A 56,240-nucleotide genomic window follows, 5' to 3' on the forward strand; every position below is an offset into this window, starting at 1 on the left:
GTCACCACATTTCTGCAGAACCGCCTCAGTAGCGAAGCCCTCGACTATAGCACTAATTTTGAGAGACTAGAAAGAAATGGGGACGAAAATTCAGCAGACTACGGGACAGAGGCCGTCATTGCAGCCTCCAAGGCATCGATGAACAGGGCAGCGACATCGCACCCCGTCTGGTCAAAGATCTCCTGGAAGCAGGTGGGGCTCGTGACATTGATCTCGGTAACGCAATCGCCGATCACATCCACTCCAGCCAGCAGCAGGCCCCGCGCCTGAAGCACAGGCCCCAAGGCGTTACCGATTTCCCAGTCCCGAGTCGACAACGGCTTAGCCACCCCCTTGCCTCCGGCAGCCAGGTTGCCCCGGACTTCGCTGCCCTGCGGGATGCGCGCCAGGCAAAAAGGCACTGGTGCCCCCCCGATGATGAGGACACGTTTGTCGCCTTCGACGATCTCCGGCAAGAACTTCTGAACCATGACACTTTGCGCGCCGTGGCGGTTCAGGGTTTCGGTAATGCTTCCCAGGTTGAGCCCATCCGGGCCCACGCGGAAGATTCCCATGCCGCCCATGCCGTCGAGCGGCTTGAGAATGATGTCCCCGTGCTCTGCATGAAAACGCTGAATGTCTGCGGCATCCCGCGTCACCAGAGTGGGCCCGATGAATTCCGGAAACTCCATGATCGCCAGCTTCTCCGGGTGGTCGCGCAGCGCACGGGGCTTGTTGAACACACGGGCGCCGTCACGCTCAGCCTGCTCCAGCAGGTGTGTCGCATAGAAATACTCGCTGTCGAAAGGCGGGTCCTTGCGCATCAGCACAGCGTCGAAGCTGGCCAAGGGTGCACTGCGCCCGGGCTGTGCGGCGTACCACTGCACCGGGTCTGCTGTCAGTTGGATGTCGCACACACGGGCCGTCACCTTGCTGCCACGCTGCCAGGTAATGTGCTGCGGCTCGCACACCGCCAAGGTGTGCCCGCGCCGCTGAGCCTCGCGCATCATGGCGAATGTCGTGTCCTTGTAGATCTTGAAGCTTTGCAGGGGATCGGCAATGAAGAGCAGTTTCATGGTGTCAGGTCAGAAAGGTGTGCAGGTGCTGCCAATGGCAGATCACTTGCAGACAGACAAGAAGAACAGGGAGCGACGCATGCAATGCGCCGTGTACCTCACGCTGGTGAACGCCTGTACTGTTGCACAAATAGCGCAAACCTGCCCGCGAACACCACGCAGCTGAGCGTCACCAGAAACGTAGAAGGTGTCGCACTTTAGATTTGAGGCCGCCAAGCGCCAGGGCCTGAAAACACCTTAGAACCTGTTCAAATCTCGATCTTGGACCCGAGTTCGACCACTGCGTTGTTCGGCAGGTGCAGGAAGTCTGCCGCGCCGCTGGCGTTGTGGTGCATCTGGGCAAACAGCTTTTCGCGCCAGGGGGCCATGCCGCCGCCCATGGTGGGGATGACCGTATCGCGCGAGAGGAAGTAGCTGGTCGTCATGGCCTCCAGCTCGCAGCCCCGGCCGCGCAGCAGCTCCAGCGCGCGGGGCACATCGGGGTCGTTCTTGAAGCCGTAGTGGATCACCACCTGCCAGCAGTCGTGGCCCAGCGGTTCGACCTGCAGGCGCTTGTCCAAGCCGATCCAGGGGGTTTCGTGGTTGTGCACCGTGACGAACAGGTTCTGCTGGTGCAGCACCTTGTTGTGCTTGAGATTGTGCAAAAGCGCATTGGGCACCGCGCCGGTTTCGGCAGTGAGGAACACTGCGGTGCCATCCACGCGCGTGGGCGGACTGACAAACACCGACTCTAGGAAGTCCTTGAGGTCGATTGCGTCGGCACGCAACTTGTCATTCAGCAGGCGGCGCCCTTCTTTCCACGTCATCATCAACGAGAACACGATGCCCCCAATCAGCAGCGGGAACCAGCCGCCCTGGAACAGCTTGAGCAGGTTGGACGCAAAAAACGCCAGGTCCACCACAAAGAAACAGCCGGTGGCCGCAATACACAGCGCCAGCGGGTAGCCCCAGCCATAGCGGATCACGAAGAAGGTCAGCGTGGTGGTGATCAGCATGTCCAGCGTCACGGCGATCCCATAGGCTGCGGCCAGGTTGCTGGACGAGCGGAACATCACCACCGCAAGAACGATGGCGGCGAACAGCCCCCAGTTGACCAGCGGCATGTAAATCTGCCCCGTGTCGCGCACGCTGGTGTGCTGGATATTCAGTCGGGGCAGGTAGCCCAACTGAATCACCTGCTTGGTCACGCTGAAGGCGCCAGTGATAAGGGCTTGCGACGCGATCACCGTGGCCATGGTGGCCAGCACCACCAGCGGGATCAGCGCCCAGTCGGGTGCCATCATGTAGAAGGGGTTCTTCACGGCTTCGGGCTCGGCCAGCAGCAGTGCGCCCTGGCCAAAGTAATTGAGCGTGAGCGCCGGCATGGCCACGCCAAACCAAGCCAGGCGAATGGGCCGCTTGCCAAAGTGGCCCAGATCGGCATACAGGGCCTCGGCGCCGGTCACGCACAACACCACCGCACCCAGGATGATGAAGCTGGTGCCCGGGTTGGCCCACATGAACCCGACCGCATGGTGCGGGCTCAACGCCCAGAGGATTTCGGGGTGGCCCACGATGTGGGAGACCCCCAGGAGGGCAATGCTGAAAAACCACACCAGCGTGATGGGCCCGAAGAACTTGCCGATCCCGCTGGTCCCGCGCTTTTGTACGGCAAACAGGCAAAACAGCACGACCAGTGTGATGGGAATCACGTACTGCTTGAAGTGGGGCGAGACCACCTCAAGCCCTTCCACCGCCGACAACACCGAAATGGCGGGGGTGATGACGCCGTCACCATAAAACAGCGAGGTGCCGAAGATGCCCACTGCCAGCAGCACGCCACGCAGCCGGGGTTTGTCCTTCACGGCCTGCGAAGCCAGGGCCAACATCGCGATCAGCCCGCCTTCGCCATGGTTGTCGGCGCGCAGCACCAGCACCACGTATTTCAGCGAAACAATGACGGTCAGCGTCCAGAAGAAGATCGAAAGAATGCCGTAGATGTTGTCTTGCGTGAACGGCACATGGCCGGACCCGAACACTTCTTTGACGGCATACAGCACACTGGTGCCGATATCGCCATACACAACACCGATGGCGCCCAGCGTGAGCGCTGCGAGCGATGACTTGGAGCTTTGCACTGACCGCACCCGGCACACAAGGGTCGCCGGGTTCCGTTACTTTTGGGAACGCTATTGTGCGCTTGCGCCCGATCAAGCGCCTGGAGGCCACACCCTATGTTGCAACGCAGCAACTCACCCTTGGCAGTCGTGGGCCGACGTGGCAGGCAGCGTCCCCTGGCTGGCAGGAACGCGCCGTGGGCAATTCAGGGAAGAGGCTAGTCGTACACCTCGGCGTCGGGGTTGGTGGCCTCCAGCTCATAGCTGGCTGCCAGCATCGCCAGGCGGCCCACCACGCCATACATATAGAAGCGGTTGGGCGCACTCACCCCCGGGCGCACGCCAGGCTGGGGCATGTGGGTGCTGTGCTCAAAGGCCAGCGGCACGAAGCTGGCGCCCGGTGCATTGAGGTTTTCGTCCACGCCGCGCTCGGCATGCATGCGGTAGAAGCCGCCCACCACGTAGCGGTCCATCATGTAGACCACAGGCTCGGCCACGGCCTCGTGCACACGCTCCTGCGTCAACACGCCTTCCTGGATGATGAGGTCGTTGACCGGCTGGCCGTCCTTGATGATGGCCATCTTGTTCTTGGTCTTGCGGTTGACCGCATCGAGCTCCTTGGCATCGCGCACGGTCATGATGCCCATGCCGTAGGTGCCGTTGTTGGCCTTGACGATCACGAACGGCTTTTCGTTGATGCCGTATTCCTTGTACTTGCGACGCACCTTGGTCAAAAGCGCATCCACCGTGGTCTGCAGCTTGTCCATGCCTTTGTCTTCGGCAAAGTCCACCTCGTCGCACTGGCTGTACATGGGGTTGATGAGCCAGGGGTCGATGCCCAGCATCTTGCCAAAACGCTTGGCCACCTCTTCGTAGTTCTTGAAGTGGGTACTCTTGCGGCGCACGCTCCAGCCCGCGTGCAGCGGCGGCAGCAGGTACTGCTCGTGGATGTCTTCCAGGATGCCGGGGGCGCCGGCCGAGAGATCGTTGTTGAGCAGGATGGTGCAGGGGTCAAAGTCCTTGAGGCCCAGGCGGCGCTTGGTGCGCACCACGGGTTCCAGCGTCACCGTGTCTCCGTTGGGCAGCTCGATCAGCGTGGGCTTCTTGATTTCGGGGCTGATGGAGCCCACGCGCACGTTGAGCCCGGCCATGTTGAAGATGCGCTGCAGCTGCACCACGTTGGCCAGGTAGAAGGTGTTGCGTGTGTGGTTCTCCGGAATGATCAAGAGGTTGCGCGCCTCGGGGCAGATCTTCTCGATGGCAGCCATGGCGGCCTGCACGGCCAGGGGCAGCATCTCCTTGGTCAGGTTGTTCCAGCCGCCGGGGAACAGGTTGGTGTCCACGGGCGCGAGCTTGAAGCCGGCATTGCGGATGTCCACCGAGGTATAGAACGGCGGCGTGTGCTCCATCCACTCCAGCCGGAACCAGCGTTCGATGGCGGGCATCGAGTCGAGAACGCGCTGTTCGAGTTCGTTGATCGGCCCTGTCAGGGCCGTGATGAGATGCGGAACCATGGGAAGCCCTCAGAGGAGACGGGAACGATTGCAATCCATTGTAGGGTTGGGGCGTGACCGGCCTTCGCAAGCCCGCCGGGCGGATTTTTCGGGCTGCCCCGCTCAGCGCCGCCAAAACGCCGGGGTGAGCAAGGCCATGAAGCTCAGAATCTCCAGCCGCCCCAGCAGCATGGCCAGCGTGCACACCCACACCTGAAAGTCCGTCAATACGGCGTAGTTGGACGCTGGCCCCACGCTGCCCAGCCCCGGCCCCATGCAATTGACGCTGGCGATCACGGCGGAGAACGCGGTCACCGGGTCCAGGTCGGTGAGCAGCAGCACCATGCTCAGGCCAATGATGGTGGCGCCATACACCAGCATGAAGGCGAGCACCGAGAAGATCACCCGGTTGTCCACCACCGCATCGCCCAGGCGCACCGGCTGCACGGCGCGGGGGTGCACCAGGCGGTTCATCTCGCGCCGCGCTTGCTTGAGCAGGATGAGCATGCGGACCATCTTGATGCCGCACCCGGTGGAGCCCGCGCTGGTCGCCACGCCCGACAGCAGCAGCATGAACACGGGCGCAAACACCGGCCAGCTCAGGTAGTCCACCGTGGCGTAGCCGGTGGTGGTGGCAATCGACACCAGGTTGAACATGCCGTAGCGCAGCGCATCGAGCGGCGCATACACGCCTTTCACCCACAGCAGCACCGACACCAGCAGCCCCCCGCCCACCAGCGTGAACAAGGTGGCGCGCAGTTCGGGGTCGCGCCAGAACCCCTGCCAGTGGCCTTTGCGAATAGCCACAAAATACAGCGCAAAGTTGCAACTGGCCACCAGCATGAAGCCCACGGCAATGGCTTCCAGCAAGGGCGACTGATAAAAACCGAAGCTGGTGTCGTGGGGCGACAGCCCCCCCAGGCTCACCGTGGAAAACATGTACATCAGCGCGTTCACCGGGTCCATGCCCCCCGCCCAGTACGCCAGCGCACACGCCGTGGAAAACAGCGCGTACACCCCCCACAGCCCTTTTGCGGTTTCGGTCATGCGCGGGGTGAGCTTGGCATCCTTCACCGGGCCCGCCGCCTCGGCCTTGAACAGCTGACTGCCGCCCACGCCCAGCAAGGGCAACACCGCCACGGCCAGGATCAGGATGCCCATGCCCCCCACCCACTGCAAAAAGGTGCGCCACACGTTCATGGACACGGGCAATGCGTCGAGCCCGGTGAGCACCGTGGACCCGGTAGTGGTCAGGCCCGACACCGCCTCGAAGTACGCATGGGTGAACGACATGGGCCGGCCGATTTCATGGGTGACCAGCATCAGCGGCAGCGCCGCAAACAGCGGCAGCAGCACCCAGACCAGCGTGACCAGCATCACGCCATGGCGCGGCTGCAGCTCGCGCCGAAACAGGCGCAGCTTCCACCACAGGCCGCAGCCTACGGCCAGGGTCGCAGCCATGGCCACTGGGTAGATGTGCCACACCCCATCGCGCAGGAACCACGACACCGACAACGGCAGCCCCATGGTCAGCGCAAAGATCATGATCAGGATGCCCAGCACCCGCAGCACGGGAAACATGTCCACCATGGCGTCGTTCTCGCAGGCCCTGCGTCAGAAGAAAGTGGCGCTCACGCGGAAGAGCTTTTCCACGTCACGCACCAGCCGCTTGTGCGGCAGGAAGAACACCACGTGGTCGTTGCTCTCGATGACGGTGGAGCTGCGCGGGATGATCACTTGGGGTTCGCGCAAATCATCAGGCGGCACGTCCGGCGAATCCGGCAGGCCGCGCACGATCAGGCCCATGTGCACCTCGTGCGGCAACTGCAGGTCGCTGACCTTGCGGCCGACCACGCGCGAGCTTTTGCGGTCGCCGCGCGCCACGATCTCCAGCGCTTCGGCCACGCCACGGCGCAGACTGTGCACGGCCTGCACATCGCCCTGGCGCACATAGGCCAGGAGCTCGCCCAGCATGGCCTGCGCAGGCGACAGCGCAATGTCGATCTGCGTGCCGTGCATCAGGTCGGCGTAGCTGCGCCGATTGATAAGGGCCAGCACCCGCTTGGCGCCCATGCGCTTGGCCAACAGGGACGACATGATGTTGTCCTCGTCGTCATCGGTCAGCGCCAGGAAGAGGTCGATCTCTTCCACGCTCTCGCCGCCCAGCAGGTCTTCGTCCGTCGTATCGCCCTGCAGCACCAGCACATCGGACGGCAGACTGGACGCCAGCTCGATACAGCGATCAGGGTCGGACTCAATCATCTTGATGTGAAACCGCCCCGGCTCCTTGCTGAGCTGGCGCGCCAGCCGCAGCCCCACGCGGCCACCCCCGGCAATCATGATGCGCCGGACAGGCTGCCCCGGGCGGTCCCCGCGCCGGTGCAAGGCCGTGAGCACGTTGGCAATGTGGCCGCTGGCCGCCAGCACAAACACCTCATCGCCCGGCTCGATGCGCGTGTTGCCATCGCAGGCCACAAAGCGGTCCGGCTCGTCCTGAAACCGCCGGTAGATCGCCACCAAGCGCATGGCCACGTCGGGCAAGCTCTCGCGCAGCTCGCAGATGGTGCGGCTCACCATGGGCGCCCCGGCGCGCGCGCGCACCGACACCAGGCAGGCGCGGCCGCCCGCAAACTCGCGCACCTGCATGGCCTCGGGGTATTCGATCAGCTTGCCGATGTAGCGGGTCAGGGACTCTTCGGGGCAGATGATGCGGTCCACGCCAAAGCCCTCGGGGCCGGTCAGCCGCTCATCCAGCGTGAATCCGTTGGAACGCACCCGCGCGATGCGCTTGGGGATGTTGAACACCAGTTGCGCCACCTTGCAACACACCAGGTTGGTCTCGTCCTGTGCAGCGCAGGCGATCAGCAGATCGGTGTCCTCGGCGCCCGCCTCGGCCAACACGGCCGGTTCGATGCCATTGCCCACCACACCGCGCAGGTCAAAGCGCGACTCCAGGTCGCGCAGGCGGGCGGCATCGGTGTCGATGACGGTGATGTCATTGCGCTCCGACACCAGGCTGTCTGCCACGCTCTGGCCCACACGGCCTGCGCCGAGGATGATGATTTTCATAAGAAATTGGGCCCTAGCGCTTTACAGGCAAGCGCTAACAGCTATGAAATAAGGAGCAAATCAACCCCGCACCTCACCCTCGCCCAGCACCACGTACTTGAGTGAGGTCAGCCCTTCGATGCCCACCGGCCCGCGTGCGTGGAACTTGTCGGTGCTGATGCCGATTTCGGCGCCCAGGCCGTATTCGAAGCCGTCGGCAAACCGCGTGCTGGCGTTCACCATCACGCTGGCCGAATCCACCTCGCGCAGGAACTGCTGGGCGTGCATGTGGTCACGCGTCAGGATGGCATCGGTGTGGTGGCTCGAATAGTGGTTGATGTGGGCAATGGCCTCGTCCACACCGGCCACCACCTTCACGCTGATGATCGGGGCCAGGTATTCCTCACTCCAGTCCTGCTCGGTGGCGGGCACCAGCTGGGCACCAGGCACCGAGGCCAGGATGGCCAGCGACTCAGGGCAGCCGCGCATCTCCACGCCCTTGGCCGCATAGACAGCGCCAATCTTCGGCAAAAACTCTGCCGCCACGCCGCGCGCCACCAGCAGGCCTTCGCTCGCGTTGCAGGGGCTGTATTTGTTGGTCTTGGCGTTGTCGGCCACCTTCACCGCCATGGCGATGTCGCAGGGGTCGTCCACATAGGTGTGGCAGTTGCCGTCCAGGTGCTTGATCACGGGCACCTTGGCATCGCGGCTGATGCGCTCGATCAGCCCCTTGCCGCCGCGCGGGATGATCACGTCCACAAACTGCGGCATGGCAATCAGCTGGCCCACGGCCTCGCGGTCCGTGGTCTGCACCAGCTGCACACCGTGCTCCGGCAGGCCCGCCTCCGCCAGTGCCTGCTGCACCAGCTTGGCCAGCGCCTTGTTCGAATCAATCGCCTCGGAGCCACCACGCAGGATGCAGGCATTGCCGCTCTTGATCGACAGCGACGCGGCCTCGATGGTCACATTGGGGCGGCTCTCGTAGATCATGCCGAACACGCCAATCGGCACGCGCATCTGGCCCACGCGGATGCCGCTGGGCTGCTGCTTCATGCCCAGGATCTCGCCAATGATGTCGGGCATGGCGGCGAGCTGCTCGCAGCCTTCGGCGCAGGTCTCCAGCACCTTGGGGCTGAGCTTGAGGCGGTCCACCATGGGCTCGGCCAGGCCGTTGGCCACAGCGCGCTCCAGGTCTTTGGCGTTGTCGATCTGCAGCGAAGCCACGTTCTCACGCAGCAAGCGGGCCAGCGCCTTGAGCGCTTTGTTTTTGATAGCTGCTGGCGCTTTGGCCATCAGCGCAGAGGCCGTTTTGGCCTGGAGACCGAGAGAATGCGTGTATTCGGCGACGTTGAGAGCGTTCATCCAGCGATTTTGCCGCACTTGGCTTTACCCTTGCGGCCTTGCCCTACTCGCACATCCTTGGCCATGACCACCACCGCCCCCGCCCAGCTCGTCGCCCTGACCGAAGCCTTGCAGGCCTTTGAACGCGGCGACCACACCGCCGCCACCCTGAGCACCCTGGCCCGCCAGCAAACCACCCTGCTGGCCGCCCTGCCCCCACGCTACGGCGAGGTGCTGCTGAACCTGCTGGACCGGCTGGAGTCGAGCGCGCTGTTTTCGGAGGAAAGCTGCTCATTCAGCCAAAAGGATCTGGTGGCCAACCTGCGGATGTGGGCAGACAAAGCGCGCGGGGTGCTGGAGCAGCCCTGAAGCCCACGGGCACACAAAGCCGCCACTACATATTTGATAGCTACTTGCGCTTACTGGATAAGCGCCAGAGGCCAAAAACACTCAAATTTATCGGCCAACCTTACCGCGCGGCCTGGGTCAGCCTGCACACCTGCAACGCAAGCCTCTGCAGCGCCTGCCACCCGTCCGTGGGCCAATCGGGCTGCTTGAGCCCCTTGACGATGCCGTCCACGATATGCGCCGACTGCAGCAGGCGCGCCAGCGCCGCGTCGCTGGCCCTGGGCAGGATGCGTTCATACAGCTTTTCCTTGGCGCCCCACACCCGGTTTTCGCGCAGGGCCATGGGTAGAGGGCGGCCGGCGTTCATGGCGTCTTTCACGCGCTTCAAGGCACGGATGTCTTCGGCCAGCGCCCAGTGCACCAGCACTTCGGCCTCACCCTCGGCCTGCAGGCCGTCGAGCATGCGCTGCACGCGGGCGGTATGGCCTGAGAGCACGGATTCAGAGAGCTTGAACACGTCGTAGCGCGCCACGTTGAGCACAGCGGCTTCGACCTGGGCCTGTGTCAGCTCGCCGGGGGGGTGGAGCAATGCGAGCTTTTGGATCTCCTGGTGGGCGGCGAGCAGATTGCCCTCCACCCGGTCGGCAAAAAACTGCAGCGTGCGCTGGCCCTCCTCGCCCGCCACCACGCGCTGGCCCTGGGCGGCCAGACGCTGGGCGATCCACTGCGGCAGCATGCCGCGCTCGATGGGGTCGATCTGGATCGAGGTGCCGCTGGATTCCAGCGCCGCAAACCATGCGCCCGTGCGTGTGGCCTTGTCCAGGCGCGGCAGCATCACCAGCGTGAGCGTGCTGTCGTTGCCCTTGGCGGATTCAGCAATCTGCTGCAGCGCCACGCCGCCATCCTTGCCGGGCTTGCCCGAGGGGATGCGGATCTCGACGATCTGCTTGTCGGCAAACAGGCTCAAGCTGCCGCCAGCTGCCAGCACAGCGCTCCAGTCAAAGTGAGCGCCTGCTACCGTGTACGAGGTGCGTTCGGTATAGCCCTGAGCACGGGCCGTGGCGCGGATGGCGTCTGCCGCCTCCTGCTGCAGCAGGGGCTCGTCGCCATGCAACACGTAAAGCGGCGACAGGCCCCGTTGAAGATGCGGTGAGAGTTGGGCCAGGGCGACTTGCATGCGGCAAAGTTTATCGCCTGGGCAGGCCCGGCACTGTGCACATTGCCAGCAAATGCCCTCACAGTGCACAAGAGAGACCGCGAACTAGTCAGCTGCAGTGCTATTCACTGGCGCCCAAAGCCCCGAGAATTCCCCCGGGGCGCGTACACGCGCCCGTACCGACATCGACTGCCTTCCCAGAAAGCCCCCGCACCATGCCACCCAACGCCCTGCGCAGCGCCCAGCCCACCAGCCTGATCGGCGCCCCCACCGACATCGGCGCCGGGGCGCGCGGCGCCTCCATGGGGCCCGAGGCCCTGCGCGTGGCGGGCCTGCAGGCAGCGCTGGAGTCGCACGGACTGCAGGTGTTTGACCGGGGCAACTTGAGTGGCCCCGCCAACCCCTGGCAGCCGCCCGTGGACGGTTATCGACACCTGCCCGAGGTGGTGGAGTGGAACCAGCGGGTGTTTGACGCCGTGTATGCCGAACTGCAATTGGGCCACCTGCCCATCCTGCTGGGTGGCGACCACTGCCTGGGCTTGGGCAGCATCAGCGCCGTGGCCCGCCATTGCGCAGAAATGGGTAAGAAGCTGCGGGTGCTGTGGCTGGATGCCCATGCCGACTTCAACACCAGTGCACTCACGCCCAGCGGCAATGTGCATGGCATGCCCGTGGCCTGCCTGTGCGGGTTCGGCCCCGAGGCGCTGACCGGGCTGGCCCGCATGCCGGGCGGTGGCGCGGCGCTCCGCCCGTCGCAGATCCGACAAATCGGCATCCGCAGCGTGGACGCAGGCGAAAAGCGCTTTGTGCATGAGCAGGGCCTGGAGGTGTTCGACATGCGCTACATCGACGAGGTGGGCATGCGCCAGACCATGCAGCAGGCGCTGGCCGGACTGGATGCACACACCCACCTGCATGTGAGCTTTGATGTGGACTTTCTGGACCCCGACATCGCGCCCGGCGTTGGCACCACGGTGCCGGGAGGCCCCACCTACCGCGAGGCGCAGTTGTGCATGGAGATGATTGCCGACAGCGGGCGCCTGGCCTCGCTGGACATTGTGGAACTCAACCCCGCGCTCGATGTGCGCAACCGCACGGCGGTGCTGGCGGTGGACTTGGTGGAGTCGCTGTTTGGCAAAAGTACGCTCATGCGGACATCCCCCTGAGCACCTGCGCCTCGCCCATCACGAACGCCCGGCACGGCGCTGTCGCTGCCTGCTGCTCTGCGCTACCGCCAAGAGGCCACAGCCGCACGCCTGGGCTCAGCGCTTGGCCGCTGCCAGGCGGCGCATAAGCTGCTGCACCAGGTCGGTCCGCATGTTGCGGTAGAGCAGTGCTTCCTCAGCCTCCTTGGCCAGGGCGATGGTTTCGTTGTAGCTGATGTCGCGCTGCTGCAGCAGCTCGGTCTCGGGAATCAGTTCGGCACCTGCCGGGGTACGCAGCCGGAACCTGATGCGCAGGCGCAGCTGCAGTTCGCGCACCTGGCCGGAAGCATTGAGCCCCACCACCGCGCGCTCCTGCTGCTCCTGCAGCACATCCAGAATGGCATCGGCCGTGGGCATGGCCGCCGGGTCGCGCAGCAGCTGCAGCTTGCCGCCCGAACCCTCCAGCGTGCGCTGCAACTCCCGCGCGAGGGGCGAGCCTGCAGGTGCTGCGATGTAGAGCGAGTCAAACCCGAACTCGGGCACGCCCCGCAGCCGAAATCCGCAAGCGGACAGCAGGGCCACGGGCGCGAGGGAGAGCAGTGTGCGCTTGTTCATGGGGGCTATACCACCACGTTCACGAGGCGGCCAGGCACCACAATGACGCGCTTGGGCGCAGCGCCTGCAGCCTGGGCCACAAACGCCTCGCTGGCCAGGGCAATGCGTTCGATCTCGGCCTTGTCGGCCTGTGCGGGCACATGGATGGAGCCGCGCAGCTTGCCGTTGACCTGCAGCATGAGCTCGATCTCGTCCTGCACCAGCGCGTTCGCATCGACCTGGGGCCAGGGTGCATCCAGCAGGTCGCCCAGTTCGGCCGCGTAACCCAGGCCGCTCCAGAGGCTGTGCGCAATGTGGGGGGTGGCCGGGTACAGGCAGCGCAGCAGGATGCCAAAGCCTTCGATCAGCGCCACCTGAGCACCAGCCGAGTCGGTGGCCTTGAAGTCTTCGAGCGCGTTGATCATCTTCATCGCGCCGGAGACTACGGTGTTGTACTGCATGCGCTGGTAGTCGTAGTCCACCTGCTTGAGCACGGTGTGGATCTCCAGGCGCAGGGCCTTGGCTTCTTTGCCGAATTCCACATCTTTCAGGCTGCTGGCGCTTGCTACGCTTGCGCTTGCAGCTCCCATATCCATAGCAGACAGCTTGAGGCCGAAGTTCCACACCCGGCGCAGGAAGCGGTAGCTGCCTTCCACCGCCGCGTCGTTCCACTCCAGCGTGGCTTCGGGCGGGGCGGTGAACATGGTGTACAGGCGGGCGGTGTCGGCGCCGTACTTCTCGATCAGGTCCTGCGGGTCCACGCCGTTGTTCTTGGACTTGGACATGGTGCCCACGCCCTCGTAGTCGATGGGCGTGCCCACGGGCAACAGGCCGTCGCCGCTGGTGGCTTCGTTCTTCAGCTTGGCGCCGATGATCTTGCCGCCTTCGTCCAGCACGTGCTCCACGTCGTGCGGCCAGAAGTAGTCCTTGCCGCCCTTGGCGGTGCGGCGGCTGTAGATGTGGTTGAGCACCATGCCTTGCGTGAGCAGCTTGGTGAAGGGCTCGTCCACTTTCACCAGGCCCAGGTCGCGCATGACCTTGGTCCAGAAGCGGGCGTACAGCAGGTGCAGGATGGCGTGCTCGATGCCGCCGATGTACTGGTCCATCGGCATCCAGTAATCCGCGCCACCAGCCACCATCGCATCGGTGTTCTTCGGGTCGCAGTACCGCATGAAGTACCACGAGCTATCCACGAACGTGTCCATGGTGTCCGTCTCGCGGCGGGCAGGCTTGCCGCACACGGGGCAGGTCACGCCCGCGTGGAAGCCTTCGTGCTTGTGCAGCGGGTTGCCCGAGCCGTCGGGGATGCAGTCTTGCGGCAGCACCACGGGCAGGTCTTTTTCCGGCACGGGTACAGCGCCGTGCTCGTCGCAGTGAATGATGGGGATCGGCGTGCCCCAGTAGCGCTGGCGGCTCACGCCCCAGTCGCGCAGGCGCCAGGTGGTCTTCTTCTCGCCCAGGCCCTTCTGCTCCAGCGCATGGGCCACGGCGTTTACGGCTTCCTTGTACGACAGGCCGCTGAAGCTGTCGGAGTTGATGGTCACGCCACGTTGCTTGTCGCCGTACCAGTCATTCCACTGGTGGTAGTCAAAGTGCTCGCCATCGACCAGCACGACCTGCTTGATCTCGATGCCGTACTTGAGGGCAAACGCAAAGTCGCGCTCGTCGTGCGCGGGCACGCCCATCACGGCCCCGTCGCCGTAGCCCATGAGCACATAGTTACCGACCCAGACCTCGACCTTCTCTTCAGTCAGCGGGTGGGTGACGTACAGGCCCGTGGGCACGCCCTTCTTCTCTTGCGTGGCCAGTTCGGCCTCGGTCGTGCCGCCGCTCTTGCACTCTTCGATGAAGGCTTTCAGTGCAGGGTTGGTTTTGGCGGCATGGGTGGCCAGCGGGTGCTCGGGCGCCACGGCGCAGAAGGTCACGCCCATGATGGTGTCGGCGCGCGTGGTGAACACGTACATCTTGCCGTCGCCGATCAGTGCACCGTCGTCGCCCGCGATGTCGTGCGGGAAGGCGAAGCGCACGCCCTCTGACTTGCCGATCCAGTTTTCCTGCATCAGCTTCACGCGCTCGGGCCAGCCGGGCAGCTTGTCGCCGGTGACGAAGTCCAGCAGCTCTTCGGCGTATTCGGTGATCTTGAGGTAGTAGCCGGGGATCTCGCGCTTTTCGACCACCGCACCCGTGCGCCAGCCCTTGCCGTCAATCACCTGCTCGTTGGCCAGCACGGTCTGGTCCACCGGGTCCCAGTTCACGACCTGGGTCTTGCGGTAAGCGATGCCCTTTTCCAGCATCTTCAAAAACAGCCACTGGTTCCACTTGTAATAAGTGGGGTCGCAGGTGGCCACTTCGCGGCTCCAGTCGATGGCCAGGCCCATGGCCTGCATCTGCTTTTTCATGTACGCGATGTTTTCGTACGTCCACTTGGCAGGGGGCACACCATTCTTCAGCGCCGCGTTCTCGGCGGGCAGGCCGAACGCGTCCCAGCCCATGGGCATCAGCACGTTGTGGCCGTTCATGCGCAGGTAGCGCGTGAGCATGTCGTTGATGGTGTAGTTGCGCACGTGGCCCATGTGCAGCTTGCCGCTGGGGTACGGCAGCATCGAGCAGGCGTAGAACTTCTTCTTGTTGGCGTCTTCCGTCACGCGGTAGGCATCGGTGGCGGTCCAGTGGCCGTGGGCGGCGCGCTCGACGTCTTGGGGAGAGTATTTGTCTTGCATGGGGGCTCGGGGGTGAGAGGGAGGTGCAGCCGCAGGGCCGCGCTGCGCAGATTTTAGGCTGTCAGGCCCCACCTTCCGCGCCTGGCGCCGCCAGCGGCCTGCGCAGAACGGCTGGCACGGCAGCGCACGGCGGTTTCAGGGGGCCTTGGCAGGGGCAGACGGAGCGCCTGCGGCCGGTGGCTCGGCCACAAAGCCGATGCGCTGCAGCCCGGCCAGATGCGCTGCGCCCATGACCTCGACCACGCGCCCGTAGGGCACTGCGGCGTCAGCGCGCAGCTGGATTTCGGTGTCGGGCCGTTCGGCGCCGATGCGGCGCAGGCGCTCAGCCAACGCGCTCTGCGACAGCGGCTGGTCGTCCAGAAAGGCTTGGCCCGACGCATCGACCACAAGGGTAACGAACTGCGGCGCACTACCGGGCGTGGCGCCCTCGGAGCGTGGCAGGTCGAGCCGGATGGAACTGGCCAGCAGCGGTGCCGTGAGGATGAAGATGACCACCAGCACCAGCATCACATCGACCAGCGGCGTCATGTTGATGTCGCTCATGGGCTGTGGCCCGGTGGTGCGTTCGAGTCTGCCGAAACTCATGCCCCCACGCTCCCCGCTGCGCGTGGTTCGCTGCCCCCCATGGGGGCGGACCCGCCTTGGGGCGGCCCGGCGGCGGGTCGGCTCGCATTGCTCAGACCTTCTGTGGTGCCTGCCAAACTCTGGAGTGCCGCCGTGTCAATGACCAGTTCGCGCAGGTCGCGCGCAAACCCTTCCAGGTCCGCCTCGATGCGACCGATCAGCCGCCCAAACACGTTGTAGGCCAGCACGGCGGGGATGGCCACGGCCAGCCCGGCCGCCGTCATGACCAGGGCCTCGCCCACGGGGCCGGAGACGCGGTCGATGGTGATCTGGCCCGCGCCCGCCATGGCCGTCAGCGCATGGTAGATGCCCCACACGGTGCCCAGCAGCCCCACGAACGGCGCGGTGGAGCCCACCGTGGCCAGCAGCACCTGGCCAAACTGCAGGCGCCCCAGCACGCCATGCAGGGCATCGCGCAGCACCCGGGTCAACCGCTGAGACAGGCTGCCCGCGCTGGCCAGCGAGGCCGGGGCATCGGGCAGAGAATGATTTGCTATTGAATTTGCAGCAACCACCAGAGGCAAGACCAGCGCAGCGCGGTCAAAAGACTGCAAACGTTGTGCTGCAACCTCCATGGATGGCGCCTGCCAGAACGCCGCAGTGCAGCGGGCCACATCGGCACTGGCCTGGCGCATGAGCCGCAGCTTCCAGACGATGACCACCCAGCTTGCCACCGACATGGCCAGGAGCACCAGTGCGGCACCCTGCGTGACGGCGTCGCCCTGGCGCCACCAGTGAAGCGCGTCCATCAATACCTCGTTATTTGGCGCATCGCCCGCAACTGGCGCGCCCGAGGCCAGTGCCACCGTGGAACTGGCTTCGCCAGGCCACGGGTGGCGTTCCACTGCAGGGGGAAGATGCGAAGCATCTCAGGGGGTTTCTCATTGCAGACCGAGCACGTCGAACATGTCGAACATGCCCGTCTTGTGCCCAGCGAGGAACCGCACCGCCCGCAGGCTGCCCTGTGCGTAGGTGGAGCGGCTGGAAGACTTGTGCGTGATCTCGATGCGCTCGCCGATGCCCGCGAACAGCACGGTGTGATCGCCCACGATGTCACCACCCCGGATGGTGGCGAAACCGATGCTCGACGGGTCGCGCTCGCCGGTCACACCTTCGCGGGCGTACACGCCACATTCCTTGAGGTCGCGCCCCATGGCGTCGGCAATCACCTCGCCCATCTTGAGCGCGGTGCCCGAGGGCGCGTCCACCTTGTGGCGATGGTGGGCTTCGATGATCTCGATATCGTAGCCCGTGGCCATGGCCTTGGCCGCCATCTGCAGCAGCTTGAGGGTGACGTTCACGCCCACGCTCATGTTGGGCGCCATGACGATGGCGGTACGCTGGGCAAAGACGGCAATCTCGGCCTTCTGCGCATCGGTGAAGCCCGTGGTACCCACCACGGCTTTTACCCCGAGTTCGCAGCACACGGCCAGGTGGGCCAGGGTGCCCTCAGGGCGTGTGAAATCAATCAGAACGTCGGCGTTTTTCAGGCCCGCAGCAATGTCGGCCGTGATGGCAACACCGCTGGCATGGCCCAGAAACGCGGTGGCATCCGAACCGATGCCGGGGCTGGACGGCACGTCCAGCGCGCCTGCCAGCACACAGTCGTCACTGGCGCGAAGGGCCTCGATCAGCATGCGGCCCATGCGACCGGATGCACCGGCAACGGCAACACGGAGGGGGCGCGAGGGCGTGGATGCGGGGGCAGGCGAAGGGGTCCCTGTCATGAGTGTCCTGTACGTTGTCGTTGGCTTTGAAGTGAGGCGGGCATCGACCTACCCGTTGCCCCACCGGCCAGATCGCGAAAATCAGCGTGCTGGGGCTTCCAGCGGCGGGTAGCTGACAGAAGCAGGCTCCAGCGGGGGCGCTGTCGGGGAGGCAGATGGCCGTTGCGACGCAGGGTAGCGGGCCAGTTGCTCCGGTGTGGCCTCCAGCACGGGCACCTTGCTTTTGGAGCCACGCGAGCCCAGTGTGGCCACGAACTCGGTCTCTGTGGGCATGGGGTCGCCTTCGGAGCGGTCCAGCCCATCGCCCTTGAAATACACGGTCAGCTTGCGGGTCTGGGCTTCTTCACCGGGGCGCTTGAGCGTGAACACGTATTCCCAGCGGTCTGCATGGAACAGGCTGGTGACCAGCGGCGTACCGAGGATTTCACGCACCTGCTGGCGGCTCATGCCGGGCTGGAGCGCCTCGACCTGCTCGCGCGACACAAAATTGCCCTGCACCACATCGATTTTGTAGGGAGTGACAATGCTGGCAATGCGGGTACTGGCACCATCCAGGCTACTGCAACCGGCCAGGGCGGCCACGCTGGCACCGACCAAAAGGACCAGGCCCAGACGGGCGCTGCAACGGGCTTTGACGGGCATGGGTAAAAGGGCTGAGGATATGATCGCCCCATTGTAGCGGCAGGCCTTCTGACCTTGAGGCCGAGGCCCGCATCCCGAAAGACCATGCCATGACCAACATCGACGAACTCAAAAGCACGGGACTCAAGGCCACGCTGCCCCGCCTGAAGATTCTGGAGATCTTCCAGAAAGGCGAGCAACGCCACATGACGGCCGAAGATGTGTTCCGCGTGCTCCTGGAAGAGCGTTCGGACATTGGCTTGGCCACGGTCTACCGCGTGCTCACGCAGTTCGAGCAGGCCAGCATCCTGATCCGCAGCAATTTCGAGAGCGGCAAGGCGGTGTACGAACTCAACGAAGGGCAGCACCACGACCACTTCATCTGCACGTCGTGCGGCAAGGTGGAGGAGTTCTACGACCCCGAGATTGAAAAACGCCAGCAGGCCGTGGCCAAGGCCAAGGGCTGGCTGGTGCAGGACCACACCATGGCCCTGTATGGCCAGTGCGCTGCCTGCGCTAGCAAGTAAGCCCCCCTGAGTCGCCTTCGGCGCCTTCCCCCGAGGGGGACGCACCCAGTGGCCCGGCGAAGCCGGTTCCACGGGTGCACTGGTATTGGCGCGCGCCAGTTTCGCAGCATCTGAACCTAAATTGGCTGTAGCGCCTGCCTGCCAAGCGCCGGCAGCTATCAAATACGCAGCATACTAGCCGCCTGTATCGCGCTCCATGGCGCGGCGATGGCGCTCCACAAATTCCTGGTACGTATCAATGCCGCGCAGTTGCAGGATGGTGTTGCGCACGGCGGCTTCGACCAGCACGGCGATGTTGCGGCCAGCCACCACCTGGATCACCACCTTGAGCACTGGCACGCCCAGCACGTCTTGCGTGAGTGGCTCGTAGGGCAGGCGCTCGTAGTCGCGCTCCAGGGTCTCCTTGCGCACAAGGTGCACGATGAGTTTGAGACGCATCTTGCGGCGCACCGCCGTCTCGCCAAAGATGGCACGGATATCGAGCAGACCGATGCCGCGCACTTCCAGCAGGTTCTGCAGCAGATCGGGGCACTTGCCCTCGATGGTGGTCTGGTTGATGCGGTACAGGTCCACCGCGTCGTCGGCCACCAGGCCGTTGCCGCGCGAAATCAGCTCCAGGCCCAGCTCGCTTTTCCCCAGGCCAGATTCGCCGGTGATCAGCACCCCCAGGCCAAGAATGTCCATGAACACGCCGTGCATGGTGGTGCGGTCGGCAAAGTGCTTGGACAGGTAGGCACGCAGCACGTCGATCACAAACGCCGAGGACTCGTGCGTGGAGAACATCGGGATCTGCGCGCGTTCGCACATCGACACCAGCGCATCGGGGGCGGTCTGGTCGTCGGCCAGCACCAGCACGGGCGGCTCCAGCGTCACGATGCGGGCAATGCGACGCTTGCAATCGTCGGGAGACGCGCTGCTCAGATAGGCAATCTCGCGCTCGCCCAGGATCTGGACGCGGTAGGGATGGATGTAATTGAGGTAGCCGACCAGATCGGCCCCGGAGCGCGCGGACCGCACGGCCACTTCGTCAAAGCGCCGCTCGGAAGCGCCCAGCCCGGCCACCCACTCCCACTTCAGGGGGCCGCGAAATTCCTCAAACAGAACATCGGCGCTGACAACATTGGGCTTCACGGCGAATCAGCGAAAGTGCGCAGCGCCAGACAGGCTCAAGCCGTTTGCGTGGACTGCCAGCCAGCAATCATGCCGTGCAGTTCGGCAGCATCGGTGCAGGCCTTGAGCCGTTCACGCAGGGCCGAATCGCTGAGCAGTTCGGCAATCTCGGAGAGGATTTCGAGGTGCTTCTGTGTGGCGGCTTCAGGCACCAGCAGAAAAATCAGCAGGCCCACAGGCAATTCGTCTGGCGCATCGAACCCGATGGGGTTCAGCAGCTGGAACACGGCAGCCATCGGTGCCTTGAGGCCCTTGATGCGCCCGTGGGGAATGGCCACGCCATGGCCCAGACCGGTGGAGCCCAGGCGTTCACGCGCAAAGAGGCTGTCGGTGATCAACGCGCGCGAGAGACCGTGCTGGCTCTCGAACAGCAGACCCGCTTCTTCAAAAGCACGCTTCTTGCTGGTGGCGTCAACGCTCACAAGCACTTGAGCGGAGGGCAGGATGGAGGCGAGTCGGTTCATGGTCAAGGGTAACAATTATGCACATATTGGCGAAAACCCTGAGCGCGGCGCTGTGGGCAACAAAAAAACCGCCCGAAAGGGGCGGCTGCTGTGCCAGGCTCAGGGCTGGCGCATCAAGCGTGCAGTTCGCGCTTGGCGGCTTCGTGGTGGTGGTCCTGCAGGCGATCCTTGTGGCGCACCACCTGACGGTCCATCTTGTCGACCAGTTCATCCACGGCAGCATACAGGTCGGCGTGGGAGCTTTCGGCAAACAGGTCGTTGCCCTTCACATGGATATTGCATTCCGCTCGCTGCCGCTTTTCCTTCTCCTTTTGCTTCTCTACCGTCAGCAGTACCTTGACGTCGACAACTTGGTCAAAATGGCGGGTGATCCGGTCCAGCTTGGTGGTGACGTAGTTGCGCAAGGCTGGGGTAACTTCGAGGTGGTGACCGCTGATCGTCAGGTTCATAAATAAGTCTCCTGTAACACTCTCTGTGGAAGAAGCGCCGCCCTGGATCAGAGGAGCGGCCCGGCGAACTTGGATGCATCCCGTTGACGTGAAGTCACTATGCCCCCGCCCTTCCTGAAAAGCAATCCCATTCCGCCCCGACCCGCTGGGTTATGCCCGCCAAGGTGCCAAGCCCCCCAAAAAGCGCGCACAATGGCTGAGTTGCCGGGGAGCACACGCCCCGCCAGTCGGCAGTTGCTCAGCGTGCCGAAGGCGCTGCACCATGCAGCGTCAACCGCCCTGCCACCACCATCGACAGCAGGCTCGCGGCAATACCCACCAGCGCCGCCATCCAGTAGTTCTGCACCAGTCCTTGCGCGTCGCGGCTGATCAGCATCCCGCCCACCAAAGACGCCGCCCCCATGGCCGCAGACTGCACCGATGCGTTCAAGGTCATGAAGGTACCGCGCAGCGGTGCCTGCGCCGCAGAGGCCACGATGGCCATGCCGGGAATCATCCGGCCGCTCACAAAGGCAAACATCAGGGTGGACACCGCCAGAACGCCCCACAGCGGCAGCCCCTGCACCAGCGTGATGCCCAACAGGCAGGGCGCCGCAGCCAGGGCCAGCCAGCGAAAGGTTCGCACCTTGCCGCGCAGGTCCGTCAACCGGCCAAACAGGCGCGCGGTGAACAGGGTCGCGACACCTCCACACAGGTAGGCCACCGGAATCTGGTCGGCCCGCACACCAGCATTGGTCTGCATGTAGATGGTGATGTAGGGAATCACCGTAAAACCTGTAAACATGAGCAACGCGGAGAACAGGAACGCCCAGCGATGGTTCGGGTCGACAAGCACTTGTCCGATGCCGCCCAGCGCCGTTCGTCCGCTGGCCGCCTGCACATGGGCCGTCATCGCCGGCATGGTGCGCGCCGCCAGCACGGCCAGCAGCCCCACCATCGCGGCAATCGCAATGAACGGCATGTTCCAGCCGCCCACCTCGGCAAGGATCAGCCCCAGCGGAACACCGGCCACGGTCGATACCGAGAACGAGGTCATCACGATGCCCATCGCACGGCCGCGCCGCTCGAACGGGATCACGTCAGCCACGATGGTTTGCGACAGGGCCGACAAGACACCCCCGAATGCCCCCGCCAAAACGCGCGCCACCATGAGCGTGCCGTAGGTGGGCGCCACGCCACAGGCCAGTGTGGCCAGCCCAAACAGGACGTAGAGGACCAGCAGCAGCCGCTTGCGCCCGAACCGGTCGATGTAGGTGGAGGCCAGCAACCCCGATACCCCGGCCGAGAGCGTGTAGGCCGATACCAGCAGCCCGAACTGCGCGTCGCTGATGGAAAACAGCTGCGTGAACCGAGGCCCCAGCGGCATCATGATCATGAAGTCAAGGATGTGGGTGAACTGAATGCCCGCCAGGGTGAGCAGCAGCCAAAGTTCGCGGCGGGGAGTGAGCGCAGAGGTGGAGGGCACAGGGGGCGCGGCCAAAGGTGGCGCTGTCAGATTCAGGGCCACACAGTGTGCCGCAAGCTCACCGAGCGCGCAGGTCCGCACTAGCGCCCTCATGCACGCCGGTACATGCCCCTGCCAAGCCCCCACCGAGCCCTTGCCGCAGACACGCGTCAGACCCGCGCGTAAAATCCAAAGGTTGCGCGCACGCACTTGAAGACTTCACCAGCTCCCGCGCTTCACTCCCCGTTTTGCGGCCTGCCTGCAGCGCACATCGATCGCCCACACCGACACCATGACCCAGCCCAGCTCCAACGCCCTGCACACCTCCGCCCTGACATCGCTGCCCCTGCTGGCACGCGGCAAGGTGCGCGACAACTACGCCGTGGGCGACGACCGCATCCTGATGGTGGCCAGCGACCGCCTGTCGGCCTTTGACGTGATCATGGGCGAGCCCATCCCGGGCAAGGGCGAGTTGCTCACGCAGATGGCGCTGTTCTGGTTCGACAAGCTCGGGGATATCTGCCCCAACCACCTGACGGGCGACGCGCCGGAAAGTGTGGTGTCTCCGGAAGAAGCCCCGCAGATCCGTGGCCGGTCCATGCTGGTGCAGCGGCTGCAGCCCATTCCAGTCGAAGCCGTGGTGCGCGGCTACCTGGCCGGCAGCGGCTGGAAGGAATACCAGGAATCACGCGCGGTGTGCGGGGTGCCCCTGCCGGAAGGGCTGACCAACGCCGCCAAGCTGCCCGAGCCCATCTACACCCCGGCCGCCAAGGCCGCTGCGGGCGAGCACGATGAAAACATCACGTTCGAGCGCACGGTGGAGATGATTGGCCTTCAGCTCGCCACCCGCATCCGCGACCTGAGCATTGCGATCTACAAGGCTGCTGCCGACATCGCGCTCGCCAAAGGCATGATCATTGCCGACACGAAATTCGAGTTTGGCCTGGCGCCCGATGGCACGCTGGTGCTGATGGACGAAGTGCTCACGCCCGACAGCTCGCGCTACTGGCCCGTGGAAGGCTACGAGGCCGCCCTGGCCGCTGGCCAGAACCCACCGAGCTACGACAAACAATTTGTGCGCGACTGGCTGGAGCAAGCCCAGGTGAACGGCAAGCCCTGGGACAAGACCGCGCCCGCCCCCCGCCTGCCGCGCGAAGTGATCGAAAAGACCGCCGCCAAGTACCGTGAAGCGCTGGAGCGGCTGACGGCCTGACGCCTCCGTCTGTTCTGTACAAAAGCAAAGGCCCTTCCCGGGCCTTTTCTTTTTGGTGGGGTGAACCCCGCTCAGCTCAACTGAGCACCACGCTCGACAAACGGCGGCGGTAAGTCGCCACCACCGGGTCGTCGGGCGGGATCTGGCCGTCGGCCACCTTCACCTTGGGCGGCTCGATGATTTCAAGGATGGCCACATAGGTCTTGCGGGCGGCCTCTTCGCCCCAGGCCTTGTCGCGCATGAGGATTTCGAGCAGTTCGTCCATGGCGTCCGTCCAGCGCTGGTCGGCCATGAGCCAGCGGGCGCGGGCGTAGCGGGTGTCAAAGTCGCGCTTGTTGGCGGCGATTTTTGCATCAAAATCGGCACCAGCGCTTTCCCCATAAGCGTTAGAAGCTACGAAATCAATAGCATCCATCCAGGCTTTCAATGCACCCAGCTTGCGCGAGGCTGCGGCCTTGGCGATGACGGGGGCAAAGGCGACCTTGGCGTCGTCCTCGCGACGCAACTGCAGCAGCAGCTTGACGTAGTCGAAGCGCGCGTCGTCATTGGAAGGATCGGTCACCACGGCGTGCTGCAGCTTCTCCAGCGCGGTACTGGTGTCGCCTTCGGCCAGGGCGTCCTGGGCTTCCTCTTCCTCGATTTCCGCCACCAGTTCTTCGGCGGTGGGGATGTGCTTGTCCAGGAAGGCGCGCACCTGGCCTTCGGGCAGGGCGCCCATGAAGCCATCCACGGGCTGCCCATTCATGAGCAGCACGCAGGTGGGAATGCTGCGGATGCCGAACATGCCCGCCAGCTGCTGCTCCTGGTCCGAATCGATCTTGACCAGCTTGAAGCGGCCCGCGTAGTCGGTCTCCAGCTTTTCCAGCACCGGCCCCAGCGACTTGCAGGGGCCACACCAGGGCGCCCAGAAGTCCACCAGCACGGGCACGTTCATCGAGGCAGCAACCACCTCGGCTTCAAAATTTTCTACGGTGACGTCAATCATGGCGGTGTGGAGGCCAGGGGCCTGTGGAGCGGTTTGCGCGCTATTTTGGCCCATCGAAACAGCCCCATGCCGGGAAGGGAGGCGCAAAAAGTAAAATCGCGGGTTCCACCTACAGCGGCAGAGCAGGCGCAACCTGCCCGCCAGCGCCCTCCACACCATGAAACCCATCCAGATCGGCGTGGTCATGGGTTCCAGCAGCGACTGGGACACCATGCAGCATGCAGTGCAGATTCTTGAACAGTTCGGCATCGCGCACGAGGTCCGCGTGGTCTCGGCCCACCGCATGCCCGACGACATGTTTGCCTACGCCGAGGCCGCCGCGGGCCGGGGCCTCAAAGCCATCATCGCGGGCGCCGGTGGCGCCGCCCATCTCCCCGGCATGATTGCCGCCAAGACCACCGTGCCCGTGCTGGGCGTGCCCGTGGCCAGCCGCCACCTGCAGGGTGTGGATTCGCTGCACAGCATCGTGCAGATGCCCAAGGGCATCCCCGTGGCCACGTTCGCGATCGGCACGGCGGGCGCTGCCAATGCGGCCCTGTTCGCCGTGGCCCTGCTGGCCAACGAAAGCCCCGAACTGCGCCAGCGCCTGGAAGCATTCCGTGCCGAGCAGACGGAAGTGGCCCGCAACATGACCTTGCCGCCCGCATGAACACGACCCCCACGCTCCACCGCTGCGCGGGTCGCTGCCCCCCGAGGGGGCCGCTTTTTCATCTTGGGGCGGCCCGGCGATGAAAAAATCCACCCATCAACCCCTTCTGCCCGGTAGCACACTGGGCGTGCTGGGCGGCGGCCAGCTGGGCCGCATGTTTGTGCACCAGGCGCAGGCCATGGGCTACTTCACGGCCGTGCTCGACGCCGACCCCACCAGCCCGGCCGGGCTGGTGAGCCACCACCACATCCAGACCGGCTATGAAGATCCGCAAGGCCTGGCCGAGCTGGCCCGCCTGTCGGATGCTGTGACCACCGAGTTCGAAAACGTGCCCGCTACCGCGCTGGCTGCACTGGCTGCGCAACGCCCCGTGTCGCCTGCCGCCAGCGCGGTGTCGGTGGCGCAAGACCGTGCGCGGGAAAAGGCCCACTTTGTGGCCTGCGGCGTGCCCTGTGCGCCGTATGCGGTGATCGAAACGGCGGAGCAACTGGCTGCAGTTTCTTCTGATCTGTTACCAGGCATCCTGAAGACGGCCCGCATGGGCTACGACGGCAAGGGCCAGGTGCGCGTGAAGACGCCCGCCGAGCTGGCCGCTGCATGGGACTCTGTCGGCAAGGTGCCCTGCGTGCTGGAGAAGATGCTGCCGCTGGCGCTGGAATGCTCGGTGATCGTGGCGCGCGGCGCCGACGGTGGCACCGTGCACCTGCCCGTGCAGCGCAACCTGCACCGCGACGGGATTCTGGCGGTGACGGAGGTTTTTGAACAAAATCTGCCTCCAGCGCTTGCCCAGCAAGCGGTAGCAGCTGCAGTTTCGATAGCGAATGGTTTGCAATACGTCGGCGTGCTCTGCGTGGAGTTCTTTGTGCTGCAGGACGGCAGCCTGGTGGTGAACGAGATCGCCCCGCGCCCACACAACAGCGGCCACTACAGCCAGAACGCCTGCGATGTGTCGCAGTTCGAGCTGCAGGTACGCACCATGGCCCGCCTGCCGCTCACGCAGCCGCGCCAGCACAGCCCCGCCGTGATGCTCAACCTGCTGGGCGACCTGTGGTTTGCGCACGGCGACGCCGCGCAGACGCCCCCCTGGGCCGAGGTGCTGGCCCTGCCCGGCACGCACTTGCACCTGTATGGCAAGCGCGACGCCAAGCGTGGTCGCAAGATGGGGCATCTCAACATCACCGCAGCCACCCCCGAAGCAGCACGTGCCACTGCCCTGCAGGCGGCGGCCCTGCTGGGCATCGCACCGTTCTGACCATGATTCTTGACGGCACCCAGCCCGCATCCATCGCCGCCGCAGCGCGGGCCGTGCGCAGCGGCGCGCTGCTCGGCCTGCCCACTGAGACGGTGTACGGCCTGGCGGCCGACGCCAGCAGCGATGCCGCCGTGGCGCAGATCTTTGCGGCCAAGGGGCGCCCCAGCGACCACCCCCTGATCGTGCATGTGGCCAATGCCGAGGGCATTGCGCACTTCGCCAGCGAGGTGCCGGGCTTTGCGCAGAAGCTGGTCGATGCCTTCTGGCCCGGCCCGCTCACGCTCATCCTGCCGCGCCTGCCCGGCGTGGCCAGCGCCGCCACGGGCGGGCAGGACAGCGTGGGACTGCGCTGCCCCGCCCACCCCGTGGCCCATGCCCTGCTGCAGGCCTGCGCCGCACCCGGCGACAGCGACGCCCAGGGCGGCCCGCCCGTGTGGGGCGTGGCCGCCCCCAGCGCCAACCGCTTTGGCCGCGTGAGCCCCACCACCGCCCGGCACGTGCAGGACGAGCTGGGCGCCGAGCTGCTGGTGCTCGACGGCGGCCCGTGCGAAGTGGGCATCGAAAGCACCATCGTGGACTGCACGCGCGGCGTGCCCGTGCTGCTGCGTCCCGGCGCCATCACGCGCGAGCAGATCCGGGCGGCCTGCGGCATTGCGCCGCTGTCCAAAGACGACATGCCCGCGCTCACGCCCCGCGCCTCGGGCACGCTCGAAGCGCACTACGCGCCCGCCGCCAAGGTGCGGCTGATGGACGCCAAGGCACTGCAGACCGGCCTGGACCTGCTGGGCGCCGACGCCGCCCACATTGCGGTGTATGCCCGCGCAGCGCTGCGCACCCAATCGTCCAAGCTCGTCATGCGCCGCATGCCCGACGACGCCACCGCCACGGCCCAGCAGCTGTTTGCAGTGCTGCGCGGCTTTGACGACGATGGCGTGAAACTGATCTGGATCGAGACCCCGCCCACCAGCCCCGAGTGGGAAGGCGTGCGCGACCGACTGCAGCGTGCGTCTGCAGCGTGATTCCGGCCGCGCCAGGCGGCTTTACATGCGTTGACGTTGCACCGCTAAACTACCCCCCACTTTTCTGGAGAAATACATGGCAGCAAATTGGATGCGCCGCACCGTACTGGTCGCCGCATGTGCGTCGGCCGCGTTGCTCGCGGCCTGCGGTTCCAGCACCACCGAATCGGCCATCGCGCCCGAGCGCTTCATCGCGTTTGGCGATGCCAACAGCGATGTGGGGCAAAAAGGAACGCGCTATACCGTCAACGACGGCAGTGTGAACAACTGGACCCTGCAGGTGGCCGCCAACTACGGCAAGCCCCTTGCGGCCGCCTCTGCCGGTGGCAAGAGCTATGCCGTAGGCAATGCCCGCGTGAAGATCAAGCCCGACGCGGCAGGCAACGCCGGCACCCCCACCATCACCGAGCAGATCGACACCTTCCTGGCCAGTGGAAGCTTTGGCGCCAGTGACGTGGTGTTTCTGAGCGGCGGCATCAGCGACGTGATTGCCGGCATGGCCGCCGTGCAGGCCGGCACCCAGACCGAGGCTGCCATGGTGGCCGCAGCCCGCCAGGCGGGTGAAGACATGGCCGCGCAGGTGCGTCGCCTGGTCGCCGCAGGCGCCAAATATGTGGTTGTGACGGGAACCTACGACCTGAGCAAGACCCCCTGGGCCAAGACCATTGGCCGCGAAGCCCTGTTAGCTGACGCCAGCAGCCGCTTCAACGACGGCCTGCTCGTGGGCATCGTGGACCTGGGTGCCAACGTACTGTATGTGGACCTGGCCTACTACGTGAACCTGTACACCGGCGTACCCGCCAACTACGGTTTCAACAACGCCACCACGGCCGTGTGCACCTCGGTGGATGCCACCAACGGCATCGGCATCGGCGCAGGACAGGTCAACTCTGCCCTGTGCACCGCCTCCACGCTGCTGCCAGGCGCCAGCCAGACCTCCTACGTGTTTGCCGACCCGGTGTACCTCACGCCCTCGGCGCAGCGCCAGTTCGGCACCTACGCTTACGACCGCCTGCGCGCCCGCTGGTAAGGGGCTGCTGACTCGCCCCCAGCCGCCGCTGAGCCTGCTGCTGTGCAGGGGCAGCGGCCCACAAAAAAGCCGACCCTTGGGTCGGCTTTTTGCTGTGCGGCTTGCTGTGGCAAGCCAGCTGCCTTACTTGACCATGTCGAACACAGCGCGCGCCTGGGCGTGGCAGAACGGGGGTTCATAGGTGCCATGGTAGGCGCCGTAGTAGGTGGCAAACGCGGCCGATGCGGGGTCGGTGGGGGCCTGGCCACCCGGGCCAAAGGTGGCCTGGATGGCGGCATCGACGTCGACCGAGGTCACGTTGGTCAGGCCCCGGCTGTCGAAGTCGGCCTTCATCACGCGCTGGTGAATGGCTGGCGGCACTGTGGGGTCACCCGCACCGCCGCACAGCAGCACGCGGGCCTTGGGGCTCCAGCCCAGCAGGTCGTTCTTCTTGGCCGCCAGGTACAGCGGGTGGGTGGTGCTGGTCTGCGAGCCCGTGATGAAGGCGGACTGGAACAGCGCGTCGCGCGCCTGGTTGGGCGTGCCTGCGGGCAGGGTGCCCGAGGTGAGCAGCGTGGTGTACGTCATCGTGGGGTTGGGCAGCAGATTTTCGATGTAGCCCGAGTACGGTGCCTTGAAGACCTGCTTGACGTCCGTGTAAACGTCGCCATAGACCTTCTGCCAGGCCGTCACCAGATACGGCACGAAGAACTGCACCCCGGCAATCGCATCCGGAATGCGCAGCGAGCCCGACAGGTTGTAAGGGCCGGCCAGGTGGGCGCCTGCGACCACATTGAATTCGCTGCCATAGTCGCGCTCGGCAGCGCGGTGTGCGGCCATCGACGAGTGCCCGCCCTGCGAGTAGCCCGTGAACATGACCTTGCCCGACAGATTGGCCCCCACGGTGCCCGCTGCATTGCGCGCGGCACGCACCGAGTCGATGACCGTGGTGGCTTCCGAGTCGGCATGCAGGTAGGGGTGGTAGCTGTAGCCCGACTTGGCAAAGCCCAGGTAGTCGGTGGCCACCACCGCATAGCCCTGGGCGGCGTACATGGCGGCGAGCAGGAAGGTTTCGCTGTCCTGCGGGTTGGCCAGGGTGCGGGGCTTTTGCACATCGGTGCCCTTGGCGTAGGCAATCAGCGGTGCGGCCGTGCTGCAGCTGCCAGCGGGCACCAGCATCACGCCCGAGGCGTTGGTGTTCTCTCCGGCCTTGGCGCCGACGGTGGCGTAGTTGAGCGCCACCACCTTGACATCACACTTCGCCTTGCCCGTGATGGCCTGCAGGCCGCTGCTGGAGGTGCCTGCGTCGATCTGCGCAGCCGTCAGCGTGGTCATCACGGCAGGGGGGTCGATCAGCGAGCCACGGTCTGGATCGTCAGAGCCACCGCAGGCGACAAGCAGCACCGCAGCAGCGGCAACACAGGTAAGGCGGAAATACTTCATGGATGGATACCTCAGGTCAAGAAACAACGACGCATCGTGCGCGCACCTGCACTGCACCATCCATAGGGGATAACGCGGACCGAACCAGCGGGCAGACGCCTAGGTGACAGCAGCCCGCCAGCAGCGGCCGCTCAACGATGGCCGCGCGCCCCGTAGACGAGCTTCATCCCCAGGATCGTCCCCGCCAGCGCGAGCGTGATGGCGTTGGCCACCACGATGGGCCACGCCGCCAGGACGACGCCATACACCAGCCACAGCGCTACCCCCGCCGTGAACACGCTGTACATGCCCAGAGAGATGCCCCGGACATCGCGGGTGCGGAAGGTGTGCAGGGCCTGCGGAACGAAGCTGCAGGTGGTCAGGAAGGCGGCAACGTAGCCGATCAGCTCGGTGGTGGACATGGAGGCAGGCGGGTGACTGCGCGGCGGATGGCTGCGCGAGTGCGCATTATTCACTGGTCGCGCGCGGTCCAGTCGATCAGGCTGTCGAGCACGGGCCGCGCAGCGCCGGCATTGGCATGGTTGACCACGGCCACCAGCACATACCGCCGCCCACTGGCCGCGTGCACGTAACCGGCCACGGCCATCACATCGCGCAGGCTGCCCGTCTTGAGGTGGGCCGTGCCCGCACGGCTCTGGCTGCGGCGCAGCGTGCCGTCCACCCCGGAGATGGGCAGCGACGCCACCAGCTCCGGCATCACGGGCGATACCCAGGCCACCTGCAGCATGCGCGCCAGTGCCTGGGCCGTCAGGCGGGCATCGCGGCTCAGGCCTGCGCCGTTGTCGGCCTGGGGCAGCTCGGCGTCGCCGATGCGTGCAAGCCACCACTGGCGCAGGGCATCGCGCGCGCCGTCGAAGGTGGCCACGCCGTTTTTCTGCAATGCCAGCGTCAGGAACACCTGCTGCGCCATCACGTTGTTGCTGTATTTGTTCACGTCACGCACCACCTCAGACAGCGCGGGCGAGGTGACGGTAAAGGCAGGCTTCAGGCCAGGCGGCACCTTGCCCTCGCGCACGCTGCCCGTGAGCTTGCCCCCCAGTTCGCGCCACATGCCCTCCACCGCACGCGCCGCAAAGCCGCGTGGGTCGGCCGCCGCCACGGGCCAGACGCGCTCGCCACATGCCGCGGGGTACACGCCCTGAAAGCCCACCTTGGCCGGGTCGGCCAGCTCCGCCCGCAAGGCACCACGCCAGTCGCCACACTCGGTGCCCGGCGCGGCCAGCGCCACGGTGGCCTGGCGCTGCACACCCGCCAATGGCGGGTCGTACTGGATGCGCGCAAGGCCTGCCACCGCATCGGGCACAAAGGTCATCACCGACGATTTGTAGTTGAGCAGCAGCGCGTCGGGCGCGGCGTTGTAGGGGCGCAGGGGCTCGCCATCAAATCGCGCTGGATCGTGGTCGGGCACCTCAAAGGCGGTGCGGTCGAGCACGATGTCGCCCACGATGACCTGGATACCCTGGCCCTGCAGGCGGCGCATCAGCAGCCACAGGCGCTCCATGACCAGCTTGGGGTCTCCCTGGCCCTGGATGTAGACGTTGCCCCGCAGGCTGCCGTCCTGCACCGTGCCCTGCAGATAGACCGGGGTGTTCCACACATAGGCGGGGCCCAGTTGCTCCAGCGCGGCGTAAGTGGTCACCAGCTTCATCACCGATGCCGGGTTCACCGGCAACTGCGCACGGTGCGCCAGGCGCGCAGGCGAAGTTTTGCCGCCCTGGGCATCCACCACCATCACCGACAGGGCCTCGCGCGGTAACCTGGCGCGGGCCAGGGCGGCTTCGACCTCGGGCGGCAGCGGGGTGGCGGGCGCCGCCGCCTGGGCCTGGGCCGTGTCAACAGCCCCCACCAGAGCCAACCAGGCCACAACAACACCCAGGGCGCCACGCAGCGCAGCGCGGCGCCAAAAAACAGGAAGCAAAAGCATGGAGCGAGTCTATCGCCCGGCAGGAAACCCACCTGGGCCGCGGCGGCCTCCAGACCCGCTGCAAGCGCCGCCGCCCCCACCCACCGATAATCCCCCGATGCGTTTTTCTCCTCGTGCCATCGGCCTGCTGGCAGCAGTCGTGACGGTCGCCATCTGGACGGGTTTCATCGTCATTGCCCGCGCCTCGGCCCAGCGCACGCTCACCCCGTTCGACATTGCGCTGCTGCGCATCGTGGGCGCCAGCCTGGTCCTGCTGCCCTGGGGCTGGTGGATGGTGCGGCAGCGCACCACAGCACTGGGCTCTGCGGCCCCGCCCTCCAGCCTGGCAGGTATCTCGCCCCTGCCGCTGCGCACCACGGTGCTGCTGGGCAGCTTTGGCGGTCTGCTCTACGCCATGCTGGCCTATGCGGGGTTCTTCCACGCGCCCGCCACCCATGCGGCGGTGCTCATGCCGGGCAGCCTGCCGCTGTGGACGGCACTGCTGGCGGCCGTGCTGCTGCGCGACCACATCACCCCGCTGCGCGCGGCGGGCCTGGCGCTGATCGTGGCAGGCGACCTGCTGGTGGGCGGGCGCAGCCTGCTGGCAGCGTTTTCGGGCGGTGATGTGTGGAAGGGCGACGTGCTGTTCATGCTGGCCGCCTCCTGCTGGGCCACCTACAGCGTGCTGGCCCGGCGCCACGCCGTGGACGCCGTGCAGGCCACCATCGCCATCACCGCGTTTGCCTGCCTGGTCTATGTTCCCAGCTATGCCCTGCTGATTGCGCTGGGAACCGTCACCAGCCACCTGGCCATTGCGCCGTGGAGCGAGATCGTCTTTCACATGGCGTTCCAAGGTGGCGGGTCGGTGGTGATCTCGGGCATTGGCTTCACCCGCATGATCCAGCACTATGGCCCGGTGCGCTCCACCATGATCACGGCCCTGGTGCCCGGCCTCTCGGCCATCGGCGCGGTGATTTTTCTGGACGAGCCGATGTACTGGAACCTCGTCGCCGGCCTGCTGCTGGTGACTGCCGGTATCCTGCTGGGCGTGCTGCGCAGGAGCCAGGCGCCTGCGGTCACCCCGCCCACGCCCGTGCCTGGCCCTACCGTCCCCTGACCTCCTTTGCCGCGCAACCCCACTGGCCCCATGAATCTGCTTGCTTTCGACACCAGCACCGACACCCTATCCATTGCCGTCCAGCACGGGGATGCCGTGTGGCAGCACACGGGCCCCGGGGGCGCGCAAGCGTCGGCCACCCTGATCCCGACGGTGCGCAGCCTGATGGCACAAGCGGGCCTGTCGTTCGATACGCTGGAGGCCATTGTGTTTGGCCGGGGCCCAGGCTCCTTCACCGGCCTGCGCACCGCCTGCGCCGTGGCCCAGGGGCTGGCGTTTGGCGCGCGCGGGGGCCAGGGTGTGCCGGTGCTGCCCGTGGACACCCTGCTGGCCGTAGCCGAGGAAGCGCGCCACGCGCACAGCTGCACGCAGGTGGTGGCGGTGCTGGACGCGCGCATGGACGAGGTCTACCACGCGCGCTGCGAATGGGTCGCTGCCGAGGGCCGCTGGCACACCGAGGCCGACTTTGGCCTGGGCGCACCGGAATCCGTGCTTGCCCCCGCAGGGTGGACGGTGGCGGGCAATGCGCGCACGCCCTATGGCGAGCGGCTGGCGCCCATGGCCGCCCACGTGGCCGCGCTGCCCACAGCCACGGCGCTGCTGCGCCTGGCACCGGCCTTGCTGGCAGCGGGCGAAGGTGTGCCGGCCAGCGATGCGCTGCCGCGCTACATCCGCGATAAAGTGGCACAAACCACCGCCGAGCGGGCTGCGCTGCGCGCCGCCCAGGCGGTGCCCGCTCCTCTGTGAATCCTTTCTGCCAGACCCCATGAGCGCCCTGCCCACCCCGCCTGCCGGCGCGCCCGAGGCGCGCTTTGAAGCCCTCACGCTCGCGCGGCTGGATGCCGTGCTGGCGGTGGAACAACGTGCCTATTCGCACCCCTGGACACGCGGCAATTTCACCGATGCCATGGCCTCGGGCTACCAGGCACAGGTGCTGATGGCGGACGAACACCTGCTCGGCTACTTCGTGGCCATGATGGGGGTGGACGAGGTGCACCTGCTCAACATCACCGTCACCCCCGAGTTCCAGCGCCAGGGCTGGGCGCGGGTGCTGCTGGACGCGCTGGCCCTGTGGTCGCGCGGGCGCGGCGCCCAATGGCTGTGGCTGGAGGTGCGCGTGAGCAACCTGCGCGCCCAGCACATCTACCAGACACACGGGTTCCGACGCGTGGGCGAACGCAAGCGCTACTACCCCGCCGACCTGGGCCAGCGCGAAGATGCCGTGGTCATGAGCCTGGCACTGTGAGCAACACCTTCAACCGGCCCTTTTTGCCATGAGCCTTCACCTCGATGCGCGGCAGCGCGCCATGCTGCAAGAAATGGGCGTCACCGTGTGGGTGCAGCCGGAGGCACCCATAGCCCGCACCACAGCAGGGCCCCCCGTCGTCGCCGCGGCGGCGCCCGCCCCTGCCGCCCGCATGGCGCCCCCCACCGCCCCGGCACCCGCCGCGGCCAGCCCTCCTGCTGCGCGAGCGCCCCAGCCAGCGGCCCCGCGAGCACCCGCACCGGCACCTGCGGTAGAGAACGCAGGCGCAGCACCGGCCATCCCCAGCTTGCGGCTGCATGCGCCCCAGGTGCTTTACCCCAACGCCGACCCATCGCAGACCCCGGCCGGGCTGGGTGGAGGCTGGCTGATCGTGACCGAGAGCCTGACGCCGGGCGAGCCGCTGGGTGGCGACGCAGGCCGGCTGCTGGACAACATGCTGCGCGCCATGCAGCTGCACAAGCACCCCCGTGTGTTCCTTGCTGCGCTGGAGCGCACTGCAGCCGGCGCAGAGACCGGTGGCGACAGCAACATCCCCGCCGCGCTGGCCGACGCCGTGGCTGAGTTACAACCCGCCCTGGTCCTGGTGCTGGGCCATGTGGCGGCACGGGCGGCGCTGGGGCGCACCGAGCCGCTGGGCCGCCTGCGCGCGGGCCCGCACCAGCTGGCGGAATGCCCGGCCGTGGTGACCTACGACCCCGCGTTTCTCTTGCGCTCGCAAGACGTCAAAGCCGCCGCCTGGGCCGACCTGTGCCGGGCGCTGGCCATCGTGCGCCAGGCTTCGCCCGGCTGACCGCTGAGGGCGCGGGCATTTGCAACGACTCCACTGCAGCCGCAGTGCCATAATCCGCCGCCTGTCCATTTTTTTACGGAGAAAGCTCCTTGGAAACCTACCCGAGTTGGTAGCTTTCAGCTCCCCGGCCTGCCGCTGTGGGGTTGAAAGCACCCGATCCCCCACACCGCAGATGCCATACAACAAGGGAGTGAGCCCATGCTCAACATCTTCACGCTCGCCAATGGCCGGCTGTTCCAGGAAGAAATTGAATCGCTGGAAGAGCTGACCAAGTTCCAGCCGATCTGGGTGGACCTGGAAGCCCCCACGCTCGAAGAAAAACGCTGGATCAAGCAGCACTACGGCCTGTCCATCCCCGAGGATGCGATGGACGAGGACATCGAGGAATCCGCCCGCTTCTACGAAGAAGACAACGGCGAGCTGCACATCCGCAGCGACTTCTTGATTGACGACGACGAAGACCCCCGCTCGGTGCGCGTGGCCTTCATCCTGAACCAGCACAACGCCAACCTCAAGAGCCGGGGCGTGCTGTTTTCCATCCACGACGAAGACGTGCCGGTGTTCCGCCTGCTGCGCATGCGCGCACGCCGCGCGCCGGGCCTCATCGAGGACGCCAAGGAAGTTCTGCTCAAGCTGTTCGATGCCGACGCCGAGTATTCGGCCGACACGCTCGAAAACATCTACGACGAGCTGGAGAAAGTCAGCAAGCAAGTGCTGGCCGGCGACGTGACCGACGCCCTTGCTGGCGAGGTGCTGGGCGCCATTGCCCGCCAGGAAGACTTGAACGGCCGTATCCGCCGCAACGTGATGGACACCCGCCGCGCGGTGAGCTTCATGATGCGCAGCAAGATGCTCAACTCCGAGCAGTTCGAGGAAGCCCGCCAGATCCTGCGCGACATCGAATCGCTGGACAACCACACGGCGTTCCTGTTCGACAAGATCAACTTCTTGATGGACGCCACGGTCGGTTTCATCAACATCAACCAGAACAAGATCATCAAGATCTTCTCGGTGGCCAGCGTGGCGCTGCTGCCGCCCACGCTGATCGCCAGCGTGTACGGCATGAACTTCAAGTTCATGCCCGAGCTGGACTGGTCGCTGGGCTACCCGTATGCGCTTGCACTGATGGTGGCCAGTGCGCTCGGGCCCATGTGGTATTTCCGCAAGCGCGGCTGGTTGAAGTAGCCCCCCTGTGGCGCTGCGCGCCTTCCCCCCCGAGGGGGGACGCCTCCAGCGGCCCGGCAGAGCCGGTTCCGCGATGGCGCTGGTATTTGGGGCGCGCCGGTTTCACGGCGCGGGGGCGAACTTTGTCGCCCCTGAAGCTCTTGCTGATTCTTTGAATCCACGCCCTGCCCGTTCGGGCTGAACCTGTCGAAACCGAAGCGAAGCTGGTAATCGGTTCGTCGTTTATCTCAACGCAAAATATGAGTCAAATTGACCTCTATCGCTTATCCATAAAGCGTTAGCAGCTATCAATTTCATAGTTTATGCATGAGGGCAAGCACCATGTGCTCGGCATAGCGGCTGGCTACGGTCTGCACGAAGAGGGGGAAGTCCACGTGCGCGGTGTCGTCGGCGCGGTCGGAGATGGTGCGCACCGCGGCGAAGGGGATGCCGTAGTCGTGACACACCTGGGCGACGGCGGCGCCTTCCATTTCTACGGCCAGCACATTGTGGCCAGCGTCGTGCAACGTGGTGCGCAGACGGTGGGCTTCATCGGCGGCAGAAACAAAGCGGTCCCCGCTGGCAACCAGGCCGTGGTGCGCGCGGTGCAGGGCATCTTCCGATGTACTCTGCGGCACATACTCCAAGCCAAATTGGCCTCTAGCGCTTGATACACAAGCGTGAGCAGCTTCCAAAAGCGTAGCAGACAATGCCGCATCACAGACCAGGCGGCTGCGTGCGTAGCCCGGCACTTCCCAGCGGGGGAACAGGGGAGAGGCGTCCATGTCGTGTTGGAGGTAGTCCTGCGCTACCACCACATCGCCCACATTCACGCCATCGCCCACACCGCCCGCAACCCCGGTGAAGACGATGCGCGCCACACCGAAACGCTCGATGAGCGCCGTGGCCGTGGTGGCCGCCGCCACCTTGCCGATACCCGACAGCGCCAACACCACCGGGCGGCCCTGCAGATCACCCAGCCAGAAAGCCCGGCCTGCGTGCATCACCCGCTGAGGGTGCAAGAGGTGATCAACCAGCGAGCTTTGCTCTTCGGGCAAGGCGCTGAGGATGGCGGTGGTCATGGGTTCTCCCTGAAAAACAAAGGCGGCCGAGGCCGCCTGGATTGTCAAGCGGGGCACGTGGCCCCACGGGTCACTTCTTGTCCCGAAGTTCGCGGCGCAGGATCTTGCCCACGGGGGTCTTGGGCAGCTCGGTGCGGAACTCGATGACCTTGGGCTGCTTGTAGCCCGTGAGTTCAGCGCGGCAGAACTCCTTGACCTGCGCTTCGGTGAGCGCGGGGTCTTTCTTGACGATCACGAGCTTGACGGCTTCACCGGTCTTCTCGTCAGGCACGCCCACCACGGCGCATTCGAGCACGCCGGGGCAGTTGGCCACGACCTCTTCCACCTCGTTGGGGTAGACGTTGAAGCCGCTGACCAGCACCATGTCCTTCTTGCGGTCCACGATCTTGAAGAAGCCGCGCTCGTCCATGACACCGATGTCGCCGGACTTGAAGAAGCCGTCGTCGGTCATGACCTTGGCGGTTTCATCGGGGCGCTGCCAGTACCCGGCCATCACCTGCGGGCCCTTGATCGCGATCTCGCCGGGCTGGCCGAGGGTGGTGACTTCCTTGCCATCGTCGTCGATCAGCTTCATCAGGGTGCCGGGAAGCGGCACGCCAATGGTGCCCGTGAACTCCTTGGCGGTCACGGGGTTGCAGCTGACCGAGGGGCTGGTCTCCGACAGGCCGTAGCCTTCGCAGATGGGGCAGCCGGTCTTCTCCAGCCACAGTTTGGCCACAGCGCCCTGCACGGCCATGCCCCCGCCTACCGAGACCTTGAGGTTCTTCCAGTTGACGGTATTGAAATCGGGGTGGTTGGCCAGGCCGTTGAACAGCGTGTTCACGGCCGGGAAGCTGTGGAAGGTGTGCTTGGACAGTTCCTTGAGCACGGCAGGCAGGTCGCGCGGGTTGGGGATCAGGATGGTCTTGCCGCCCGTGCGCATGCTCAGCATCATGTTCACGGTGAACGCAAAGATGTGGTACAGGGGCAGCGCGCAGATGCTGGTCTGCTGTTCGCCTGCGGGCACCTTCTTCATCACGGGGTCGTTCCACGCCTCGGACTGCAGCACGTTGGCGATCACGTTGCGGTGCAGCAGCACTGCGCCCTTGCTCACACCCGTGGTGCCGCCGGTGTATTGCAGCAGCGCGATGTCGTCAGGCTTGATGTCGGGCTTCTTGAGCGTGCCGCGCGTGCCCTGGGCCACCGCGTCATTGAAACGCACGGCACCCGGCAGGTTGTATGTGGGCACCATCTTCTTGACGTTGCGCACCACATAGTTGACGAGAGCGCCCTTGAGCAGGCCCAGCTGGTCGCCCATGGCGCACAGCACCACGTGCTTGACGGGCGTGTTCGCAATGCAGCTTTGCAGCGTGGTGGCGAAGTTTTCGATGATGACGATGGCCTTGGCACCCGAGTCCTTGAGCTGATGCTCCAGTTCGCGCGGCGTGTACAGCGGGTTCACATTGACCACCACAAAACCTGCGCGCAGGATGGCAGCCACCGTGACGGGATACTGCGGCACGTTGGGCATCATGATGGCCACACGGTCGCCCTTGACCAGGCCCAGGCCCTGCAGGTAGGCCGCAAACGCACTGCTCAGGGAGTCGGTCTGGGCATAGGTCACTTCCTTGCCCATGAAGCTGTAGGCCACGCGGCCAGCGTACTTGGTGAACGCCTCGTCCATGAGGGCCACGAGCGACGGATATTGCGTGGTGTCGATGTCTGCGGGGACGCCTTGCGGATAGGCTGTCAGCCAGGGGCGATGGGTCATTGTTGTCTCCTGATAAGTTTTATTGAGGTCGTGAAAACCGTGCTGCGCCTAACAGCACGGTCGTGCTTTTTTCGCGGTGGAATTATGCCCGTCACCCCTTGAGCGCGGAAAGAACTTCGTCGAGCATTTTCTTGGCGTCGCCAAACAGCATGCGATTGTTGTCCTTGTAGAACAGAGGGTTGTCCACCCCCGCATAGCCCGACGCCATGGAGCGCTTCATCACGATCGAGGTCTTGGCCTTCCACACTTCGAGCACCGGCATGCCGGCGATGGGGCTGGACGGATCGTCCAGCGCGCTCGGGTTCACGATGTCGTTGGCGCCGATGACCATGGCCACGTCGGCATTCGGGAAGTCCTCGTTGATCTCGTCCATCTCCATAACGATGTCGTAGGGCACCTTGGCCTCGGCCAGCAGCACGTTCATGTGGCCGGGCATGCGGCCTGCCACGGGGTGGATGGCAAAGCGCACATCCACGCCTTTTTCGCGCAGGGTCTTGGTGATCTCGTACACCGTGTGCTGGGCCTGGGCCACAGCCATGCCGTAGCCGGGCACGATGATCACACTCTTGGCGTCGCGCAGCAGCTCGGCCGTCTCGGCGGAGCTGACGGGTACGGCCTCGCCCTGCGGCTCGGTTGCCTCGCCTTTTTTGGCGGGAGTTCCAGCGCCCGAGCCAAAGCCGCCCGCGATCACGCTGATGAAGTTGCGGTTCATCGCGTTGCACATGATGTAGGACAGGATGGCGCCCGAGGAGCCCACGAGCGCGCCCGTGACGATAAGCAGGTCGTTGGACAGCATGAAGCCCGTGGCCGCCGCCGCCCAACCCGAGTAGCTGTTGAGCATGGACACCACCACCGGCATGTCGGCGCCACCGATGGCCATCACCATGTGGATGCCGAACAGCAGCGCGATCGCCGTCATCACCATCAGCGGCACCATGCCCTGTTCAATGGTCTCGGCGCGCAAGAACTCGCGGCCAAACCAGATCACGATCAGCAGCGCAGCCAGGTTCATCCAGTGGCGGCCGGGCAGCAACAGCGGCTTGCCACCGATCTTGCCGTTGAGCTTGCCAAAGGCGATCAGTGATCCGCTGAACGTGATGGCGCCGATCAGGATGCCGACATAGATCTCCACCTCGTGGATGATCTTCTCCGCGCCTTGCAGCTGGATCGAGGTATCCACATAGCTGGCAAACCCCACCAGGCAGGCCGCAAGACCCACCAGACTGTGCATGAGCGCGACCAGCTCCGGCATCTGCGTCATCTTGACGACCTTGGCCGCATACAGGCCAATGCCGCCGCCAATCACCAGCGCGCCGACGATCCAGGCCACCCCTGCGGGGCTGACGCGCGGGCCGAACACCGTGGCCAGCACGGCCAGCGCCATGCCGACCATGCCGAACAGGTTGCCCCGGCGCGAGGTTTCGGGGTTGGAGAGCCCGCCCAGGCTCAGGATGAACAAAATGGCCGCGCCCAGGTAGGCCACGGTAGCGAGACTTTGGGACATGTTCTGTGCTCCTCGTTGTTCTTGTCGTTATCGGATTACTTGCGGAACATGGCGAGCATGCGGCGCGTGACCGCAAAGCCACCGAACATGTTGACGGCCGTGAGCACCAGGGCGGCAAAGGCAAGCCACAGGATGAGCCCATCAGGGCGCCCATTGATGCCCGCATCGGGCGGCGCAATCTGCACCAGCGCGCCGATGGCGATGATGCTGGAGATGGCGTTGGTCACGCTCATGAGCGGCGTGTGCAGCGCGGGCGTGACGTTCCACACCACCATGTAGCCGATGAAACAGGCCAGCACGAACACCGTGAAGTGCCCCAGGAAGGCCACAGGCGCATAGGCACCGATGGCCCAGAACAGCACGGCCAGCACGGCAAAAACAATGGTCAGCGTCTTGGCGGACATGGGGGCACCGGGGCCATGGCTGGATTTCTTGGCGGCCACGGGTGCCGCCGCAGCCTTGGGTGCCGGTGCAGGGGCCTGCTTGAGCGGTGGCGCAGGCCAGGTGATGGCACCATCCTTGACCACGGTAAGGCCCCGGATCGCGTCATCCTCCATATTGACCACGGCCACGCCGTCCTTGGCCTTGCACAGCTCTTCTGTCAGGCGCAGCAGGTTGGTGGAATACAGGGTGGACGACTGCTTGGCCAGGCGCGAAGCCAGGTCGGTGTAGCCGACGATGGTCACGCCATGGCGCACCACGGCCTGGCCGGGCACCGTCAGCTCACAGTTGCCGCCTTGCTCGGCAGCCATGTCCACGATCACGCTGCCGGGCTTCATGCTCTGCACCATCTCGGCCGTGATGAGCTTGGGCGCGGGCTTGCCGGGGATCAGCGCGGTGGTGATGATGATGTCCGCGTCCTTAGCCTGCTCCGCGTACATCTTGCGCTGCGCGGCCTGGAAGCCCTCACTCATGACCTTGGCGTAACCGCCGCCGCCCGAGCCTTCTTCCTCATAGTCCACCTTGACGAACTCACCGCCCAGCGACTTGACCTGGTCGGCCACCTCGGCACGTGTGTCGTTGGCGCGCACGATGGCGCCCAGGTTGGCCGCCGTGCCAATGGCCGCAAGACCCGCCACGCCAGCGCCTGCGATGAACACCTTGGCGGGCGGCACCTTGCCCGCCGCCGTGATCTGGCCGTTGAAGAAGCGGCCAAAGGCGTTGGCCGCCTCGATGACGGCGCGGTAGCCGCTGACGCCTGCGGTGGAGGTGAGTGCGTCCATCTTCTGCGCGCGGGAGAGCGTACGTGGCAGGCAGTCGATGGCGAGCACCGTGGCCTTCTTCGCGGCCAACTGCTGCATCAGTTCCGGGTTCTGGGCGGGCCAGATGAAATCGATGAGCGTCGAACCCTCGCGCATCAGCGCCACTTCGTCGCTGCTGGGCGGGCGCACCTTGAAGACGATATCGGATGCAGCCCACAGCGCGGCAGCGTCGCCCACGATCTGAGCCCCGGCGGCGCGGTAGGCGTCATCGCTGAAATTGGCGCCATCCCCAGCCCCCGACTCCACCGTGACCGCGAAGCCCAGCTTGATCAGCTTTTCCACCACATCGGGCACGGTGGCCACGCGCTTTTCACCGGGGAAGGTCTCCCTGGGCACGCCGATACGCTGCGGCTGCGGGACGGGGGTTGTCTGCATTAGAGGTCTCCTCGAGTTTCGTAATCGTTATGCAAGGCCGCCAGGCAGGGAAAAACTGGCGAGCTAGGGCCTGGATGTGGGCGTGGGGAACGGGAAAGGCGGAATGGCCAGGTGGCCGTCCACCATGCCGGCGCTCAGGCGCGCAGCCTGGGCCAGGTCATAGGCCCACTGCTGGAAGGGCAGACCTGCGAGCAGGAACTCTTCGTTGTTGCGCGGCCGGACGCTGATCAGCCGCTGGTCCACCAGGGCATCCACCGCCACCCAGACACCCGCTTCGGTGACGTAGCGGTAGCTCACATGCGCATAGGGGGTGCTCAGCGCGATCTGGCGGCTGGCCATCCATTGGCCCAGATCGGGTCGGTTCTTTTCAAGCCACTTGGGGCTGCTCGCCCAAAGCTTGAAGCGCAGGCAGTCGGCGCGCACGGGGCTGCCATCCGCGGGATCTTTGACCACGACGTCCTGTTGCGGCGGGCAGTACCCCACCCCTTGCGGAGACCCGCGCAGATCGCCGGTGCGGTTGGTCTGCACGCGCACCGCGGCCAGCCATTCGCCTTGTGCACCCCGCAGCGCCACCGCACGCGTCTGGAGCGGGGTACGGCCTGCGGGGCTGGATGTGGCTTCTTCGGAGGTTCCCAGGTCCTGCCACGCCCCCGGCGGCAACACCAGACGGGCGCGACCCACGGGATATTCGGACTTGGGAGGAACGGTCAGGGGTGCGCACGCCACCGTGAACACCGTCACGGCCAACACAGGCAAGAGAGGCAACAGCCGCCGGAACTTTGAAATTGTCAGAGTCATAGAGAAAGGTTCATACGAATTCGCCTTCAATCATCCCACGGCACCCGAGTCCGTCCATCGACGGCTTCTGCCATGCAACAACCAGCTCGGTGTAGCTGGTGAGAAATGTGTTGAAAGCGCCCTGGTATCGGACACTTCTTGCGGCGCTGCCGGTGGGCAAGCTGACCGTGAGCTTACATGAAGAAGATCTTGTCGCTGTCACCTTTGTCTGCTGTAGAGGGAACTCCCCAGTCTCCGCATGCAGACAGGCAAAAAAAAGCCTGGCAGCACAACGCAGCCAGGCTGGACAGCGGCCCCGCAGGGCCTCATGCCAACGATCAGTTCACCACTTGGGCCAGCGTACCCGCAGCGTACTGGGCTGCCACAACCTGGAGGCTCAGGCCCTTGATCTTGCTGCCCTGACCTTCGCAGCCGAACTCCAGGTAACGCTGCTTGCAGACCTGCTTGGCAGCTTCGCGGGCAGGCTTGAGCCATTCGCGGGCGTCGAACTTGTCGGGGTTCTCAGCCAGGAACTTGCGCACCGCGCCGGTCATGGCCAGGCGGATGTCGGTGTCGATGTTGATCTTGCGCACGCCGTGCTTGATGGCTTCCTGGATTTCCTCGACCGGCACACCGTACGTTTCCTTCATCTTGCCGCCGTACTGGTTGATGATGGCCAGCAACTCGGCGGGCACCGACGAGGAACCGTGCATTACCAGGTGGGTGTTGGGGATGCGCTGGTGGATTTCCTTGACGCGGCTGATGGCCAGGATGTCGCCCGTGGGCTTGCGGCTGAACTTGTAGGCGCCGTGGCTGGTGCCGATGGCAATGGCCAGGGCGTCCAGTTGCGTGGCCTTGACGAACACGGCGGCTTCTTCAGGGTCGGTCAGCATCTGGCTGTGGTCGAGCTTGCCTTCAGCGCCAATACCGTCTTCTTCACCGGCTTCGCCGGTTTCCAGGTTGCCCAGGCAGCCCAGTTCGCCTTCGACCGTGACGCCCACCTTGTGCGCCATGTCCACCACCTTGCGGGTCACTTCCACGTTGTACTCGAAGGAGGAAGGCGTCTTGCCGTCTTCCATCAGCGAGCCGTCCATCATCACCGAGCCAAAGCCCAGGTCGATGGCGCCCTGGCAGACCTTGGGCGAAGTGCCGTGGTCCTGGTGCATGACGAGCGGAATGTGCGGGAAGGCCTCGACCGCTGCCTGGATGAGGTGCTTGATGAAGGGCTCACCCGCATATTTGCGGGCACCGGCGCTGGCCTGCAGGATGACCGGGGCGCCCACTTCGTCGGCGGCGGCCATGACGGCCTGGACCTGCTCCAGGTTGTTGACGTTGAAGGCAGGGATGCCATAGCTGTTGGCAGCGGCATGGTCGAGCAGTTCGCGCATCGAAACGAGGGGCATGGTCGTAGGGTCCGTTGAGGGTTGGGGAAGGCGCTGTAAGCCGGGCTTGGCGGTGGTAACCGCTTGGTAACTCGCAATTTTAACCGGGGGGCGTGACCGCCGAAGGGGGCAAATCCAACCGAAAACAGGTGGTAAAGGGCGGGGCGGCAGGCGCTGGCCCGAAATAGCCACCATGAATGTCTGCGACCCGCCGCAGGATCTCGTGGCCCAGATGCAGGCTGTCCGAGGGGTTTCTCGGCCCCGGAGCGACAGACGCATCGCCCTGGCGCCGCGCGCCGTCGTCGCACACCTGCAGCCATGCACCCGCCCCGTCAGAAGCACCTACCTGCACGGCGATGTGCGTGCCGTCTGGCGTGTGTTTGAGCGCGTTCTCCACCAGATTGCGCGCCGCGATGTCCAGCAGCAGCGCATGCCCAGACACCCACAGCGCCGGTGGCGCCGACAGTGCGATGTCGTTGCCCCGCTGCCAGGCCGCCTGGGCATAGTCGGCACACACCTGGCGCGCCACCGCGCACAGATCCACCGGCGCCTTGGCCTCATGCAGTTCGGCCCGGCTCGCGCGCGCCAGGGCCAGCAGCTGGTTGAGCACATGCCCTGCACGCAGGGCATCCTGGCCAATGCGGGCGATGGCCTGCGCCCGGGCGGCCGCATCCAGTTCGCCGCCCAAAGCACTGGCCTGCAGCGCAATGGAGGACAGGGGCGTGCGCAATTCGTGCGCGACTTCATTGGCCAGCCGGCGCTCGCGCACCATCGCCGCCTGCTGGCGGTCCAGCAGGGTGTTGATCGATGCGACCACGGACTCGAACTCGTTCCAGGCATGGCGTGACGCCAGGCGCTGGGTGCTGGCGGGGTCGAGCGCCGCCACGTCGGCCGACAGGGCATACAGCGGGCGCAGACCGCGCCACAGCGCAAGCCCGAGAGCCAGGGACACCACGGGCAGCAACCACAGGCCGGGCTCGATCATCTGCTCGGCAATGTCCTGGGCCAGCTCGTCGCGCTCGCGCAGCTCCAGCAGCACCATGATCTTGTGCGTGCGTGCCGCGTCCCACTGGGAAAAACTGCGCCACACCACCCCCTTCGCCCCCAGCGCCATGTTGGCGAACCCCTCGGCGGCGCTGAAAGCAGGCACAGGCGCCGTACCGCTGTGATGGAGCAGACGCCCCTGCGCATCCCACTGGACGACGCTGAGCGATTGCTGGTAGTCGTGCGACTTGAGCCAGGGTGTGGCGACCCGCTGGGTGACCTGGGGCCCCTCGGCAGCCTCGTTCGCACGCAGGTTAAGCAACAGGGCGGCCACGCTGGCCAGGTGCCCGTCGGTCAGTTCATCCGCTTCGTGCACCCCCGTCTGGTAGCCCATGAACACAAAACTGCCCCACACCAGCACCAGCGCGCCCAGGGACCACAGCAGCAGCTGCCGGGTCAGCGACGGCCTGCGCGCACTCCCCCCGGGCGTTGCGGCAGCAGCGCTCATGCGGCCGCCTCCTGGGGCATGAAGTAGCCCACACCGCGCATGGTCTGGATACATGCGCTGCCCAGCTTACGCCGCAGGTGGTGAATGTGGACCTCCACCGCATTGCTCTCGATGGCCGCATCCCAGCTGTACAGGCGCTCTTCGATCTGCTGGCGCGAGAGCACCCGCCCCCGCGCCTCCAGCAACACCAGCAGCACCGAAAACTCCCGGGGCGACATCTCCACCAGCTTGCCGCCTTGGTGCACGGTGCGCGCCGCAGGGTCCATCTCGATATCGCCATAGCGGATGGTGGGCGAGGCGCGCCCGGCGGCCCGGCGCAGCAGGGCGCGCAAGCGCGCATCCAGCTCGTCCATGTCAAAAGGCTTGGCCAGGTAGTCGTCCGCCCCCTGGTCCAGCCCCGCAATGCGCTGGTGAACCTGGTCACGGGCGGTCACGATGAGCACAGGGGTGGAGGGATCGGGCAAAACCTGCGCAGAAGCCGCTCCCCCCGGCGCCGGGCTGAGGCGCAACCGCCGCAGCAGATCGCCGCCATCACCGTCGGCCAGCCCCAGATCGAGCAGCACGGCATCAAAGCGCTCCGCGCGCAACGCCCCCCAGGCACTGGCCACGCCATCACACACATCCACCGCATAGCCACGTTGCTGCAGGTTCGTGCGCAGGCCTGCGGCAATGCCGGCATCGTCTTCGACAACGAGTATTCGCATGCAGCGATTGTCGCCGGGCGCGGCCACCTGCGCAGGGTCATTAAGGCGGCGTTAAGTGGCGCGCCCTATGGTCGGTGGAATGCTGTCCACGCCTTCCTCGCCCCGCCGCTTCGACCACGACCACCGTACCTTGCTCCTGTGGACCCTGGGCATCCTGATCGCCATCGTGGCGTGGGACGCTGGCGGGCAAGACATCCCCCTGGCCCGCGCATTTGGCTCGGCCAACGGGTTCCCACTGCGAGAACAATGGTTCTTCGTGCAGGTACTCCACGAAGGCGCACGCCGCCTGGGATGGCTGCTGGTGCTGCTGCTGGCACTGGGCGTGTGGTGGCCCTGGGGGGTGCTGCGGCGCCTGGACATGGGGGAGCGCCTGCAGATGGCCATCAGTGCCTTGCTGGCGCTGGCGGCCGTGAGCGTGGGCAAGAACCTGAGCACCACCAGCTGCCCCTGGGACCTGGCGGAGTTCGGCGGTGTGGCGCGGTATGCCTCCCACTGGGCGCTGGGCGTGGTCGATGGCGGCGGTGGGCGGTGCTTTCCGGCGGGCCATGCCTCGGCGGGTTTTGCCTTCGTGGGGGGCTACTTCGCTCTGCGCCACAAGGCACCGGCTGCCGCGCGCTGGTGGCTGGCTGCGGCGGTGCTGGCGGGCTTGGTGCTGGGTGGAGCCCAACAGGTGCGGGGCGCGCACTTCATGAGCCACACGCTGTGGACGGGCTGGCTCTGCTGGACGGTGGGCTGGCTGTGCGACCTGGGAGCGTTGGCACTGCGCCCACGCCTGGCGGCGTTGTCTCTCGCCAACGACCCGCCACACGCGGCCAGCTAACGACTCAGAACCTGGCTATTCAGCTCGCCACGCAGATCTTCAGCATGTTGGTCCCGCCGGGCGCACCCATGGGTTCGCCGCAGGTGATGGCATAGACATCGCCCTTTTGCACGATGTTGCGGTTCTTGAGGTGGCGCTCGGCCTGCTCAAGGGCCGTATCGCGGTCAGCACTGGTGTCCATGAGCAGGGGGCGCACGTTGCGGTACATGGCCATCTTGCGCTGCGTGGTCACCTTGGGCGTGAGCGCATAGATGGGGATGCGGATGCTGTGGCGGCTCATCCACAGCGCCGTGGCACCGCTGTCGGTCATGGCCACGATGGCCTTGGCGCCCAGGTGGTGGGCGGTGAACAGTGCGCCCATGGCAATGGACTGGTCGATGCGGCCAAAGGTCTGGCCGGTGAAGTCCGCGTCCAGGTGATGGTCTTCCGCCGCCTCGGCCGCTGCGCAGATGGTGGCCATTTCTTCCACGGTTTCGAGTGGGTAGCGGCCTGCGGCCGTCTCGGCGCTCAGCATCACGGCGTCGGTGCCGTCCAGCACGGCGTTGGCCACGTCACTCACCTCGGCGCGCGTGGGCACGGGGTTGGTGATCATGCTTTCCATCATCTGCGTGGCGGTGATGACGACCTTGTCCAGCTCGCGCGCCATGCGGATCATCTTCTTTTGCAGCGCGGGCACGGCCGCGTTGCCCACTTCCACCGCCAGGTCGCCGCGCGCCACCATGATCCCGTCGCTCACGCGCAGGATGGCTTCGAGGTGCGGGATGGCCTCGGCCCGCTCGATCTTGGCGATCAGGCCCGGCTTGTGGCGGTACTCGGACGCGGCCACATTGCACAGCTGGCGCGCCATCTCCATGTCGGTCGCGTTCTTCGGAAAGCTCACGGCCACGTAGTCGGCCTGGAAGCTCATCGCCGTGCGGATGTCCTCCATATCCTTGGCCGTGAGGGCCGGTGCCGTGAGGCCGCCACCCTTCTTGTTGATGCCCTTATTGTTCGACAGTTCGCCACCCACCTTGACGGTGGTGTGCACCTCTTCGCCGCGCACCGCATCCACCGTGAGCACGATCAGCCCGTCATTGAGCAGCAGCAGGTCGCCCGCCTTCACGTCGCGTGGCAGCTCCTTGTAGTCGAGCCCCACACCTTCGATGTCGCCCAGTTCGGTGCGCGATGCATCCAGCACAAACTTGGCGCCCGACTCCAGCTGTACCTTGCCCTCGGCAAACTTGCCCACGCGGATCTTGGGGCCCTGCAGGTCGGCCATGATGGCCACCTCGCGGCCCGCGCGCTGGGCGGCGGCACGCACGGTGGCGGCGCGGTCGATGTGGTCCTGCGCCTTGCCGTGGCTGAAGTTCAGCCGCACCACATTCACCCCCGCGCGGATCATGGCCTCCAGCAGTGCCGGGTCGCTGGAGGCGGGGCCCAGAGTGGCAACAATCTTGGTGGCGCGGCGGGTAGGCATGGGTTTGTCTCTTTCTCTCGTTTGTCTGGTGGATGTAATCGAGTTTCAATTCTCACACGAAGCGGTTACAGGCGAGTTACCCCTTGCATCCGCCCTGCGGTCCATAAGCCCCATCAGAGCAACGGGGATGACAACAGATGCGCCAGCACATGCGCCAGGATCGCCGCCTCCAGCCCGTGGCGCGCGTAGAGCCAGCCTGCCACCAGGCCAAAGGCCGTGTTGCCCACCAGCACAAACACCACGACGGGCACCGTCAATGCGCCCGCCAGCGCCTGCGCGGCAGGCAGATGCCCCAGCGCAAACAGCAGCGCACTGAGCAGCACCGCGCCAGCCACCAGCCCCTTGCCCGGCTGGCCCTGCCCGCGCTGCACCACGCGCCAGCCCAGCCACAGCAGCAGGGTCATCACGCCCCAACGCACCAGCAGCTCTTCGGTGATGCCGCCATACAGCAGCTTGACCACCAGCGGCATGGCGCTGGCAGGGTCCGACGGCTGGAGCGCTGCGGGCGCCACCTGGGACAGCACCCACAACCACGCGGCGCCCGCCACACCGCCCAAGATGCCAGGCAGGGACTGAACACGCAGTGCGGGGCCGATGGGCTGGCCGACCAGCCAGGAAGACACAGCGGGCGCCCGCAGGCCCACGCGGGGCGCCAGCCACACGCCCACCGCTACAGCCAGCGCCAACAGCAAGGCGGTCTGCAACCCGCTGAGCAGCAGCACGGCCCACAGAGGCAGCGGTAGCAGCGCCTCGTTGGCCCTCAAGGTTGGGAACAGCGCCCAAACTACCGCCACCACGCCGGGCATGCCCAGCAACCACAGCACACCGCCCAGCCGCCACTTCGCGGGTTGCCTCAGAGCACCCGCTACATCCACGCCTGCAGCATTGTTCACGGCCATGGATTTGCCCACGCTCAGGTGCGCATCAGCGCTTCGATCTCGTCGGCCTTCACGGGCACGCCCCGCGTGATCAGTTCACAGCCCGCGTCCGTCACGATGGCATCGTCTTCAATGCGGATGCCGATGTTGTGGAACTGCTCAGGCACGCCGTCGGCGGGGCGCACATAGATGCCCGGCTCGATGGTCAGCACCATGCCGGGCCGCAGGATGCGGCTGGGGCGATTGGTGATGGTCTCGCCCGAGAGCGGGTCTTTGCGTTCGCTGGTCTGCCCCACCTCGCCGGGCTCCACATAGCTGCCGCAGTCGTGCACGTCCATGCCCAGCCAGTGGCTGGTGCGGTGCATGTAGAACTGGAAGTACGCGCGCTTGTCGATCACGTCCTGCGCCGACCCCACCTTGTTCTTGTCAAGCAAGCCCAGGTCCAGCATGCCCTGCGCCAGCACAGCCACCGTTGCGTCGTGCGGGTCGTTGAAGCGGGCACCCGCCTTGGTGGCAGCCACGGCCGCATCCTGGCTGGCCAGCACCAGGTCGTACAGCGCACGCTGGGGGCCCGTGAATTTTCCGTTGGCGGGGAAGGTCCGCGTGATGTCGCTGGCGTAGCTGTCCAGCTCGCAGCCCGCGTCGATCAGCACCAGCTCGCCATCGCGCACCGGGGCCGCATCGGCGCGGTAGTGCAGCACGCAGGCGTTCGCGCCCGCCGCGACGATGGAGCTGTAGGCCGGGTACTGCGAGCCTGCCTCGCGAAACGCGTGCAGCAGCTCGGCGTCGAGGTGGTATTCGCGCACATCCTCCCCGGCGCGCAGCATGCGGGCCGAGCGCTGCATGGCGCGGATGTGGGCCTGCGCGCTGATGCTGCTTGCGCGACGCATGATGTCCTGCTCATGCGCGTCCTTGAACAGGCGCATCTCGTCGAGCAGCGTGCACAGGTCGTTCTGTTCTGCGGGGCAGATGGCGCCATAGCGCACACGGCCGCGCACCACGTTGAGCCAGCCCTCCACCCGCGCCGCCAAGCCGCTGTGCGTGGCAAACGGGTACCAGACGCAGCCCGTGTTTTCGAGCAGGCGCGGCAGCTTGCTGTCCAGCTCAGCCATCGAATGTGCCGCGTCCACTCCCAACGCAGCGGGCGCGGCGGCCGGGCCCAGGCGGTAGCCATCCCAGATCTCGCGCTCCAGGTCCTTGGGCTGGCAAAACAGCGTGCTGCGGCCGTCGTGGGCCAGCACCAGGCACGCGCCGGGCTCGGTGAAGCCGGTCAGGTAGTAGAAGTAGCTGTCGTGGCGGAACAGAAAGTCGCTGTCCCGATTGCGCGGGCGCTCCAGCGCCGTAGGAATGATGGCGATACCCCCGGGGCCCAGCTGGGCAGCCAGGTGCGCGCGGCGCTGGGCGTAGACAGAGGCAGGCACGGTGGTGTTCATGGCGCGTTGGAAGAAAAGGAGTTGAGTTCGGCCAGCCGCTCGGGCGTGCCCACATCGGTCCAGCGGCCGGTGTAGAGCTGCGCACTGACGCGGCCATTGTCCATTGCACGGCGAAGCAGCGGCGCCAGCGGGGCTTTGATGCCGCTGGGGTTTCCGGGCGGAATGTCGCACCACGGCGCTGCAAACAGCTCGGCGCGCAACAGGGCGATGGTGCTGTAGGTGTAGCGTGGCGCGGGGTCGTCGGCGGGCAGGTTGAGCGCCAGCCCGTCTACCGACAAGCCAAAGTCGCCACGCGGGTTGTGCGCCGGATTGGGCACCAGCCACAGGTGGGCCATGTGGTGGCTCGCTTCAAAGGCCGCCACGGCGGCGCTGTCGAACACGAAGTCGGGGGCAAACACATCACCTGCCGCCAGCCAGAACACGGGCCCCAGCTGGGGCAGCGCGCGCGCGATGCCACCAGCGGTTTCCAGCGCACCGCCAAAGTCCACGCCTTCACGCGAGTATGAAATTGATAGCTGTTTGCGCTTATCCATCAAGCGCTGAAGGCCGAAAACACCTAGAAAATGGTCGCTGATCTGCGCCCCCAGCCACGCGGTGTTGATCACCACCCGCTCCACACCCGCCTCCTGCAGCGCCGCCAAGTGCCACTGCAGCAGTGGCTGGCCCTGCACCGGCAGCAGAGGCTTGGGGGTGGTGTCGGTCAACGGGCGCATGCGCTCGCCACGGCCGGCGGCCAGCAGCAACGCGGGTACCTGGTGATGGGAGGCGGCACTAGAACTCATGCCGCCACCTCGTTCACAGCACCCCGCTGCAGCGCGTGGCGCTCCACCGTGGTGGGGTCGAACAGGGCCAGCAGCGCGTCCATCAGCGCCCGCGCCTTGCCCGAATGGTCGGCGCCAAAGTTGCACACATACACATCCAGCGTCACCGCGCGCTGCTCGGGCCAGGTGTGCACGCACAGGTGGGATTCTGCTAGCAAAACAGTAGCGGTCACCCCTCCAGGGCCATGCGCCGTGGCCGGAAATTCATGAAATAACTGCCCCACGGGCTGCAGCCCGGCGGCGTGCACCGCATCGGTACAGGCGCGGCCCAGGGCGGCGGCGTCCAGCAGCCAGGCAGGGGCACAGCGGCAGCCATGGAGATCGGCGGTGAGGTGCAGTCCTTGCATGGCCCGCACTGTAGTGCATTGCCACCGGGCTTCCGGCTTGCAGCCTGCGAATTCAGATGGGCGAAAGCCGCCCCGGTAAAATGCCGGGTTTCCCCCGAATCACCCACCCTGAACCCTCCCCCCATGGCCAACACCCAGCAATCCCAACAGATGGCAAATGCGATCCGCGCATTGGCCATGGACGCCGTTCAACAAGCCAACTCCGGCCACCCCGGCGCCCCCATGGGCATGGCCGACATGGCCGTGGCGCTGTGGAGCCGCCACCTCAAGCACAACCCTACCAACCCCCAGTGGTTTGACCGCGACCGGTTTGTGCTGTCCAACGGCCACGGCTCGATGCTGCTGTACGCGCTGCTGCACCTCACGGGCTACGACCTGCCGATTGGCGAGCTGAAGAACTTCCGCCAGCTGCACAGCAAGACGCCCGGCCACCCCGAAGTGGGCTACACCGCTGGCGTCGAGACCACCACCGGCCCCCTGGGCCAGGGCATCACCAATGCCGTGGGCTTTGCGCTGGCCGAAAAGCTGCTGGCCGCCGAGTTCAACCGCGAAGGCCATGCCGTGGTGGACCACCACACCTACGCCTTCCTGGGCGACGGCTGCCTGATGGAAGGTATCAGCCACGAAGCCGTGTCTCTGGCAGGCGCCTGGAAGCTCAACAAGCTGATCGCCCTGTACGACGACAACGGCATCAGCATCGATGGCCAGGTCGCTCCCTGGTTTGCCGACAACACCCCCCTGCGTTTTGTGGCCAGCGGCTGGAACGTGATCGGCCCCATCGACGGCCACGATGCTGACAAGGTGGCCGCAGCCATCGAAGAAGCCAAGAAGCAGACCGAGCGCCCCACCCTGATCGTGTGCAAGACGCACATCGGCAAGGGCAGCCCCAACCGCGCCAACACCGCCAAGGCCCACGGCGAACCGCTCGGCGCCGAAGAAATCGCGCTGACCCGCGAAGCCCTGGGCTGGGCCAGCGAACCCTTCGTGATCCCCGAAGACGTGTACGCCAGCTGGGACTGCAAGGCCAACGGCCAAGCTTTTGAGGCCGCCTGGAACGAGCGTTTTACCGCCTACACCGCCGCCTTCCCCGAGCTGGCTGCCGAGCTGACGCGCCGCATGAACGGCGACCTGCCCGCCAACTTTGCCCAGGTGGCCGTGGACACCGTGGTGGCCGCCCATACCAAGGGCGAAACCGTGGCCAGCCGCAAGGCCAGCCAGCTGGCGCTGGAAGCCTTCACCGCAGCCCTGCCCGAACTGCTGGGTGGCAGCGCCGACCTGACCGGCTCCAACCTCACCAACACCAAGAGCACGCCCAACCTGCGCTTTGACATGCAGGGCAACGTGGTCAAGACCGAAGCCGCGAATGGCGACAAGGTCGGTGGCCGCCACATCAACTACGGTGTGCGCGAATTCGGCATGGCCGCCATCATGAACGGCGTGGCGTTGCACGGTGGCTTCATCCCCTACGGCGGCACCTTCCTCACGTTCAGCGACTACAGCCGCAACGCCATCCGCATGGCCGCGCTGATGAAGCAGCGCGTGATCCACGTGTTCACGCACGACTCCATTGGTCTCGGTGAAGACGGCCCCACGCACCAGTCCATCGAGCACGTGGCCAGCCTGCGCCTGATTCCCAACCTCGACGTCTGGCGCCCCGGTGACACGGCCGAAACCGCCGTGGCCTGGAGCGTGGCCCTCTCCAACCGCAACAAGCCCACCGTGCTGGCCCTGTCGCGCCAGAACCTCCCCTACGCGCCCAAGCGCGACCTGGGCGACATCTCGCGCGGCGCCTATGTGCTGTCAGAACCCTCCGACGTGGGCATCAAGAAGAAGCCCGTGGCCGTGATCATTGCCACCGGGTCTGAAGTGCAGCTGGCCCTGAAGGCCCAGCGCCTGCTGGCCGACAAGAAGATCGGCGTGCGCGTGGTCTCCATGCCCAGCACCACCACCTTCGACCGCGAAGACGCCAAGTACAAGAGCAGCGTGCTGCCCGCCGGCGTGCCCCGCGTGGCCGTGGAAATGGGCGTGACCGACGGCTGGTGGAAATACGGCTGCGCCGCCGTGGTGGGCATCGACACCTACGGTGAATCGGCCCCCGCGCCTGTGCTGTTCAAGCACTTCGGTTTCACCGAAGAAAACGTGGCCGATGCGGTGCTGGTCGCCATCGGCGCGGCCCGCCTGAAGCCCGCCAAGAAGGCCCGCTAAAACTTCTCCTGCCCGCTGTGCCCCGCTGCCAGCGGGCGCGCGGCGGCAGATTCCCGATTTCGACTTTGCAACTTTGAAGAGGCTCCCTATGACGATCAAGATTGGTATCAACGGCTTCGGCCGCATCGGCCGCAACGTGCTGCGCTCGGCCATCCAGAACTTCAGCGACATCGAAGTCGTGGGCATCAACGACCTGCTGGAGCCCGAGTACCTCGCGTACATGCTGCAGTACGACTCGGTGCATGGCCGCTTCAAGGGCGAAGTCTCGGTCGAGGGCAACACCCTGGTCGTCAACGGCAAGAAGATCCGCCTGACGCAAGAGCGCGACCCCGCCAACCTGAAGTGGAACGAAGTCGGCGCCGACGTGGTGATCGAATCCACCGGCCTGTTCCTGGACAAGGTCACCGCGCAGAAGCACCTGGACGCTGGTGCCAAGAAGGTCATCCTGTCGGCCCCCTCCAAGGACGACACCCCCATGTTCGTGTTCGGCGTGAACCACGACACCTACGCGGGCCAAGCCATCATCTCCAACGCATCGTGCACCACCAACTGCCTGGCTCCCGTGGCCAAGGTGCTGAACGACAAGTGGGGCATCAAGCGCGGCCTGATGACCACCGTGCACGCCGCCACCGCCACGCAAAAGACCGTGGACGGCCCTTCGAACAAGGACTGGCGCGGCGGCCGTGGCATTCTGGAAAACATCATTCCCTCCAGCACTGGCGCTGCCAAGGCCGTGGGCGTGGTGATCCCTGCGCTGAACAAGAAGCTGACCGGCATGTCCTTCCGCGTACCCACCTCCGACGTGTCGGTGGTGGACCTGACGGTGGAACTGGACAAGGCTGCCACCTACGATGAAATCAAGGCCGAGATGAAGGCCCAGTCCGAAGGCGCCCTGAAGGGCGTTCTGGGCTACACCGAAGACAAGGTGGTGGCCACCGACTTCCGTGGCGACACCCGCACCTCGATCTTTGATGCCGACGCTGGCATTGCCCTGGACGGCACCTTCGTGAAGGTCGTGAGCTGGTACGACAACGAATGGGGCTACTCGAACAAGTGCCTGGAAATGGTGCGCGTGGTATCCAAGTAAGTACGACTTGCGCAAAAGGGGATCAGGCGCCATGCTTGTCCCCAGAACGCAACGGCGGACTCAGGCCTGTTTGCGCAGGTCTTGAAAAGTTTTCCCTTTGAAGATGAAGAAGCGCTAGTAGCAACTACCCTGTTCAAGCCGGTCGCCTGCCAAGGCCACCGGCTTTTTTTTTGCCCGCCCTCCGCGCATAGCAGGTACGGAGCACCTGGCATTCAACGGTCACCACCCTCAAGAGCTGCCGCTGCTGAGGCCGCCACAGCCAGCGGCGCAGGCCCCGGCACCTGCCCTGGAGCACTTGCGATGTGCACCGTGCGGGTGGGGAAAGCAAACTCCACGCCCATGGCCTTGAACTCGCGCAGCAGCCCGAGGTTGATGGACTGCTGCAGGTCCATGTACACGTTGAAGGCCGGGTCTTCGACGATATAGACCACCTCGTAGTCGAGCGAACTGGCGCCAAACGCCTTGAAATGCGCGCGGTCAAAACGCAGCTGCGGCTGGGCTTCGATGAGCTTGCGCACCACACCCGGAATGGCCTCAGCCTGCTCGGGGGTGGTGTCATAGGCCACGCCAAACGTGAACACGATGCGCCGCCGCTCCAGCATGCGAAAGTTGCTGATGGTCTGCTTGAGCAGGTCGGTGTTGGACATCACGATCTGCTCGCCCTGCAGGCTGCGGATGCGTGTGGTCTTGAGACCAATCACCTGCACCGTGCCCGACACATTGCCCACCACGATGAAGTCGCCCACCTCAAACGGCTTGTCCACCGCGATGGCGAGCGAGGCAAACAGGTCTCCCAAGATGTTTTGCACCGCCAGCGCCACCGCAATGCCGCCCACGCCCAGGCTGGCGATAAAGGCCGTGATGTTCACGCCCACATTCGACAAGATGGCCAGCAGCACCACGCTCCACAACAGCGTGCGCAGCCCCCAGGACATCAGCGTGGCCGAGGCACTGACCTGCGTCATGCCACTGGACGAGTGCCGCTCCACATAGCGGCGCACACCAATGCCAATGGCACGCATGCCCCACAGG

At 65.6% G+C, this 56,240-nt stretch carries 51 protein-coding genes (1 of these 51 running past the window's edge); 16 read left to right on the forward strand and 35 right to left on the reverse strand.

Annotated features, from left to right (window positions below; translation table 11 throughout):
* Positions 1–98 precede the first annotated feature (98 nt).
* The 6 genes from gshB to ACODS0_RS07185 all read right to left on the reverse strand — a co-directional run bounded on the left by gshB (position 99) and on the right by ACODS0_RS07185 (position 9,054).
* On the reverse strand, positions 99–1,055 hold the full coding sequence (gene gshB / locus ACODS0_RS07160; protein WP_488833904.1) for a glutathione synthase: 957 nt from the start codon (positions 1,053–1,055) through the stop codon (positions 99–101).
* Positions 1,056–1,303: 248 nt separating this feature from the next.
* Positions 1,304–3,172 (reverse strand): potassium transporter Kup, encoded by a 1,869-nt coding sequence (locus ACODS0_RS07165; protein ID WP_121421466.1) that lies wholly within the window; start codon positions 3,170–3,172, stop codon positions 1,304–1,306.
* 197 nt (positions 3,173–3,369) lie between these two features.
* On the reverse strand, positions 3,370–4,665 hold the full coding sequence (gene gshA / locus ACODS0_RS07170; protein ID WP_488833906.1) for a glutamate--cysteine ligase: 1,296 nt from the start codon (positions 4,663–4,665) through the stop codon (positions 3,370–3,372).
* A 102-nt stretch (positions 4,666–4,767) separates the two neighbouring features.
* Positions 4,768–6,234 carry a TrkH family potassium uptake protein gene (locus ACODS0_RS07175; protein ID WP_121421467.1) on the reverse strand — a complete coding sequence of 489 codons (1,467 nt, stop codon included), beginning with the start codon at positions 6,232–6,234 and terminating at the stop codon, positions 4,768–4,770.
* Between the two features lie 24 nt (positions 6,235–6,258).
* A complete protein-coding gene (trkA, locus tag ACODS0_RS07180; RefSeq protein WP_228900234.1) occupies positions 6,259–7,713 on the reverse strand; it encodes a Trk system potassium transporter TrkA in 1,455 nt (484 codons plus the stop codon).
* A gap of 60 nt (positions 7,714–7,773) precedes the next feature.
* Positions 7,774–9,054, reverse strand: a complete 1,281-nt coding sequence (locus ACODS0_RS07185; protein WP_488833910.1) for a glutamate-5-semialdehyde dehydrogenase — start codon at positions 9,052–9,054, stop codon at positions 7,774–7,776.
* Between the two features lie 63 nt (positions 9,055–9,117).
* Between ACODS0_RS07185 and ACODS0_RS07190 the strand changes: the two genes are divergently transcribed.
* Entirely contained in the window at positions 9,118–9,402 is a 285-nt protein-coding gene (locus ACODS0_RS07190) for a hypothetical protein (protein ID WP_156358621.1), read from the forward strand.
* Positions 9,403–9,502: 100 nt separating this feature from the next.
* Here the strand turns inward: ACODS0_RS07190 and holA are convergent, their stop codons facing one another.
* Positions 9,503–10,558, reverse strand: a complete 1,056-nt coding sequence (holA, locus tag ACODS0_RS07195; RefSeq protein ID WP_228900239.1) for a DNA polymerase III subunit delta — start codon at positions 10,556–10,558, stop codon at positions 9,503–9,505.
* Positions 10,559–10,752: 194 nt separating this feature from the next.
* On the opposite strand from holA, the gene rocF reads away from it, so the two are divergent.
* Complete coding sequence (gene rocF, locus ACODS0_RS07200; RefSeq protein ID WP_121421472.1) at positions 10,753–11,703, forward strand: arginase; 951 nt, start codon at positions 10,753–10,755, stop codon at positions 11,701–11,703.
* Positions 11,704–11,799: 96 nt separating this feature from the next.
* On the opposite strand, the gene ACODS0_RS07205 is transcribed toward rocF, so the two are convergent.
* The 6 genes from ACODS0_RS07205 to ACODS0_RS07230 all read right to left on the reverse strand — a co-directional run bounded on the left by ACODS0_RS07205 (position 11,800) and on the right by ACODS0_RS07230 (position 17,989).
* Entirely contained in the window at positions 11,800–12,297 is a 498-nt protein-coding gene (locus tag ACODS0_RS07205) for an LPS-assembly lipoprotein LptE (RefSeq protein ID WP_055395428.1), read from the reverse strand.
* Positions 12,298–12,302: 5 nt separating this feature from the next.
* Positions 12,303–14,996 carry a leucine--tRNA ligase gene (leuS, locus tag ACODS0_RS07210; RefSeq protein ID WP_488833915.1) on the reverse strand — a complete coding sequence of 898 codons (2,694 nt, stop codon included), beginning with the start codon at positions 14,994–14,996 and terminating at the stop codon, positions 12,303–12,305.
* A gap of 135 nt (positions 14,997–15,131) precedes the next feature.
* Positions 15,132–15,581: an ExbD/TolR family protein gene (locus tag ACODS0_RS07215; RefSeq protein WP_176887395.1), complete on the reverse strand. Its 450-nt coding sequence runs from the start codon at positions 15,579–15,581 to the stop codon at positions 15,132–15,134.
* Positions 15,578–16,369, reverse strand: coding sequence for a MotA/TolQ/ExbB proton channel family protein (locus ACODS0_RS07220; RefSeq protein WP_121421476.1), 792 nt, complete (start codon positions 16,367–16,369; stop codon positions 15,578–15,580). The genes ACODS0_RS07215 and ACODS0_RS07220 overlap by 4 nt, the downstream gene beginning before the upstream one ends.
* A 132-nt stretch (positions 16,370–16,501) precedes the next feature.
* Positions 16,502–17,347 (reverse strand): 4-hydroxy-tetrahydrodipicolinate reductase, encoded by an 846-nt coding sequence (gene dapB, locus ACODS0_RS07225; RefSeq protein ID WP_121421477.1) that lies wholly within the window; start codon positions 17,345–17,347, stop codon positions 16,502–16,504.
* 81 nt (positions 17,348–17,428) lie between these two features.
* On the reverse strand, positions 17,429–17,989 hold the full coding sequence (locus ACODS0_RS07230) for an outer membrane protein assembly factor BamE (protein ID WP_055395435.1): 561 nt from the start codon (positions 17,987–17,989) through the stop codon (positions 17,429–17,431).
* Positions 17,990–18,078: 89 nt separating this feature from the next.
* On the opposite strand from ACODS0_RS07230, the gene fur reads away from it, so the two are divergent.
* Entirely contained in the window at positions 18,079–18,495 is a 417-nt protein-coding gene (fur, locus tag ACODS0_RS07235; protein WP_055395436.1) for a ferric iron uptake transcriptional regulator, read from the forward strand.
* A gap of 174 nt (positions 18,496–18,669) precedes the next feature.
* On the opposite strand, the gene hprK is transcribed toward fur, so the two are convergent.
* The 4 genes from hprK to ACODS0_RS07255 all read right to left on the reverse strand — a co-directional run bounded on the left by hprK (position 18,670) and on the right by ACODS0_RS07255 (position 22,043).
* Positions 18,670–19,626 (reverse strand): HPr(Ser) kinase/phosphatase, encoded by a 957-nt coding sequence (hprK, locus tag ACODS0_RS07240; RefSeq protein ID WP_055395437.1) that lies wholly within the window; start codon positions 19,624–19,626, stop codon positions 18,670–18,672.
* 35 nt (positions 19,627–19,661) lie between these two features.
* Positions 19,662–20,129 carry a PTS sugar transporter subunit IIA gene (locus ACODS0_RS07245; protein WP_055395439.1) on the reverse strand — a complete coding sequence of 156 codons (468 nt, stop codon included), beginning with the start codon at positions 20,127–20,129 and terminating at the stop codon, positions 19,662–19,664.
* Between the two features lie 113 nt (positions 20,130–20,242).
* Positions 20,243–20,578, reverse strand: a complete 336-nt coding sequence (gene hpf / locus ACODS0_RS07250; RefSeq protein WP_010464246.1) for a ribosome hibernation-promoting factor, HPF/YfiA family — start codon at positions 20,576–20,578, stop codon at positions 20,243–20,245.
* A 238-nt stretch (positions 20,579–20,816) separates the two neighbouring features.
* On the reverse strand, positions 20,817–22,043 hold the full coding sequence (locus ACODS0_RS07255) for an MFS transporter (protein WP_426305484.1): 1,227 nt from the start codon (positions 22,041–22,043) through the stop codon (positions 20,817–20,819).
* Between the two features lie 271 nt (positions 22,044–22,314).
* Here ACODS0_RS07255 and ACODS0_RS07260 point away from each other — a divergent pair, with 271 nt between their 5' ends.
* Positions 22,315–23,235 carry a phosphoribosylaminoimidazolesuccinocarboxamide synthase gene (locus ACODS0_RS07260; RefSeq protein ID WP_121508285.1) on the forward strand — a complete coding sequence of 307 codons (921 nt, stop codon included), beginning with the start codon at positions 22,315–22,317 and terminating at the stop codon, positions 23,233–23,235.
* A 76-nt stretch (positions 23,236–23,311) separates the two neighbouring features.
* On the opposite strand, the gene trxA is transcribed toward ACODS0_RS07260, so the two are convergent.
* A complete protein-coding gene (gene trxA, locus ACODS0_RS07265) occupies positions 23,312–24,220 on the reverse strand; it encodes a thioredoxin (protein ID WP_121508284.1) in 909 nt (302 codons plus the stop codon).
* A gap of 157 nt (positions 24,221–24,377) precedes the next feature.
* Here trxA and purE point away from each other — a divergent pair, with 157 nt between their 5' ends.
* The 4 genes from purE to ACODS0_RS07285 all read left to right on the forward strand — a co-directional run bounded on the left by purE (position 24,378) and on the right by ACODS0_RS07285 (position 28,170).
* Positions 24,378–24,869, forward strand: a complete 492-nt coding sequence (gene purE / locus ACODS0_RS07270) for a 5-(carboxyamino)imidazole ribonucleotide mutase (RefSeq protein ID WP_488833922.1) — start codon at positions 24,378–24,380, stop codon at positions 24,867–24,869.
* 79 nt (positions 24,870–24,948) lie between these two features.
* The gene (locus ACODS0_RS07275) at positions 24,949–26,121 is read left to right on the forward strand and encodes a 5-(carboxyamino)imidazole ribonucleotide synthase (protein WP_488833925.1); all 1,173 of its coding nucleotides are present in this window, start codon (positions 24,949–24,951) and stop codon (positions 26,119–26,121) included.
* A gap of 2 nt (positions 26,122–26,123) precedes the next feature.
* Entirely contained in the window at positions 26,124–27,140 is a 1,017-nt protein-coding gene (locus ACODS0_RS07280) for an L-threonylcarbamoyladenylate synthase (protein ID WP_426305488.1), read from the forward strand.
* Between the two features lie 76 nt (positions 27,141–27,216).
* The gene (locus tag ACODS0_RS07285) at positions 27,217–28,170 is read left to right on the forward strand and encodes an SGNH/GDSL hydrolase family protein (RefSeq protein ID WP_488833928.1); all 954 of its coding nucleotides are present in this window, start codon (positions 27,217–27,219) and stop codon (positions 28,168–28,170) included.
* Between the two features lie 123 nt (positions 28,171–28,293).
* Here the strand turns inward: ACODS0_RS07285 and ACODS0_RS07290 are convergent, their stop codons facing one another.
* The 3 genes from ACODS0_RS07290 to dacB form a co-directional block, all read right to left on the reverse strand.
* Positions 28,294–29,592, reverse strand: coding sequence for a lipase family protein (locus ACODS0_RS07290; RefSeq protein WP_121421483.1), 1,299 nt, complete (start codon positions 29,590–29,592; stop codon positions 28,294–28,296).
* Between the two features lie 131 nt (positions 29,593–29,723).
* On the reverse strand, positions 29,724–29,993 hold the full coding sequence (locus ACODS0_RS07295) for a SemiSWEET transporter (protein ID WP_055395455.1): 270 nt from the start codon (positions 29,991–29,993) through the stop codon (positions 29,724–29,726).
* A 50-nt stretch (positions 29,994–30,043) separates the two neighbouring features.
* A complete protein-coding gene (dacB, locus tag ACODS0_RS07300; protein ID WP_488833931.1) occupies positions 30,044–31,516 on the reverse strand; it encodes a D-alanyl-D-alanine carboxypeptidase/D-alanyl-D-alanine endopeptidase in 1,473 nt (490 codons plus the stop codon).
* Positions 31,517–31,613: 97 nt separating this feature from the next.
* Here dacB and ACODS0_RS07305 point away from each other — a divergent pair, with 97 nt between their 5' ends.
* The 5 genes from ACODS0_RS07305 (at position 31,614) to corA (ending at position 35,854) form a co-directional block, all read left to right on the forward strand.
* The gene (locus tag ACODS0_RS07305; RefSeq protein WP_488833933.1) at positions 31,614–32,612 is read left to right on the forward strand and encodes a DMT family transporter; all 999 of its coding nucleotides are present in this window, start codon (positions 31,614–31,616) and stop codon (positions 32,610–32,612) included.
* A 30-nt stretch (positions 32,613–32,642) separates the two neighbouring features.
* Complete coding sequence (gene tsaB / locus ACODS0_RS07310; protein WP_488833935.1) at positions 32,643–33,359, forward strand: tRNA (adenosine(37)-N6)-threonylcarbamoyltransferase complex dimerization subunit type 1 TsaB; 717 nt, start codon at positions 32,643–32,645, stop codon at positions 33,357–33,359.
* 19 nt (positions 33,360–33,378) lie between these two features.
* Positions 33,379–33,858, forward strand: coding sequence for a ribosomal protein S18-alanine N-acetyltransferase (gene rimI, locus ACODS0_RS07315; protein WP_055395464.1), 480 nt, complete (start codon positions 33,379–33,381; stop codon positions 33,856–33,858).
* A gap of 28 nt (positions 33,859–33,886) precedes the next feature.
* Positions 33,887–34,669, forward strand: a complete 783-nt coding sequence (locus tag ACODS0_RS07320) for a uracil-DNA glycosylase family protein (protein WP_488833938.1) — start codon at positions 33,887–33,889, stop codon at positions 34,667–34,669.
* Positions 34,670–34,867: 198 nt separating this feature from the next.
* A complete protein-coding gene (gene corA / locus ACODS0_RS07325) occupies positions 34,868–35,854 on the forward strand; it encodes a magnesium/cobalt transporter CorA (protein WP_055398450.1) in 987 nt (328 codons plus the stop codon).
* 293 nt (positions 35,855–36,147) lie between these two features.
* Here corA and ACODS0_RS07330 read toward each other — a convergent pair whose 3' ends face one another.
* The 8 genes from ACODS0_RS07330 to ACODS0_RS07365 form a co-directional block, all read right to left on the reverse strand.
* Positions 36,148–36,915: a 5'-methylthioadenosine/adenosylhomocysteine nucleosidase gene (locus ACODS0_RS07330; RefSeq protein ID WP_218300948.1), complete on the reverse strand. Its 768-nt coding sequence runs from the start codon at positions 36,913–36,915 to the stop codon at positions 36,148–36,150.
* A gap of 70 nt (positions 36,916–36,985) precedes the next feature.
* Positions 36,986–38,665, reverse strand: coding sequence for a long-chain-fatty-acid--CoA ligase (locus tag ACODS0_RS07335; RefSeq protein WP_488833940.1), 1,680 nt, complete (start codon positions 38,663–38,665; stop codon positions 36,986–36,988).
* Positions 38,666–38,756: 91 nt separating this feature from the next.
* Entirely contained in the window at positions 38,757–40,169 is a 1,413-nt protein-coding gene (pntB, locus tag ACODS0_RS07340) for a Re/Si-specific NAD(P)(+) transhydrogenase subunit beta (protein ID WP_426305495.1), read from the reverse strand.
* Between the two features lie 35 nt (positions 40,170–40,204).
* Positions 40,205–41,806: a Re/Si-specific NAD(P)(+) transhydrogenase subunit alpha gene (locus ACODS0_RS07345; RefSeq protein ID WP_228897279.1), complete on the reverse strand. Its 1,602-nt coding sequence runs from the start codon at positions 41,804–41,806 to the stop codon at positions 40,205–40,207.
* Between the two features lie 63 nt (positions 41,807–41,869).
* Positions 41,870–42,604, reverse strand: coding sequence for a hypothetical protein (locus tag ACODS0_RS07350; protein ID WP_121421491.1), 735 nt, complete (start codon positions 42,602–42,604; stop codon positions 41,870–41,872).
* A gap of 317 nt (positions 42,605–42,921) precedes the next feature.
* Positions 42,922–43,986 (reverse strand): class II fructose-bisphosphate aldolase, encoded by a 1,065-nt coding sequence (gene fba, locus ACODS0_RS07355; RefSeq protein ID WP_055398457.1) that lies wholly within the window; start codon positions 43,984–43,986, stop codon positions 42,922–42,924.
* A 79-nt stretch (positions 43,987–44,065) separates the two neighbouring features.
* Entirely contained in the window at positions 44,066–45,457 is a 1,392-nt protein-coding gene (locus ACODS0_RS07360; RefSeq protein WP_488833943.1) for a histidine kinase dimerization/phospho-acceptor domain-containing protein, read from the reverse strand.
* Positions 45,454–46,161: a response regulator transcription factor gene (locus ACODS0_RS07365; RefSeq protein ID WP_055398497.1), complete on the reverse strand. Its 708-nt coding sequence runs from the start codon at positions 46,159–46,161 to the stop codon at positions 45,454–45,456. Before ACODS0_RS07365 ends, ACODS0_RS07360 begins: the two co-directional genes overlap by 4 nt.
* Positions 46,162–46,240: 79 nt before the next feature.
* Here ACODS0_RS07365 and ACODS0_RS07370 point away from each other — a divergent pair, with 79 nt between their 5' ends.
* Positions 46,241–46,981 carry a phosphatase PAP2 family protein gene (locus ACODS0_RS07370; RefSeq protein WP_121508276.1) on the forward strand — a complete coding sequence of 247 codons (741 nt, stop codon included), beginning with the start codon at positions 46,241–46,243 and terminating at the stop codon, positions 46,979–46,981.
* Positions 46,982–47,000: 19 nt separating this feature from the next.
* On the opposite strand, the gene pyk is transcribed toward ACODS0_RS07370, so the two are convergent.
* The 5 genes from pyk to ACODS0_RS07395 form a co-directional block, all read right to left on the reverse strand.
* Positions 47,001–48,437 carry a pyruvate kinase gene (gene pyk, locus ACODS0_RS07375; protein WP_055398460.1) on the reverse strand — a complete coding sequence of 479 codons (1,437 nt, stop codon included), beginning with the start codon at positions 48,435–48,437 and terminating at the stop codon, positions 47,001–47,003.
* Between the two features lie 113 nt (positions 48,438–48,550).
* The gene (locus tag ACODS0_RS07380) at positions 48,551–49,336 is read right to left on the reverse strand and encodes a CPBP family intramembrane glutamic endopeptidase (RefSeq protein WP_488833945.1); all 786 of its coding nucleotides are present in this window, start codon (positions 49,334–49,336) and stop codon (positions 48,551–48,553) included.
* Positions 49,337–49,350: 14 nt separating this feature from the next.
* Positions 49,351–50,748 (reverse strand): aminopeptidase P N-terminal domain-containing protein, encoded by a 1,398-nt coding sequence (locus ACODS0_RS07385; protein WP_488833947.1) that lies wholly within the window; start codon positions 50,746–50,748, stop codon positions 49,351–49,353.
* Positions 50,745–51,530 (reverse strand): nucleotidyltransferase family protein, encoded by a 786-nt coding sequence (locus ACODS0_RS07390; protein WP_121508274.1) that lies wholly within the window; start codon positions 51,528–51,530, stop codon positions 50,745–50,747. Before ACODS0_RS07390 ends, ACODS0_RS07385 begins: the two co-directional genes overlap by 4 nt.
* Positions 51,527–51,916, reverse strand: a complete 390-nt coding sequence (locus ACODS0_RS07395; RefSeq protein WP_057271400.1) for an S-adenosylmethionine decarboxylase family protein — start codon at positions 51,914–51,916, stop codon at positions 51,527–51,529. The genes ACODS0_RS07390 and ACODS0_RS07395 overlap by 4 nt, the downstream gene beginning before the upstream one ends.
* Positions 51,917–52,039: 123 nt before the next feature.
* Between ACODS0_RS07395 and tkt the strand changes: the two genes are divergently transcribed.
* Complete coding sequence (gene tkt, locus ACODS0_RS07400; RefSeq protein WP_121508273.1) at positions 52,040–54,121, forward strand: transketolase; 2,082 nt, start codon at positions 52,040–52,042, stop codon at positions 54,119–54,121.
* Positions 54,122–54,209: 88 nt separating this feature from the next.
* Positions 54,210–55,208 (forward strand): type I glyceraldehyde-3-phosphate dehydrogenase, encoded by a 999-nt coding sequence (gene gap, locus ACODS0_RS07405; protein ID WP_121421498.1) that lies wholly within the window; start codon positions 54,210–54,212, stop codon positions 55,206–55,208.
* 212 nt (positions 55,209–55,420) lie between these two features.
* On the opposite strand, the gene ACODS0_RS07410 is transcribed toward gap, so the two are convergent.
* Positions 55,421–56,240: the 3' portion of a mechanosensitive ion channel family protein gene (locus ACODS0_RS07410; RefSeq protein ID WP_488833950.1), read on the reverse strand. 329 nt of this gene lie beyond the right edge of the window; the window shows 820 of its 1,149 coding nt (coding positions 330–1,149); the start codon falls outside the window, past its right edge; it ends in the stop codon at positions 55,421–55,423.

The organism is Acidovorax sp. FG60 (assembly GCF_057808995.1).

Bases quoted from the DNA above. Each gene is read 5' to 3' on its own strand.
- ACODS0_RS07390 (WP_121508274.1), bottom strand. From the start codon at position 51,530: ATGAGTTCTAGTGCCGCCTCCCATCACCAGGTACCCGCGTTGCTGCTG.
- ACODS0_RS07305 (WP_488833933.1), top strand. From the start codon at position 31,614: ATGCGTTTTTCTCCTCGTGCCATCGGCCTGCTGGCAGCAGTCGTGACG.
- ACODS0_RS07245 (WP_055395439.1), bottom strand. From the start codon at position 20,129: ATGAACCGACTCGCCTCCATCCTGCCCTCCGCTCAAGTGCTTGTGAGC.
- ACODS0_RS07295 (WP_055395455.1), bottom strand. From the start codon at position 29,993: ATGTCCACCACCGAGCTGATCGGCTACGTTGCCGCCTTCCTGACCACC.
- trxA (WP_121508284.1), bottom strand. From the start codon at position 24,220: ATGATTGACGTCACCGTAGAAAATTTTGAAGCCGAGGTGGTTGCTGCC.
- ACODS0_RS07220 (WP_121421476.1), bottom strand. From the start codon at position 16,369: ATGGACGCGCTTCACTGGTGGCGCCAGGGCGACGCCGTCACGCAGGGT.
- dapB (WP_121421477.1), bottom strand. From the start codon at position 17,347: ATGACAGGGACCCCTTCGCCTGCCCCCGCATCCACGCCCTCGCGCCCC.
- ACODS0_RS07335 (WP_488833940.1), bottom strand. From the start codon at position 38,665: ATGACCCATCGCCCCTGGCTGACAGCCTATCCGCAAGGCGTCCCCGCA.
- ACODS0_RS07260 (WP_121508285.1), top strand. From the start codon at position 22,315: ATGACCCAGCCCAGCTCCAACGCCCTGCACACCTCCGCCCTGACATCG.
- leuS (WP_488833915.1), bottom strand. From the start codon at position 14,996: ATGCAAGACAAATACTCTCCCCAAGACGTCGAGCGCGCCGCCCACGGC.
- ACODS0_RS07395 (WP_057271400.1), bottom strand. From the start codon at position 51,916: ATGCAAGGACTGCACCTCACCGCCGATCTCCATGGCTGCCGCTGTGCC.
- trkA (WP_228900234.1), bottom strand. From the start codon at position 7,713: ATGAAAATCATCATCCTCGGCGCAGGCCGTGTGGGCCAGAGCGTGGCA.
- ACODS0_RS07370 (WP_121508276.1), top strand. From the start codon at position 46,241: ATGCTGTCCACGCCTTCCTCGCCCCGCCGCTTCGACCACGACCACCGT.
- ACODS0_RS07320 (WP_488833938.1), top strand. From the start codon at position 33,887: ATGAGCCTTCACCTCGATGCGCGGCAGCGCGCCATGCTGCAAGAAATG.
- ACODS0_RS07280 (WP_426305488.1), top strand. From the start codon at position 26,124: ATGATTCTTGACGGCACCCAGCCCGCATCCATCGCCGCCGCAGCGCGG.
- dacB (WP_488833931.1), bottom strand. From the start codon at position 31,516: ATGCTTTTGCTTCCTGTTTTTTGGCGCCGCGCTGCGCTGCGTGGCGCC.
- ACODS0_RS07385 (WP_488833947.1), bottom strand. From the start codon at position 50,748: ATGAACACCACCGTGCCTGCCTCTGTCTACGCCCAGCGCCGCGCGCAC.
- ACODS0_RS07285 (WP_488833928.1), top strand. From the start codon at position 27,217: ATGGCAGCAAATTGGATGCGCCGCACCGTACTGGTCGCCGCATGTGCG.
- tkt (WP_121508273.1), top strand. From the start codon at position 52,040: ATGGCCAACACCCAGCAATCCCAACAGATGGCAAATGCGATCCGCGCA.
- ACODS0_RS07365 (WP_055398497.1), bottom strand. From the start codon at position 46,161: ATGCGAATACTCGTTGTCGAAGACGATGCCGGCATTGCCGCAGGCCTG.
- gap (WP_121421498.1), top strand. From the start codon at position 54,210: ATGACGATCAAGATTGGTATCAACGGCTTCGGCCGCATCGGCCGCAAC.
- ACODS0_RS07215 (WP_176887395.1), bottom strand. From the start codon at position 15,581: ATGAGTTTCGGCAGACTCGAACGCACCACCGGGCCACAGCCCATGAGC.
- tsaB (WP_488833935.1), top strand. From the start codon at position 32,643: ATGAATCTGCTTGCTTTCGACACCAGCACCGACACCCTATCCATTGCC.
- purE (WP_488833922.1), top strand. From the start codon at position 24,378: ATGAAACCCATCCAGATCGGCGTGGTCATGGGTTCCAGCAGCGACTGG.
- rimI (WP_055395464.1), top strand. From the start codon at position 33,379: ATGAGCGCCCTGCCCACCCCGCCTGCCGGCGCGCCCGAGGCGCGCTTT.
- gshB (WP_488833904.1), bottom strand. From the start codon at position 1,055: ATGAAACTGCTCTTCATTGCCGATCCCCTGCAAAGCTTCAAGATCTAC.
- pntB (WP_426305495.1), bottom strand. From the start codon at position 40,169: ATGTCCCAAAGTCTCGCTACCGTGGCCTACCTGGGCGCGGCCATTTTG.
- pyk (WP_055398460.1), bottom strand. From the start codon at position 48,437: ATGCCTACCCGCCGCGCCACCAAGATTGTTGCCACTCTGGGCCCCGCC.
- ACODS0_RS07330 (WP_218300948.1), bottom strand. From the start codon at position 36,915: ATGACCACCGCCATCCTCAGCGCCTTGCCCGAAGAGCAAAGCTCGCTG.
- ACODS0_RS07175 (WP_121421467.1), bottom strand. From the start codon at position 6,234: ATGGTGGACATGTTTCCCGTGCTGCGGGTGCTGGGCATCCTGATCATG.
- ACODS0_RS07230 (WP_055395435.1), bottom strand. From the start codon at position 17,989: ATGCCCGTCAAAGCCCGTTGCAGCGCCCGTCTGGGCCTGGTCCTTTTG.
- ACODS0_RS07185 (WP_488833910.1), bottom strand. From the start codon at position 9,054: ATGAACGCTCTCAACGTCGCCGAATACACGCATTCTCTCGGTCTCCAG.
- hpf (WP_010464246.1), bottom strand. From the start codon at position 20,578: ATGAACCTGACGATCAGCGGTCACCACCTCGAAGTTACCCCAGCCTTG.
- ACODS0_RS07380 (WP_488833945.1), bottom strand. From the start codon at position 49,336: ATGGCCGTGAACAATGCTGCAGGCGTGGATGTAGCGGGTGCTCTGAGG.
- fur (WP_055395436.1), top strand. From the start codon at position 18,079: ATGACCAACATCGACGAACTCAAAAGCACGGGACTCAAGGCCACGCTG.
- ACODS0_RS07205 (WP_055395428.1), bottom strand. From the start codon at position 12,297: ATGAACAAGCGCACACTGCTCTCCCTCGCGCCCGTGGCCCTGCTGTCC.
- holA (WP_228900239.1), bottom strand. From the start codon at position 10,558: ATGCAAGTCGCCCTGGCCCAACTCTCACCGCATCTTCAACGGGGCCTG.
- ACODS0_RS07290 (WP_121421483.1), bottom strand. From the start codon at position 29,592: ATGAAGTATTTCCGCCTTACCTGTGTTGCCGCTGCTGCGGTGCTGCTT.
- rocF (WP_121421472.1), top strand. From the start codon at position 10,753: ATGCCACCCAACGCCCTGCGCAGCGCCCAGCCCACCAGCCTGATCGGC.
- gshA (WP_488833906.1), bottom strand. From the start codon at position 4,665: ATGGTTCCGCATCTCATCACGGCCCTGACAGGGCCGATCAACGAACTC.
- ACODS0_RS07190 (WP_156358621.1), top strand. From the start codon at position 9,118: ATGACCACCACCGCCCCCGCCCAGCTCGTCGCCCTGACCGAAGCCTTG.
- ACODS0_RS07275 (WP_488833925.1), top strand. From the start codon at position 24,949: ATGAAAAAATCCACCCATCAACCCCTTCTGCCCGGTAGCACACTGGGC.
- ACODS0_RS07360 (WP_488833943.1), bottom strand. From the start codon at position 45,457: ATGAGCGCTGCTGCCGCAACGCCCGGGGGGAGTGCGCGCAGGCCGTCG.
- corA (WP_055398450.1), top strand. From the start codon at position 34,868: ATGCTCAACATCTTCACGCTCGCCAATGGCCGGCTGTTCCAGGAAGAA.
- ACODS0_RS07345 (WP_228897279.1), bottom strand. From the start codon at position 41,806: ATGCAGACAACCCCCGTCCCGCAGCCGCAGCGTATCGGCGTGCCCAGG.
- ACODS0_RS07350 (WP_121421491.1), bottom strand. From the start codon at position 42,604: ATGACTCTGACAATTTCAAAGTTCCGGCGGCTGTTGCCTCTCTTGCCT.
- fba (WP_055398457.1), bottom strand. From the start codon at position 43,986: ATGCCCCTCGTTTCGATGCGCGAACTGCTCGACCATGCCGCTGCCAAC.